Source organism: Corynebacterium sp. (assembly GCF_022712275.1).
Classification (GTDB): domain Bacteria; phylum Actinomycetota; class Actinomycetes; order Mycobacteriales; family Mycobacteriaceae; genus Corynebacterium.
The window spans coordinates 1-55,147 of record NZ_JALAGU010000033.1; the positions used below are offsets into that span (position 1 = coordinate 1).

Sequence of the window (55,147 nt, forward strand, 5' to 3'; positions counted from 1 at the left end):
CGACAACCCCGTCCGCATCCTCCCACCCGCCGCGCCTGTCACGGGCCCGCCGCACCGTCGCCGGACTGTCGCTGCTGCTCCTCGTCCTGTTCGCCGGTTTCCCCCACGGGCTCGCCGGAGCAGCGCTGTGGTGGTCTCTGGACTCCGGCCCGTTCGCCCGGTCCCCGCGCGACATACTCACCGAGGCGTCCCCGGTCGGGGCGGTCCGTGTCTTCGGTGACTACCCCGGGACCGACGCCACCAGCGCCGCCCGCGACACTGTCGACGCCCTGGAGGACGCCGGCGGCTTCGACCGGAGCTATCTCAGCATCGACCTGCCGACCGGCTCGGGGTGGGTCGACCCGGACCAGGTCGAGGCCATGGAGGACTGGGCCGACGGCGACATCGCCTCGGTGTCCGTGCGCTACTCCGCCGCCCCCTCCGCCGCGGTCCTGCTGCTGCAGCGCGACCTCGCCGAGGACTCGGCCGAAGCACTGATCAGGGAGGTCGCGGACCGGGTCGCCGCCTATCCTGCGGACGACCGGCCGCAGATCATCGTCCACGGCCAGAGTCTCGGGGCGACCGTCGGCACCGACATCCTCGCCGCCGACCCCGCCCTGGCGGACGCCGTCTCCGTCGCCCTGTGGCAGGGCCTTCCCGGTGGCGCCGATGATCCCGCGCCGGCTGACCGGTGCACCGTCTCCGAACTCAACGACGGTGACCCGGTCGGGAAACTCTCCCTGTCACTGCTCGCCGACCCGGTGGAGACCGTGAAGGTGCTGACCGACCTCCCCGGCTCCGAGCAGGGGCCGGTCGGTTCGGGGCACAGCTACGGTGGTGTCCTCCCGCCGGCGGAATGCATCAACTGATATCAGGCGAGGTCAGCTGACCACACCGACGGTCTCGGCGTCGTCCGTCATCCCTGCGACGGCCTCCTCACCCTGCACCCCGGCGAGCGTCCGCAGTCCCTCGGTCACCAGCTTCGACCAGGTGCCGACGGTCTGGCAGGCCTCCGGGGTCTGCGGGTAGCGCACGCGCAGCCGCATACCGTCACTGTTGAGGACGAACCAGGCCATCACCCCGTCGGTGCGGATCCACGCCGACACGTGCTGGGGCTGCGCCTCCGCCGGCAGCTGCACCGGGAGACGACGGTTGTCCAGCCACGACAGGGCGAACATCCCCGGAGTCGGCGGCATTCCGCCCCACGGACGCAGCAGTGGCTCCAGTGGGTGTGCACCCAGACTGATGGCGTCGGAGACCGCGGCGTCGCACTCCAACGGATCGGCCGAATCGCACTCCAGGACAGAGTTGGTGATGAACCAGCCGACCGAGTCCGCCCACTTCCGCCGATCCCCCTCCGGACCACGCCGGGAGTGCACCGGGAACACCGCGCGCAACGACCCGGCGTCCATCCGGTGGTTCACCCCGACCAGCACGCTGACCGCCAGGGGAAGCAGCCGGACGCCGGCGTCCTGCGCGGCCCGTTCCAGTGCGGCGACACCGTCGGTGTCCAGCACGTCGATGACCTCCACCACCTCGTCGCGGGGTGCGGAGACGTCACCGAGCGACAGCGGGAACCGCGGCATCAGCCCGTCCCCGTCCGCCATGATCCGGGCCCAGCGGTTCCGGACCTCCGTCGGGGCGGTCGGACGCAGCTCCAGGTCACGGGTGTGGTCGGCGAAGGACGGCACCGACTCCGGCATTTCCGGAGCGCCACCCTCGACGAGATCCACCCCTTCGTGCTCGCCGACCCCGAGAAAGGCGAGCATGTCGCGGGCCAGGACCAGCAGGGACCAGGCGTCCCCGTGGCTGTGGTCGAGACCGATGACGGCGGTGCGGGTGCCGTCAGCGTGGGTGGTGACGGTCAGCCGGTACGACGGGGTACCGAAGGGATCGCAGGCCACGTCGAAAAGCCCCCGCAGGACGCCCCGCGGGTCGGCGATGCCGTCACCGACCCGACGCCACTGGCCACCGGTGATGACGATGTCATGCGTCCTGATCAACCGTGGTGACCCGGGTGGAGCTGTCCTGGAGGCGGCGTCCTCCCGGAGAACCGTGCGTAGTGTCCCGTGCCGGTCGATGACCCTGCGCCAGGCGTCCCCGAGCCTCCCGAGCCCGACCGGCGGGACGGCGAAGGCCACCGCCAGCCAGGAGCCGGGCCGCGACCCGGCCCCGGCGTGCTTCGCCTGGTCGAAGGAGGCCGCGTGGCCGTCCGGGTGCGCGCCGGGCGCGGGGGCCACTGTGGTCTCGAACACGTGAACCTGTCCTGCAGAAATGTCCATACGGGCTACAGTTGTGAGTCTCATACCCCGCAATCTAGGCACGGGGGATTACAGCGGTATTTCCGGAAAGGGACAAACCATGAGCGCCAGTACGGGTGGCCCGACAGTCTCGACTGCTCCGACGGGAACTGTCGAAGCGGACGCCACTGCGGGGTACATCGAGGGTCTGGCGTACGACGCCTGGGGTCCCGCCTCCGGCATCCCGGTGGTCCAGCTGCACGGTCTGACCTCCAGCCGCGCCCGGGACGTGGTGCTCCACCTCGACCTCACCGCCGGTCAGGATGACCTGCGGGTGCTGCGGTATGACGCCCGGGGCCACGGCCACTCGCTCGGCGCCCGGATCCCCGCGCTGTACCACTGGACGTCCCTGGCGCGTGACCTGGGACGAATGATGCACTTCTTCGACGAGACCGACGACGACGGCACCACGGTCACCCCACCGGTCGCGGCCGTGGGCCAGTCGATGGGTGCGGCGACGATCCTCACCGCCGCAGCCTCGGACCCGGCGACCGCCCGTGAGCGGTTCTCCTGCCTGGTGCTCGGTATCCCGCCGACGGCCTGGGAACTGCGCGGCAACCGGGCCGGGATCTACGAGGCGAACGCCCGCTTCGTCGAGGAACACGGACTGGCAGCATTCGCGGAGACGACCCGTGCCGAGCCGGTGCCGCCCACCCGCGGTGCTGATGTGCCCTTCACCTGGCCGGATATCGACCAGTCACTGCTTCCCTCGGTGTACCGGGGTGCGGCCGGTAATGATCTGCCGCCCCGGGAAAGGATCGCCGAGCTGGGGAAGACCGGGATCCCGGTGTTCATCCTCGGCTGGGTGGAGGACAAGGGGCATCCGCTGGAGGTTCTCCATGAGCTGGCGGAGCTGCTGCCGACCGCGCAGACGACCATTGCGCACACCCCGGAGGACGTGGCGGCGTGGCCGGACCTGATCGGGGAGTTCATCCGCAGGCATGCGTGAGGTGTCCGGGCTTCTCTGCCTGGCCGAGCCGACGGCGTACACAATCATCACGGATCGGGCCTGTCGGTACAACGCAAGGACCTGAAACGTGATGATCGTGTACAGGCGCCCGGTTCACCCGACAAGGACACGTCTGGACATATGACGAAGGCCCCGCGACCGGACACTCTCCGGCGGCGGGGCCACTGTGGTGCGCCCGGATGCGACCCGGCCGGGTGGTTCCCACGAGCTTGACCACCCTGTCGGGTCGTTCCCGGAACCCGTACCTCCCCGGGTGGCATCTGACTCCGCTCAGCGGCATCCCTTCCTGTCGCCTCGACCATTCCGGACGACGTAGACAGCTGCCACCACGCAGAACGGGATGCCACCTCACCAGAACCCCACCCGAGATATCCGACGCCGGTTGCGACACTTCTTCACAGTCACGCGGCGCCGCGTCGTTCCCCGTATTCGCGCCCCCCTGCACCCTGCCCTTGTCCGGGAGCAGTGCCCTCATCCGGAAGTAGTGGCGGGAGGTCGGAAAACCCCGGTCCGGGTGACCTGCCGACACTATGTCCGTGCGTGACGTAGGCCCACCATCAACCCCGGTCCGTCCGACAAGGACATGTCTAGACATATGAAGAAGGCCCCGCGACCGGACACTGTCCGGCGGCGGGGCCACTGTGGTGCGCCCGGAGGGATTCGAACCCCCAACCTTCTGATCCGTAGTCAGATGCTCTATCCGTTGAGCTACGGGCGCTTACCTGCGCTGCCGATCTCCCGGCAACGAAGAGACAGCCTACACAGCTGCGGTAGATTCCACAAAAGGCCAGGCCATGGTTGTTAAACCGGCCGGCACCCGGGCGTCGCGCCAGCCATCCCACCGGCCACCCCGCCAGGCATCACCTCCGCCGTCACACCCGACGCCGGCCCGCCGTCAGTTGATCTTCCCGACCAACTTCAACGGGAGGATCCGTAGCAGCGGCCCCATGACCCGCCAGGGCCAGCCGGGGACGTACGCCTTCCGCCTGCGCTCCTCGATCGCCGCGAGCATGGACTTCACGCCCTTCTCCGTGGAGACCATCAGCGGCGGACGCTCCACCTTCCCGTCGTCCCCCTCCTTGCGCGTGGTCATCTCGGACTCGATGTAGCCGGGCAGGATCACGGTGACGTCGATCGGCGTCTTCGCCTGCAGGAGTTCGCTCTGCAGCCCCTCCCCCAGGTTCGCCACGAAAGCCTTCGTGGCACCGTAGGTGGCCATCGCCTTCCGGCTGCCGCGGACCGCCGAGACCGAGGACACGAGCACGAGGTGCCCGGCATTGCGCTCCCGGAAGACCTCCATCGCCGCCTCAGCCTGTGCCAGCGCACCGAGGACATTGGTCTGTGCGGTCTCCCGGTTGGCGTCCGGCTCCCCGGACCCGATCTCACGGCCCTTGCCCAGGCCGGCGTTGGCGACGATCCGGCCGAGCCCGCCGGCGTCGGCGTCCGCGGTACGGAACACCTCCCGCACGGCGTCCCCGTCGTTGACGTCCAGGGCGTAGGTGCGCACCGTGACAGAGGGGTGGGACGCGGTGATCTCGGTCGCCAGCTCATCAAGGCGGTCGGTACGCCGGGCACAGAGCGCGAGATCGCGGCCGAGGGCGGCGGACTGTCGGGCGAGTTCGGCACCGAGGCCGGAGCTCGCACCGGTGATCAGGGTGGTGAAGGAAACAGTGTCAGTCACAGCAGCGAACCTAACAAAAGAATCCCGTCCCGGCGGTCGTTTGCACGACCCCGGAACGGGATTCAAGAAAAGCGTGCGCCCGGAGGGATTCGAACCCCCAACCTTCTGATCCGTAGTCAGATGCTCTATCCGTTGAGCTACGGGCGCCCGCTGTTTCCAGCGACTTCAGTTTCCCCGGCACACCACCAGACGGAGTACGTCACACGATCCCGGGGTACACCACACACCCCGTATAACGGGACCGAGTCCATGTTGTCCGGAACTCACCACAAGATCCGGACGGCTTCTGACGCATCCTCACGAAAGCCGTGGGAAGCTGAAGTGGCGGAGACGAGAGGATTTGAACCTCCGGTCCTCTGTTAGGAAGACAACTCATTAGCAGTGAGTCCCATTCGGCCGCTCTGGCACGTCTCCACACCGTCGCTCGCGCGACGGCTCCCGTCACACTACATCAGCCCCCGCGGCACGACAAACCTGCACCGAGACTAGGCTGTTCCCCATGATCAGGCCTGCACTTTCCGCCCTCCCGTCCTATGCCCAGGGTTCCGATGACCCCCAGGGCCTGAAGCTCTCGAGCAACGAGATCACCCAGGGGCCGCTGCCCGGTGTCATCGAGGCCGCGGCCCATGCCCTGGCGGCCTCCAACCGCTACCCGGACATGGCCGCCACCGGGCTGCGCACCGCCATCGCGCAGTGGCACGGCATCGATTCCTCACTCCCCATCACCGCCGAGAACGTCGCCGTCGGTGCCGGCTCTTCCGCGCTGATCCAGCAGGCCGTCCTGGCGTGCTGCCGCGGTGGCGACGGGATCGACGGCAGCGCCCCCGACGAGGTCGTCTACCCGTGGCGCAGCTTCGAGGCCTACCCCATCTTCGCGCAGGTCGCCGGTGCCACCGCCGTGGAGGTTCCGCTGACCCCGGAACTGCGCAACGACCTGCCTGCACTTGCCGCAGCGGTCACCGGGCGCACCCGGCTGATCATCGTCTGCAACCCGAACAACCCGACCGCCACGACCGTCACCCGCAACGAACTCGAGGACTTCCTCGACGCCGTACCGCAGGACGTCCAGGTGCTCCTCGACGAGGCGTACTTCGAGTACGTCCGCAACGAGAAGTCCCCCGACGGTCTGTCACTGCTGGCCACCTACCCGAATCTCGCGGTGGCCCGCACGTTCTCCAAGGCCTACGGCCTGGCGGGCCTGCGTGTCGGCTACGTCATCGGACGCCCGGAGTTCATCGACGCCCTGAACAAGGTCTGCATCCCGTTCAGCAACAACGCGGTCGCCCAGGCCGCCGCGATCGCCAGCATCGACGCCCGGCGCGAGCTGCTGGCCCGCACCGACGAGACGGTGGTCCAGCGCCGTCGCGTCCTCAACCGGCTGCCGGAGTCGCTGCAGGGCCCGGCGGAGGCGAACTTCGTGTGGCTGCCGCTGGGCGACCGGTCCCGCGAGTTCGCCGACGCAATGGCCGAGCGGCACATCGTCGTCCGGTGCTTCGACGGTGACGGGGTGCGCATCACGATCACCGACGAAGCCGAGACGGATTCGCTGCTCACCGCGCTGGACGTGGTGGGTATCGACGACTTCGCACGGTAGAAACACCGGCGTAACCCGCGGGGCGGAGACTGCGGACATGAACACGCTGAACTCCTCACCCTTCTCCCCGCTGTTCGCGACCCGTCCCGCCGCCACCCCTGCCATCCATGATCTCGACGGTTTCAACACTGCTCCCGCCGACCAGCTGACCACGCTGCTGACGTTCATGACCGCCTGCCAGGAGCTTGCCCGCACCATCGTGGTGGGACGCCCCTATCTCCGTACCGGTGACGTCTTCACCGCGGCGTCCCGCTCCCTGCGTACGCTGCCGACGCCCCTGATCAAGGGGATCGTCGACGTCCACCGCCCGGTCGACCGCGTCCCGCTGATCGAGGACGCCGCCTCTGCCGGCACGCTCACCGGGGAACAGGTCAGCGACCTGCGTGAGGCCGCGCTGGGCTATGCGGCGGTGCAGGGACACCTCTACATCGCGGACCCGGCGGTGTGGGGTTCGGCGGAGGCTGTGGCGATGATCCCGGAGACCGTCCCGGACGCCGCACGACCGGTCACGGAGGTCTACGACCAGATGCTCGCCGACGTGGACGCCAGGACGCTCCTGCCACCGGCGAAGGCCTGGGAGGTCACCGTGGACCACCTGGAGGAGTCCAACCGGCTGAAGCTGGTGACCCTGCTCGGCACAGAAGACTGACAGGGGGCACTACCGTCCCCGTACCGGCTCAGTACCCGGCGCCCTCGAGGGTGCCGGGGATGTAGCCTGCCGCCGGATCGGTGACCACGCAGGTCACCGTACGGTCACCGGCCGCCCAACTCTCCTTGGAGGGGGCATAGGTGATGACGTCGAAGAGAGAGGAGTCGAAGGGGTACCCGATGTAGTCCTCGAAGGCCTCACCGGTGCACACCGCGGCGGTGAACTGCGACATCCGGGCGCCGGGGAAGAGCACCTGGTTGTCGAGGTCCTCCTGGGCGTAGACCTCGCCGACATGGGGGTCGTCGCAGTCGACGGTGACCACACCGGTGGTGGACGACGGAACAGTGCCGTCGATGCCCTCCGGGACTTCGGGGCCCGTCGCGGCGTCCGTGGCCGTCTCCCCGGCATCGTCCTCAGTGGTGTCGGAGCCCTCAGCTTCCTCGTCCGCCGGAGAATCAGCCTCGGCATCCTCGGCGTCGCCGTCCGCCTCAGACTCCCCGGGGGCCACCTCCCCGGCGGCCGCACCGAGATCGGCGACGCAGTCGCCCACCGACAGCCCCAGGGTCGCCGGATCGACGTCCGTCTCCGGGGCAGCGGTGGAGGCGTCCGCGTCCTCCGGGGTGGAACTGTCGTCGGAGGTGCAGGCGGTCAGCGTCAGGCCCGCCGCGGTCACCACAGCTGTGGCGGACAGCAGCGCCCGGGCGCCCGAGGAGGTCTTTCGCATGAGGGTGATAGTACCGACCCTCAGGGCTTCCACCACTGACGGGTGGGGACGCTGATGTAGCCCTCGTCGTCCGGCTTCACACCGAGCACCTGGTGCAGCTGGATCCTGTTGTGCTCGAAATGCCACTCGGAACCGGCCATGTACAGGCCGAACAGTCGGGCGGTCGGTTCACCGACGAGGTCCACGGCGTCCTCCCAGTTGGTGGCGAGCAGCTCGCACCAGTCGTGGAGGGTGCGCTGGTAGTTGGGACGCAGGTCCTCCTCGTGGACGACGTCGAAGCCGGCGTCCTGCATGATCGTGATGATCCTGCCGGAGCCGGTGAGCTCACCGTCGGGGAAGATGTACCGGTCGATGAACTGGCCGGTCTTCGTCTTCACGTTGTTGGGCCGGGTGATGCAGTGGTTGAGCATACGTCCGCCGGGACGCAGCTTCGAGAACAGGAACTCGAAGTAGGCCTCGTAGTTCGGCACACCGATGTGCTCGAGGATGCCGATCGCGCTCACCGCGTCGAACTTCGTCTCGGGGACGTCGCGGTAGTCGATGCAGCGCACCTCCGCGAGATCCTGGAGACCCTCCTCCTCGATCTTCGCCTTGCCCCACTCGTACTGCTCCTGGGACAGGGTCACACCGACGGCCTTCACACCGTGGCGTGCGGCGTAGCGGACCATGCCGCCCCAGCCGCAACCGACGTCGAGCAGCCGCTCGCCGGGCTTGAGCCCCAGCTTGTCGAACACCAGGCGGTGCTTGTTGTCCTGGGCGGCGGTGAGTGGCGCGTTCGCGTCCGCCCCCTTGGCCCAGTTCTCCGGGTTCCAGTCACCGGCCGGGCCGGGGATGTTGTCCAGGCCCTCGTCCTCGGGGTAGTAGGCGCAGGTGTAGGCCATCGAGTCGCCGAGGAAGAGCTCGTAGAAGTCGTTGCCGACGTCGTAGTGACGGCTGACGACCTCCTTGTCACGCTCCTTGGAGTGCCGGGACAGGCCCTCGAGCAGCGCGCGCTTCCAGCCGGGCAGGGTCTCCTGGACCGGGGCAGGCTGGAACCGGAAGACCTTGAGGCGCTTCAGGGTGCGCAGGATCTCGACCATCTCGGACGCCGAGGGGCGGTGGAACTGGTCGTAGAGGTGCTGCAGGTGGTCGAAGACCGCGATCGGGTGCCCGGGGTGCTCACCGGAGATCTTCAGACCACCGGTGATGTAGGCCCGCGCCAGGCCCAGGTCACCGGGGGCGGTGACGACATAGGCCAGGGCGTCCGGGGAGGTGATCTCCAGGCGCAGGTCAGCGTCCTCCGGACCGGCTGTGGAACCGTCGAAGGCGGTGACATGGAAGGGCATCGGCGGGGCGATGACCTTCTCGACGATCTGCCCCACGGTCAGTGGGGTGAAAGCGGCGCGGCTGCTGCTCATCTACGGCTCCTTGTCTTCCGGTGTCTTCTGGTGTCTTCCGGTGTCTTCCGGTGTCTTCTGGTCTTTTCTAGATGCTGGTGACGGTCTTCTCGTACAGCCCGGGGAAGCGTCCGTCCGGGTCGTACACCGCCTTGAGCTTCTGCGGCAGATCTCCGCCGTACAGGGCAGCGAACTCGTCCTCGGAGTAGAACGCCTCGGAGTACAGCGACTTGTGGCCGCCGAGACCGGCGACGACGCGCTCGATCTCCCGGTTGAAGGCACCGGGGCCGGCGTCGGCACCCATGAGGTCGGCGGGGACCGAGGACCAGAAGCCGACGTTGACCCAGGTATCCCCCGGGGTCAGCGGGTACAGCGGCCAGGGGCTGGTCGCCGCACCGTCGGTGTCGAGCACCTCGGTGCGCCCTGCCAGGGATCCGACGCCGTCGGCCAGCCGGATAGGGCACAGCCACACCGGTTCGATCTCGCAGTGGGTGAAGAACCAGGTGAGGTACTCCGGCAGGTTGTCCGGGGTGACCTCGATGTCCTGGACGACACGCTCACGCGGTGGTCGGCCGTTGCGGGCCTCGATCCGGTCGGCGAGGTCGTACTTACGGTCCCAGCCGATGATCTTCCAGTAGAAGCTGGAACGCAGCAGATCACGCGGCCACAGGGTGCGGATCGTGGGGTTCTGGGTGCCGAAGGCACGGTTGCACCAGAACCAGTCGATGTCCCAGCGCCAGAGGTAGTCCCGGATCGTCAGGCGGTCATAGGAGATGCCCGTCGGGTGCTGCAGGGAGCGGTAGTAGATCCTGCCGTGGGTGTAGTCGCTGACCGGGCCCGGCTCGTCGGTCTGCCGGCCGAGGGTCAGGTAGGCCTCGTCGAGGGAGAAGACCACTCCGTCGAGGTAGTCGACCTGCTGGCCCTCGTACTCCCTGGTCTCGCTGATCTCGGCGAGTGACGCGGAAACGGACTCCACGTCATCGAAGCGGACGTGCCGCAGCTCGACGTAGGCGGGCACCTTCTCGCAGGTGATCTTCAACCGGACCGAGTAGCCGAGCGAACCGTAGGAGTTCGGGAAGCCACGGTAGAGGTCGGCGTTCTGCGTCGGCGAGCAGGTGACCACCTCGCCGGTGCCGGTGAGCACGTCCATCTCCAGGACGGCCTCGTGCGGCAGACCGTTGCGGAAACTGGTGGACTCCACTCCCATGCCGGTGACCGCGCCGCCGAGGGTGATGGTCTTCAGCTGCGGGACGACGGTCGGCACCAGGCCGAACGGCAGGAGGGTGTCCACCAGATCCTCGTAGGTGCACATGCCCTGGACGTCGGCGGTGTTGTTCACCGGATCGACGGCGATGACGGAGTGCAGCCCGGAGACGTCGAGGCCGGCCATGTCGCCGCTGCGCCCGCGGAAGAGGTTGGAGGTCTTCTTCGCCAGGCGGACGCGCTGACCGGCGGGCACGGCGGCGAAGCTGTCGGTGAGACGCTGGACGGCCTGTGCGTGCTCGAACCATCCGACCGGGGCGAGATCGCGCTGGTCGAGGCCATTTCCGATGTGGATGTGATCGGTCAGTTTACCGGCGATGCTGACTGCGGCGTCCTTCAGGCTCATGGAGAACCACTTTAGCCCTCCGGCGGGTGAGTCGCCGGTGAACCCCGGCACTGCAGCCGTCCCACCACCTACTCTGGGGGTCATGGTCGACCTCCCCTTCGCCGCAGGACGCCGCGACCTCGCCGACGCCCTGGCGTCCCGCGGCTGCGCGGTGGTCCAGGCCCCGCCCGGCACCGGCAAGACGACGCTGGCCCCGCAGTATGTGCTGGACCATGTGCGCGGCGCCGGGTTGGACGGTCGGGTCATCGTCACCCAGCCCCGCCGGGTGGCCGCACGATCCTCGGCCTCCCGCATCGCGGAACTGCGGGGAAGCCGGCTCGGTGACGAGATCGGCTACACCGTCCGTGGCGACCGGCAGGTGTCCGCGCACACCGACATTGAGACGGTGACGCCGGGCGTGCTGTTGCGCCGACTGCTCGACGACCCTGACCTGGACGGGGTCGCAGCGGTGGTCATCGACGAGATCCATGAGCGCCATCTCGAATCCGACCTGGTCTTCGGCATGCTCGCCCAGCTGCGGGAGTTGCGGGATGACCTGGTACTCGTCGCCATGTCCGCCACTCTCGACGCCGCCCGCTTCGCCACCCTGCTCGGCGGGGAGGAGGGGCCGGCACCTCTGGTGGACGTTCCCTCCCCTATCCACCCGCTGGACATCCGGTACGCCTCCGCCGCCGAGTCCATGGTCAACCGCGACCGACGTCACCGCTCGGCGGTCGAGGATCTGGTCACCGCCACCGTGCGCCGCGCACTGACGGAGACGGGTTCCGGCGATGTGCTCGCCTTCGTGCCCACCGTCCGTGGCACCGAGACGGTCGCCGCAGCGCTGTCCCGGGACGGGGTACCTGCCCATGCCCTCCACGGTCGGTTGAGCACCACCGAACAGGCGGGGATTGTCAGCGGGCACAGTGCTGACGCCGCTCGCCGCGTCATCGTCGCCACCGATGTGGCCGAATCCTCGCTGACGGTGCCCGGTGTGCGCGTGGTGGTGGACACCTGCCTGTCCCGCGTCTCCCGGCGCGACACCACCCGCGGCATGTCCGTGCTGGTCACCGAGACCGCCTCCCAGGCGTCGATGACCCAGCGTGCCGGGCGTGCCGGGCGTGAGGGCCCGGGCACGGTGTACCGCTGTCTCACCGCCGAGCAGTACGCCAAGGCCCCGGCCGCGTCCCCGCCTGCGGTGTTGACCAGTGATCTCACCGCCGCGATGCTCGATGTGGCGTGCTGGGGGTCACCCCGTGGCGCGGACCTGCCGCTGCCCGATGCCTTCCCCACCGCGGCGGCCGATGCCGCGGAGGATGCGCTGCGTGGCATCGGCGCAGTGGATTCCTCCGGCGAGGCCACCAGGGAAGGACGCCGCCTCGCCCGTATCCCCACCGATCCCCGGCTGGCCCGCGGTGGGCTGGTCGCCACAGCACGGGTGGACGCCGCCACGGTCGCCAAAGTCCTGGCCGTCCTCGACGGCGGTGTCGGGTCCCCCGACGACCTGCCGAGAAACCTCCCGTCGGCGAAGGATCCGGTGGTGTCCCGCTTCCGGCAGATCCTGCAGGACGCCGCGTCGTCCAGCTCGGGGAACGCCCACCCTGATCTCCGCGGCGCTGATGCCGTTGCCTACACCCTGGCCTGCGCCTTCCCCGGACTCATCGCCCACCGTGTCGCGTCCTCCGGCAACCGCTGGCTCACGGTTTCAGGGACGGGTGCGGTGTGGCGGGACGGTGCCGGCAGTGGTGCAGCGAGCACAGAATGGATCGCCGTAGCGGACATCGCCCGGGCGTCCACCCACTCCACCGACGGCACCGGTGCGGTGATCCGTGCTGCCGTCCCCCTGTCCGAGGACCTGGCCTTCGATGCCGCCGCCCCACTGCTGCGCGACGGGATGACCTGTACCTGGACACCCGGTGGCCCGACCGGGAAACTCAGTGCCCGCCGCGTGCGGGGTCTGGGAGCGGTGGAGTTGGCGTCCTCCCCGGTGTCGGTGAAGGATGTCAGCGCATCCGCGCGCGAGGACGCGGTGCGCGCCGGGCTGGCATCCCACGGGCTGGGAGCTCTGGAGTGGTCGAAGAACGCCGACGAACTGCGCCGACGGATCCAGTACCTGCATGACCAGGGCGTGGACGGGTATCCGGATGTGGCGGATGCCTCGCATGCCTACCGGCTGCTCGAATGTGTGGTGCCGGACCTGGTCACAGGACGGCGTCCTGATCTGGCGGGGCTGCTGCGCGGGCTGATCCCGTGGAACCACCCGATCGACGATGTCGCGCCGACATCCCTGGAACTTCCGGCGGGACGCACCGTGCATCTGCACTACCCTGAGGTCGACACGGGCGGTCCGGTGGTGGTGGCGACGAAGCTGCAGGACTGCTTTGGACTGCAGGCCTCCCCCGAGGTCGCCGGTCGCCGGATCCAGTTCCAGCTGCTCTCCCCCGCGCAGCGTCCCCTCGCGGTCACCGATGACCTGGCAAGTTTCTGGGCCGGGCCGTACCTGCAGGTCCGTTCAGAGATACGCGGGCGGTATCCGAAGCACCCCTGGCCGGAGAAGCCCTGATCCCCGTCGCGCCCGGGCCGCGGTGGGAGCTACTTCCTGCTGCCGGTGAGCTTGCCGACGATCCAGAGGAAGATCACCGCGCCGAGCAGACAGGTGAGGAAGCTGAAGATCCAGCCGCCACCGGCGACGTCCACGCCGAAGAGAGTGAGCAGCCAGCCACCGAGGAAACCACCGATGACACCGACGATGATGTTGAGCACCAGGCCCATCTCACTGTCACGGCCCATGATCTTGGAACCGATCCAGCCGGCGAGGCCGCCGATGATGACCCAGCCGACGAAGCCGAGGGCGGGGGTGGAGCCGGCGGCGAGGATGATTGTTGAAGTGTCCATGCCCCCTTCTTACATTGCCTCTGACCTGTGTGAAAGCCCCTTGTGGAAGTGAACGGGTTGCAGTTGCCTACAGGCTCCTGGGCTCTTGCTGTCGGAGTGACGGACCGATGCTGGACGATCGGGTACGGTTCCGGTCACCTCGTCGAGGGGACGGGGCGGAAGGTACGGAGGGGGAACTATGACACTGACAGCCCTGTCAGAAGATGCGGTACAGAACTGGCAACCCCCGATCCCGGCACGGGGATTCCTGGGCGTGATCGTCACCATGGCAGTCAACGGCAGTCAGCGGCAGTCAACACTGCCTTGGTCCGTGTCGGCGCCAGAACCCTGATCCCGGTGAACAGGAGTTGGGGTGGGCGCACCTGGACATTCTGGCCGTCAGGCCACCGGCTACACATTCGGAACGGGACTTCATCCAGCTCATGGCTCTTCATCGCCTGGGACGGGACAATGACAGCAGAGCACACGGAAGGATGCGGATGACCATGACGACCAGTTTCCCGAGGCCTGGCCTCGAAAGCCTGGATGCCAGTGGACTCCGGGTCCGCCGGGCAGCCGACAAGGCAGCTGTCTCCGCGGGCACCGGAACCGGCGACATCCTCCCCGGGTGGATCTACGGGTTGGCAGGCAAACCGGTTCCGGAGGGCGCCACCGATGAAGTGCAGCGCAACCCGGACCGTGACGGCTACGACTGGACCTGACCGGCACCCTTCCGGTTCTTCTCCACCGCGGTCGTTCCCCAGGCCAGGACGCCTGCCCCGATGATCCCGGTGAGCATGCTGAGGTACATCCCGTTGCCCACGGCGTCCACCCCGAACAACGTGATGATCCAGCCACCGATGACTGCGCCGACCAGCCCGGCGAGCGCCGCGGTCACATAGGCCCGGCGCGTCTGGTCCTCCGGAGTCTCTTTGCGGGATACCGCGACGAGCATCACCGCGAGCACTCCGACGGTGAGCCCGATGAGAATCCAGGCGACGAAACTGAGGGGTGGGGCAGAACCTAGTGCGAGCACTGTTGTTTCCATGCCCTCATTAGTAGTCGAGTTCGGCTGTGTTCACCGTGGGTTTCGTGAGGAACCGGCAGGAACCGGCAGGAACCGGCAGGAACCGGCAGGAACCGGCAGGAACAGGCCGGAACGGGTATGAACTTGTACCGAAACCTGCATGAAACGCGGCGGTGCAATACTCTGACCGGTCAGAGGTGGTCAGTCGGACGCTATACGGCCCGGACGGGACAGACGTCCCGCCCGGGCGCCCGGACCCAGGTGTCCCGACCACCGCGAGTCACCAGGAGATCCACCCGTGACGACCGCACACACAACTGCACAGACTGCACAGACTTCACCCACCGCACATACCGCGACGCTGACCGTCAACGGAGTGCCTCTCCGGACAGACGTCACCGGCACCGGCCCCACCGGCAGCACCGTTCACACCAACGCCCTGGACACCCTGCGCGACCACGGCCTCACCGGCTGCAAGGAGGGCTGCGCCGAAGGCGAGTGCGGTGCCTGCGCCGTCATGGTCGCCCGACCCGACGGCCGCCCCGGTTCCACCACCGGCGAGCACACCCGCTGGGTGCCGGTGAACGCCTGCCTGATCCCCGCGGCCGCCCTCGACGGCCAGGAGATCATCACCGCCGAAGGACTGGGAACCACCACCGACCTGCACCCGGTGCAGGAGGAGATGGCCCGCGCCGGCGGTTCACAGTGCGGTTACTGCACGCCCGGCTTCATCTGCTCGATGGCCGCCGAGTACTACCGCCCGGAGTCTGAACGACCCTTCGACCTGCACTCCCTGTCCGGCAACCTGTGCCGCTGCACCGGCTACCGCCCCATCCGGGACGCTGCACTCGCGCTCGGCACCCCGGACACCGCACCGGACATGGGCGCCGCACACCACGCCGCCGTACCCGTCGATCCCGTCGCCGCCCGACGCGACCGGCCGGCCCCGGCGCCGGCTCACACGGACCTGACCTCGGTCACGCCGACGGGCGCCAGTGCCCGCTTCCGGCGTCCGGCCTGCCTGGACGAGGCGGTCCGGATACTCCGCGACGAGCCGGGGGCGACCGTCGTCGCCGGGTCCACCGACCACGGCGTCCTCGTGAACATCCGCGGTGACCGTCCGGAGAACGTGCTGGCCGTGGACCGGCTGCCGGAGCTGCGCGGCATCACCTGGGCCGACGACCACCTGGAGATCGGCGCGGCACAGACCCTCACCGAGATCGAGCGGTCGGTGGGCCACGCCGTGCCGCTGCTCGGGAAGCTGCTGCCGCAGTTCGCGTCGCGCCTGATCCGCAACAGCGCCACACTCGGCGGCAACCTCGGTACCGGGTCCCCCATCGGCGACACTCCCCCGGCGTTGCTCGCCCTGGAGGCGTCTCTGGTGCTCGCCTCCGCCGACGGCGAACGGGAGGTGCCGCTCACGGACTACTTCACCGGTTACCGGCAGTCGGTGCGCCGGGCTGACGAGCTCATCGCCGCGATCCGGATCCCGACACCGCTGGCTCCCCTGACGGCGTTCCACAAGATCGCGAAACGTCGTTTCGACGACATCTCCTCGGTCGCCGTCGGCTACGCGGTCACGGTCACCGACGGTATGGTGACCAAGGCCCGGATCGGGTTGGGCGGTGTCGCCGCGACCCCGCTGCGCGCCTACGCCACCGAGAAACTGCTGGAAGGCAGCCCGTGGACCGCGGAGACGGTCGCCGCGGCCGCCGCGGTGCTGCGCGCCGAGGGCACCCCGATGTCGGACCACCGTGCCAGTTCCGCGTACCGTTCGGCGATGCTCGGGACGTCACTGGAACGATTCTTCGCCGAGTCCCCGTCGGCCGGCCAGTCAGTGGAGGCAGTCCGATGAGCCGGCTGTCGCAGCGTCCCGCCGACCCGGTGGTCGGCGAATCCCATGCCCACGAGTCCGCCGCCGGGCACGTCACCGGCACTGCCCTGTACACTGATGACCTGGTCAACCGCTATCCCGGCATCCTCCACGCGTATCCGGTGCAGTCGCCGCACGCCCATGCCCGCGTCCTCGACCTGCGGGTGGACGCCGCCTACGCGATCCCCGGCGTGGTGCGCGTCCTCACCTCGGCCGATGTGCCCGGGGTGAACGACGCCGGCACGAAGCACGATGAACCGCTGTTCCCCGACGCCGACGGCGGAGAGGTCATGTTCGTCGGCCATGCCGTGTGCTGGGTCCTCGGCGAGACCCTCGAGGCCGCCCGACTCGGTGCCACGGCAGTCGAGGTCGACTACGAGGAGCTGCCCGCCGTACTGACTCTCACCGACGCGATCGTCCGGGAGAGTTTCCACGGCGCACAGCCGACCATGTTGCGTGGGGACGCCGCCTCCGCCCTGGCGACCGCGGCGACCGACCCCGGGCAGAACACCATGTCCGGCACCTTCGAGTTCTCCGGCCAGGAGCATTTCTACCTGGAGACCCAGGCGTCCATCGCGCAGATCGACGAGGCCGGGCAGGTGTTCATCCAGTGCTCCACCCAGCACCCGAGTGAGACCCAGGACATCGTCAGCCATGTCCTCGGCGTCCCCGCGCACGAGATCACCGTGCAGTCACTGCGGATGGGCGGTGGCTTCGGCGGCAAGGAGATGCAGCCGCACGGCTACGCCGCCGTCGCTGCGATCGGCGCCACGCTCACCGGACGCCCGGTGCGGGTGCGGCTGACCCGTACCCAGGACATGACGATGACCGGCAAGCGCCACGGCTTCCACTCCGCCTGGACCGTCGGGTACACCGACGAGGGCCTGCTCACCGCCCTGGACGTCACACTCACCGCCGACGGAGGCTGGTCACTGGACCTGTCCGAACCGGTGCTGGCCCGGGCAATGTGCCACGTCGACAACGCCTACTGGATCCCCGACATCGCCGTGCACGGGCGGATCGCGCAGTGTCACCGCACCTCGCAGACCGCCTTCCGCGGGTTCGGCGGGCCGCAGGGCATGATCGTCATCGAGGACATCCTCGGACGCATCGCCCAGACCCTGGGCATCCCCGCCCGCGAGATCCGGCGGCGCAACTTCTACTCCGGGGACCAGCGCACCCCCTACGACATGCCGGTGCGTCACCCCGACCGGTTGGACGCCGCCTGGTCCCAGGTCATCGACCATGCCGAGGTGGAGCGCCGCGAGACGGAGATCGAGATGTTCAACGCCACGCACCCCGACCGGCGGCGTGCCCTGGCGATGACGCCGGTGAAGTTCGGCATCTCCTTCAACCTCACCGCCTTCAACCAGGGTGGTGCGCTGGTGCTGGTCTACAAGGACGGCTCCGTGCTCATCAACCACGGCGGTACAGAGATGGGGCAGGGCCTGCACACGAAGATGATGCAGGTCGCGGCGACGACTCTCGGTGTGCCGCTGTCGACGGTGCGCCTGGCGCCGACCCGGACCGACAAGGTGCCGAACACTTCGGCGACGGCGGCGAGTTCCGGCTCGGATCTCAACGGCGGGGCGGTGAAGGACGCCTGTGAGCAGATCATCGACCGGTTGCGGGTCGTCGCGGCGTCCCGTCTCGGTGTACCGCCGGCGGATGTGCGGTTTTCGCGCGGTATCGTCACCGCACTCGGCACCGACGGATCACTGACCTGGGAAGACCTCGTGAACACCGCGTACTTCCAGCGGGTGCAGCTCTCGGCGTCCGGGTTCTACCGCACCGAGGGCCTGCACTGGGACGCGTCGGTGATGCAGGGCGAGCCGTTCAAGTACTTCGCCTACGGTGTCGCCGCCGCAGAGGTCGAGGTCAGCCGGTTCGACGGCTCCTATGAACTGCGCCGGGTGGACATCGTCCACGATGTCGGAGACTCCCTGTCCCCGCTGATCGACCTCGGCCAGATCGAGGGCGGGTTCATCCAGGGCACGGGCTGGCTGACGCTGGAGGACCTGCGCTGGGATGACGGCAACCATGACGGCGACCGCGGGTCCGGACGCCTCACCACGGCCGGGGCGTCCACCTACAAGATCCCCTCACTGTCGGAGCTGCCTCCGGAGTTCCACGTGGAACTGCTGGACAAGGCGCACGAGGAGGGCGCGGTGTACGGCTCGAAAGCCGTCGGCGAGCCGCCGTTCATGCTGGCGTTCTCGGTGCGTGAGGCGCTGCGCCAGGCCGTCGCGGCATTCGGGTCCGGCGGTACCGGCGGGAACGTCGTCGTTGATCTGCCCTCCCCGGCCACGCCCGAAGCGGTGTACTGGGCGGTGGAGCGGGTGCGGGCCACTTCCGCTGATTCGGCTGCGGTCCCGTCATGAGCTGGATCGCGGACGCCGCGGACCTGCGCGCCCGCCGGATCCCGTCGGTACTGGTGACGCTGGTCGCCCGGCGCGGCCACGCACCCCGGGAGGCCGGGGCCAAGATGCTCGTCACCGCGTCCGAGGTCCTCGGATCCGTCGGCGGCGGCAACCTGGAGGCAGGGGCTGTCGACCGTGCGCGCGAGATCCTCGCTGCTGCCTCGGCAGGCGAGACGGCCGACCCGGAGTTCCTCGACTTCGCACTCAATGACCGCGTCCCCTACGACCACGGCCGCCAGTGCTGCGGCGGAGAGGTGACCGTGCTGCTCGAGCATCTGCCGGTGGTGCCGGCCGTTGCCGTCTTCGGCTGTGGCCACGTCGGCCTGGAGCTGGCCCGGATCCTGTCGCGGCAGGACGCCGAGCTCTGGTTCTGCGATTCCCGACCCGACCGGGTCCAAGCGGTCGCCGACGAAGTCGCCGCCGCAGCGTCAGTCTGTCCGGCGACGGTGCACACGGTGCACTCGATGCTCCCCGAATCGGTGGTCGAGGACCTGCCGGCGGGCACGCACGTGCTGGTGATGACCCACGACCACGGCGAGGACCTGCACCTGTGCGAGGCACTGTTGACGCGCCTGCGTGAGACCGACGACCTCGGGCCGGTCGGCATGATCGGATCCTCGGTGAAGTGGACACGGTTCCGGAAGAAGCTGGCGGACGCCGGATTCAGCTCGGACGAGATCGACCGGATCACCTGCCCGATCGGCCTTCCTGACCTCGGAGGACGCCACCCCGCGACCATCGCGGTGAGTGTCTCCGCCCAGCTGCTCCGGCGCCTGTAGCCGGACCAGTCAGTGCTCTGCGTTCTGCGACGGTGATTCGTGAGGCAGTGGCGTACATGGCGTACACGGCGTACACGGCGTACACAATCGTCACGGATCCAGGGATTCGGTACAACACAGAGGCCGAAAACGTGACGATCGTGTACGCGTGACAGGAGTTGCAGCTGGCCTACAGCTGCTCTGCCAGCCAGCTCTCCAGAACCTTCGCGTGGGTGTGGTCGGTGTCCTTACCGGCGAAGAGCAGGAGAACGTCGCCCTCAGCCAAGGCGTCCTTGAGCTGGGTGAGGGCATCGTCCAGTTCCCCGTCCCTGTACCGCTCATCGAGTTCAGCCCGGTACGCGTCCCCGAACTGCTCCCAATTCAGGGCATCGGCGTGGAACTCCCTGCGCAGCTCCGCCGAAGGGGTGAGCTCCTTCGGCCAGCCGGTCAGCGGCAGATCGGTCTTCTTCACGCCGCGCGGCCACAACCGGTCCACGAGGAAGGTCGCGGCGTCCCCGGCGCCCTCGTCCCTCACGTCGTAGGCGCGGGCGATACTCAGTGTTCCCATGCTTCCGAGGCTACGCCCGGGTCAGGGACTCCTCAGGGGTGTCCGGTGCGAAGGTGCTCACCGGCCGGGTCCCGCTGAGCAGCCCCGGCAGGCCGCCACGTTCCCGGCTGAAAAGCACCGCAGCTACCCCGACCAGCAGGAAGAGCAGATCGGCCGGAGCGGCCAATCCCAGCAGTTGCAGTCCGCCGATACCGGCCAGGAACCGCAGGACGCGCCGCATCCACGCCGGCAGACTGCGGCGTCCTGCCACCGGCCCGAACCTGATCTCGACCGCATGGTCACCGATGGTCCGCCCGGTGACCAGCACCACCAGCGCGGAAACCACCAGGGGAACGAGGAGGCTGACCTGCTCGGTGAGGTTCGCGTCCACGGTATCGACGTTCCTGCCGTCCACCACGATCTGCCAGATGTTCACCATCGCCGCGGAGCCGAAGGTCAGCAGTGCAACGACCAGGAGGTCGCACGCTGCGCCGACGGTCCGACGCCTGCGACTGACCTGCTCGCCCACTGTCGGGACGCCGGTATCGCCGGAGGTCGCGTCCTCCCCCGAATCAGCCCCGGAGCGGCGGACCAGCCGGCCGTGCAGCCAGGCGACGACAGCGGCCAGCACTGCGCCGATGACGGCGCCGGAGGTGTTCGCCAGCAGGTCATCGACGTCGAAGAAGCGGTAGGCACAGGAGTAGATCCCCCACACGCCGGTGTACTGCGTCGTCTCGATGAACAGGGAGACGGCGAATCCTGCCACCGCCGACCACAGGATTCCGCGTCCCCACAGCAGGCGCAGGATCAGCCCCAGCGGGACGAAGAAGACGACGTTGAGCGCGACCTGCAGCACCGCCGGATTGGTGAGCAGCGCGCGGGTCGATGAGGTGTTGTAGGCACGGATGTCGTCGACGAACTGCAGCGGCCTGGTCTGCGCTCCCCGGCACACGATGTCCGTGGGGTCCGGCAGCGGCAGCAGCGTGTAGGTCCACAGCGCCATGGCGTAGACGAGGAATCCCACCCAGAGCAGGGTGCGCGAGACGGTCAGCCGACCGTCCCGGCGGTAGTTGAGCCAGACGAAGGGGACGAACAGGACGACGGCCAGCGCGAGGCCGACGGCCACCGCGACGACCCCGGAGATGACATCATTTTCCATCGGGACGCAGTGTACCGGCGGCACGGCACCGGGTCAGCGAACCGTTCAGTACCCGTCAACCACGGCCAGCGCATGCAGTTCGTCGGAGACCCGGTCGGCCAGGTCACGGTCGGTCCACATCGCGCGGACGACGGTCTCTGCGTCCCCCTCGGGAAGGGAGGGCACCATGCACCGGGAGCGCAGGTGGGTCAGCACCGCGTGCTGGCGGCGGGCGAACGGGAGCTCCGGGATGAGGCCCCAGGCGCTGCGGTAGACGTCGTAGCCGTCGAGGACTTCGCCGGTGAACAGCATCACCGGGTCGGAGATGTGCTCACGGGTGTAGTTCGGTTCCTCGGTGCCGTCGATGACGGCGAGCTGGTCGTCATCGAGGAAACTGACCCACATCGAGGTCTCGGCGCCGGCCTGGCGGACCGGTGCGGCGGCGATGTAGCCGCGTGGGCTGACGTGGGCGGTGAAGGCGGTCCTGACATCGCGGACGCAGGCCCGGACGAACGGGACCGTCTGTGAGACGCCGTGTTCCCGCAGCTTGACCTGCATCACCCCCGGCGAGGCATTTGATCCGACGGCGACGACCGGGCGCCGTCCGCCGTCGAGGCCGACTTCGGCGAGGGCGAGGTCCCCGGGGAACCAGCCTTCCGAGGTCAGGGTGCCGGACCGGGTGGGCCAGCGTCCCGGATAGAGCCATGGGGTGACCGTGAGGTCGACACCCATGCAGGACTCGCGTGGTGAAGACATGATGTCTCCGAGGCTACGCTTCCACCCGGGGGTGAGCCACGGTCACACGGCGATCACGCGGTCCGGAATCTCCCCAGCAGCCGCGCGGTCTCCTCGGCGATGACGCGCACCACCTCACCTGCCGGAGCCTGTTGGCGGACCAGGCCGACGGACTGCCCGGCGTGCAGTTTCAGCTCCTCGGCGAACTCCCCACCGGAGGCGCGCGCGGCGATCAGTTCCTCGTCGGTGACGGTGGGGTCACTGTTGTAGCGGTCGACGAAGGCGTTGCGCACCGTGCGTGTGGGCCACCGGGCGATGTCCCAGTCCTGTTGTTCGGCCCGGTCGTAGACACCGGTGAGGACAGTCGTACCACTGCCCGCCTTCACGGCGGCCGCCTTGAGCTCCTCCGAACCCTGGGATTCCGGGGACGCCAGCAACGCGGTACCGATCCACGCCCCGTCCGCCCCGGCCGCGAGAACGGCGGCGACCCCGCGCCCGGTGGCGATACCGCCGGCGACGACCACCGGGACGCCAGGCGCCTGGACGGCGAGGTAGTCGAGGATCTCCTGCATCAACGGCATGGTGCCGAGGCGTCCGGTATGCCCACCGCCGTCGGTGCCCTGGACGCAGAGGACGTCGACATCGGCCGCCAGTGCCTGACGGACCTGCAGCATGTCGTTGACCGGGGCCACGACGCTGATCCCTGCGGCATGGGCGGCGGGCACCCAGGGGCCGGGGTCACCGAAGCCGAGGGAGAGCACGGTCGGGTTGGCCGCCAGTGCCGCCTCGAACTGGGCGGAGACGCCGTTGTTCTCCGCCGCCTGCGCATCGATCGCCCAGATCATCAGGCCGATCCCGAAGCTTCCGCCTGTCCCCGCGACCTCCGCCTCCGTGGCGATCCACTCCGCGGAGGTACGTGCGCCGACCCCGATCATGCCGAGCCCGCCGGCGGCGCTGACCGCGGCAGCGAGGCGTCCTCCTGCCCTTCCCGCCATGGGGGCTCCGACCAGTGGAAGGTCAATCCCCCAGAGTCTGGTCAGGCGTCCGCCGAGGGCGTCGGACGTGCTCGCGTTCATGTGCTGGTCGGGCTGCTGGTAGCCGTCGCGGTAGACCACAGGTGGCCTCCCCTTCCGGAGTTCTCATTCGGAAACTGTCGTCAGTTTTCGGTCGTGTGTCCCGCAGTCTACAGAGGCAGGTTCACCGCGTACTGTATGCTCCCATGGACATGACCGTGAAGAACGCGAAAGACGTCAGCACCGCTCCCCTCGTGGCCCTGGGCCTCATCGGCGGCTGGGTGACCGCCCGGGAGACCGGCATCCGCCCGCTGGGCACCGTCCCGATGATCGCCGCCCTGGGCTGGGCGAACCGCACCTGGATCGCCAAGGGTGGCGCCCCGGTGGCGGTCGGCCTGACCGGCACCTTCCTCGGCGCCTTCGGCGTCTCCCACCCGCTCGCCAAGAAGATGGGTGCCTGGCCGTCCGTCATCACAGTCACCGCCGTCGCCGCCGGTGCGGCGCACTTCCTGTCGGACGCCAAGAAGTAGTCAGGTCCCTCGTCAGGGCCGTCAGGCCACCGCGGTGTACCAGGCGCCGACGGTGTTCTCCGCCAGCTCCCGCAACTCTGCGGTGTGCGGTTCCGGGTCCCCTGTAAAGCACACCGGATCGACCGCCGTATCCCACCCGTAGCCGGTGGTGATGGCGGTCATCGCCTTTTCTGCGCCGGTGGTGTCGTAGCCACCACGGATCCAGTACCCGGCGGGGACGTTGTGCGCGGTGTAGCTCTCATCGTTCGTCACCTCCATGTAGGTCGAGTCGAAGTAGTGCTTCAGTGCACCGGAGATGTACCCGAAGTTGGCGGTGGTCCCGAAAAGCAGGGCGGACGCCCCGAGCAGTTCGGCGGTGTCCGGTTCCAGGGCGTTGCGTTCCCGGACCTCCAGCTGGAGTTCCTCGGGCAGGGTGCTGTTGACCTCGGCAGCGGCCCCCTCTGCGGCGTGGCGCACGGTGTCGGTGATGGCGCGGAGCTTGTCGGTGGGGCTGTGGTGGACGACGAGTAGATAGGGCATACCCCCATCATGCCCGTCATCGTGCACACCGCCCCAGAAAAGTAGTTAGTCTCGGAATATGAGTAGATTCCAGTCACCCCGCACCAACGGCCCCCTGATCCTCCCGTTCAACGGGAAGGCCCCACGCATCCACTCCTCCGCCTACATCGCCCCGAATGCGGTGATCGTCGGTGACGTGGAGATCGCCGAGGACGCCTCCGTCTTCTACGGCGTGGTGGTCCGCGCCGATGTCGGGACGATCCGGATCGGCGCGCGGTCCAATATCCAGGACAACTCCGTCATCCACACCGAGGAGGACAGCCCGACCGTCATCGGTGAGGACGTCACCGTCGGTCACCAGGCACTCGTCCACGCCTGCACCGTCGGCGACGGCACGCTGGTCGGCATGCAGTCCTCACTGCTGAGCCGCTCGGTCATCGGCGCCGGCTGCATCATCGGCGGTGGTGCCGTCGTCCTGGAGGACCAGGAGGTCCCGGACGGCTCGCTGGCCGCCGGGCTGCCGGCGAAGGTGCGTCGGGAGCTGTCCGCCGAAGAGAGGGAGCACCTCATCACCCACGCCGCCGGATACATCGACCTGGCGAAGGCACAGTCGCTACCGGATGACGCACTGAGTCTCGACGAAGTGCGGTTCAACTGAGGATTGAAGAGTCTCCAGGAGTGATCAACAGAAGGAAATAAGAAAAGGTCCGCACAACGAAGTGTGGACCTTTTCAGTGTCTCATGCCATGCCCTGAGACCGGGCGAGTGTGGTCGATCAGTGCGGCGCCTTGCCGATGTCGACGCCCAGGAAGTTCCCGACAGCGTCGAGGATGCGGAAGACGAAGAGGCCGAGATCCTGGATGATGTCGACGCCGGAACCGAGGATGGAACCCATGGTGTGTCCTTTCGGAGAGTCCTGACGGAGTGCCCGCGCAGGAGTTGATTCTGAGTGGTCAAGCGTGGCCAGAGCTTTGTCTGACCACCGTATTTACTCTGCGGAGGGAGCCCCGTCGCCGGCCGAACCGACAACCGCGGTCAGACCCTCACCGAGGGAGATGATGATGTTGCGGATGAGACCGCCGACGGCGTAGAGGACATCCTTGATGAGCTCAGCAGAACTGTCGATCATGGGGGTACCTTTCGATGAAGTGTTCCCCGGAGCTCCGACAGCGTCGAAGTTGCCGCCTGAACCAGTTACCGCGACCCTCTGCAGGATCTCAGTTTCTACGGGAAGAGCCCGCCGGGAAGATGTTATCTTTCACAGCGAGAATCTAGCACCTGAACAAAGGTAGGCATACCTCAGAAAACTGATTACTACCCCCGTCTAATGAAGGGTGGGCTTGCCTAAATCGCTTCCACTCACGTCTCACGCTGCGGAATTGCAGAACCCCCCTGCACCTGTCTCCCTCCCCCCGCTCCGTAGCGGTATCAGGTCAGTTCGCTACGCAGCACCCGCCCCCGGAGAGGCTCACCGGCCATCCGGCGGATCGGCCGGAAGGACATGCTGACCCGTCGCGTCCAGCGTGAGCGCCAGCGACGACACGTACTGCGTCCTCCCGTGCTCGTCAGGAACGGGCGAGGCGACCATGTCCGGTCGCTCACAGGACTCACCGGTGATCGCACAGGTCAGGCGGTCGTCGACCGGGTTGCCGTCGGCGTCGAACATCGGCAGGTCGATACCGTCGTCCACGCGGCGCAGGTAGTAGCGGCCCTTCGTGACGACCGCGGCCAGCGGAGTGACGATCACGGCGATGCCGGCGGCGAACAGCGGGGAGAAGGCGGAGATGCCGTCACCGAAGGCGCCGAAGAACATGGCCACGGAGATGCCGCCGGACAGGATCACCGAGGTGATGCCGACCGGGTTCCAGTCATAGAGCATGCCGCGGCGGAACTCCGGCACTTTCGGAGACAGGCCGAGCAGGTACTTGTTGATGACGATGTCCGCGGCAACGGTGAAGATCCAGGCGATGGCGAGGTTCGAGTAGAAGCTCAGCACGAAGCTCAGGACACTGAACATGTTGAACTCCATCAGCGCCAGGGAGATACCCACGTTGAAGACCACGAACCACACACGACCGGGGTACTTCTTGAACGAGCGTGAGTAGATGTTCGTCCAGGCCAGGGAGCCGCAGTAGGCGTTGGTGGTGTTGATCTTGATCTGGGAGATGACCACGAGGATCACGGCGAGAGTGGTTGCGAGCCAGCCCGGCATCATCTCGCGGTACTCACTCATGAACTGGTTCACCGGTTCGACGGCGATGTCGGTACCCTGGCCCAGCACGGAGATCATGTAGACCGCGAGGAAGATGCCGATGATCTGCTTGGTCGCACCGAGGACGACCCAGCCCGGTCCACCGCAGATCACCGCGGCCCACCAGGACTTCCGGTTGGCGGCGGTCTTCGGCGGCATGAAGCGCAGGTAGTCGATGTTCTCGGCGATCTGGGCGGTCAGGGAGAGACAGACGCCGGCGGCGAGCATCATCGCGGCGAAGGAGACGGATTTGTCGTCCTCACCGGTGTAGTCGAGGAAAGTGCCGACCGAGCCCGGTTCCTGGATGATGAGCACGACCAGGGGGACGAACATCATGACCAACCACAGCGGATTGGTCCACGAGTGCAGTTTCGACAGCAGCTTCATACCGTAGATGACCAGCGGGATGATCATCAGCGAGCTCACGGCGTAGCCGATCCACAGCGGGATGTCCAGGCCGACCTTCAGGCCCTGCGCCATGATCGCACCTTCTGTGGCGAAGAGGATGAAGGTGAAGGACACGAAGATGAGGTTCGTGATGATCGATCCCTTGTAACCGAAGCCGGAGCCGCGGGTGATGAGGTCGAGATCGACGTTGTAGCGGGCGGCGTAGTAGGCCAGCGGGAAGCTCGAGACGAAGATGAGGACCGCCGCGATAAGGACACCACCGATGGCGTTGACGGTGCCGTGCTCGACACCGATGGTCGCGCCGATGGAGAAGTCGGCGAGGTAGGCGATGCCGCCGAGGGCACTGGCGGCGACGGCGGCCGGCGTCCACCTACGATAATGGCGCGGGGCGAAGCGCAGCGAGAAGTCTTCGGTACCGACGGGAGCGGCGTGGTCGACGGCGGAGGCTGGGGACGTACCGGAACCGGGCGCACCCGCCTGCGTGGCCGGTGCCGTGGTGGCGGTCTGCTGAAGCGTGTCCACTGGAGGTGTCATGTCGGGCAACGCTATGGGCGCTGTATTTCATGCGCGTGACCGTATATGTTTCGGTCATGGGTGTAAGCGTCGTTCACCTGGCGCCCCAGGTTACGGGCACGTGAGATGGCGTGGGACGCCGCTGGTCAGGACGGTCGGAACCCGGCAAGTCTGATCTGTCGAAATATCCGGGCAGGAATCCGTGCTCAACGCCGTCTCGGCGGATTCCTGCTCGCAGATTTCGTCTCATCCTAGCGCGGCGTCCACCAATGCCGGCAGGCCGGACGCGGCAGTGGTCCGCAGTGACCAGGTGGACAGCGGTGTGAGGTCGGTGGCTGCCGGACTGATCTCCACGACGGGGACGCCGCGTCGGACCGCCAGCTCCGGCAGGCCCGCCGCCGGGAAGACGACGCCACTGGTACCGACGATGACGACCAGATCGCAGCCGAACATCGAGGCTTCGGCGTCCGCGAAGTCCTGCTCCGGCAGGGACTCACCGAACCACACCACGCCGGGACGCACCGGGCCACCGCACTCCGAACACTCCGGAGGGGTCAGCCGTTCCACGGGCCATGTCGGCAGCTCCGGCTCCGGCGCGGGGCGGTCGCACACCGAGCAGCGGAAGGCCAGAAGGCTGCCGTGGAGGTGGGAGACATCCGTGGAGCCGGCGCGTTCGTGCAGGTCGTCGATGTTCTGGGTGGTGACGTGAAGGTGTGCGTTCCCGTCACCGTCGCCGACCGGGGCGTCCTGCCAGCGGGCGATGGCGAGATGACCGGGACTGGGGACGGCGTCCCGTGCCCGGGCAGCCCGCCACAGGTACCAGGCCCACATGGGGTCGGGGTCGCGTCGCCAGGAGTCGAGAGTGGCCATCGCCTGGGCGTCGACACTGCTCCACAGACCGGTGGTGGCGTCCCGGAAGGTGTCGAGGCCGGAGTCCGCGCTCATGCCGGCGCCGGTGAAGACTTCGACACGGCGGGCGGAGCGCGCGGCGTCCTGCAGGTCGGTGGGGATCGCGACAGAAGTCATGCCCCCCGAGGGTAGTTACCCGGGCACAGTCAACGGCACCCCGGACACGTCGACGTCTCGGGATCGCAGGATGGTCTCGCGGCGGTTTTCCATCCTGCGGTCCCACGATGCCGACACCCTGATCCCCAGTCCTCCGGTTCAGCGTCCAGGCGACGCTCGTCAGCAGCCCGCATGCGCCTCATTGTGCCTCACGCCGCGGGGATCCCGAGGACGGCACCAGTGATAAGCCCCGGCACCACGCCGCTTGTCTCTGCGCCAGACGACAGGGAGTCGCCTCCCCGGAGGATGACACCCCCAATCCAGACCGCCATGACAACGACGAGCACGGTGATCTCCGGAATCAGGCTGCACAGGACATAGTCCTCGGGCAGAACCCACACAAGTACAGCCACCGTGACCAGGAGCGACCAGTACATGTACCGCATCCCCACCGTCTCTGCCCGGGACAGAATCCGTTCCTGATACTCGTCATCGACAGAATCCTCCACACGGCGGATGTAGGTGTCCCCGTAGCTCATGGTCACTTCTCCGTTCCCGATGGTCTGCCGGGACACACCGACCGGTTCCGCCGGATCCGCCGGGGAGAGTTCCTCCCAGCGTCGCCAGCGACGGACCATGTTGGTCGTCTCGGCCGCATACTTCGATGCAGCACCGTTCCTACATACAGGAGGTGGAGACCATGACGACAATGTCCTCCCGCGTCCTCCCGCGTCCTCCCGCGTCCTCCCGCGCATTCAACCAGCACGTGAGCTCCGCCAAGCGCTCCGCGCTGATCCTTCGGTCCGACGCCGGATCGCAGCACAGCGTCCGACCGACCTCTACCTCAGCGTCATCACGGTCATCGAGCTTGAGCCGGGAGTACGCCGGGACGAACGTCGCGACACCATCCAAGGCCGCAGCCTCCGGAACTGGCTCGAGGACGAGGTGATGGACATCTTCGCCTCACGGACTCCCGATACCGATACCGATGCCGCCGTCCGGGCAGCCTCACTCCACGTCCCGGACCCAGCCCCGGAGAGAGACGCACTCATCGCTGCAACGGCCGTTGTCCATGGCCTTACCGTGGCGACCCGCAATACCCGGGATTTCTCATCGAGCGGCATCTCCTGATCAATCCCTGGGAGCAGTAGACCCACCGTACATGCCGACAACGCCGCCACGCCCCGCCCCGGACCCCCGGTTCAACTCACATCCGGCGCAGGTCCACGGCGGGCCGCCCCAGCAGGGCACGGCGGGCCTGGTCGTGCACCGCATCCACGGTCGCCCGCACCGCGACCGGGTCCTCCCCCGCCACACGGACGGTGATTCCGGCGTCGTTGACCATGGTGGACGCTGCGGCGGTGAGGTCATCAGGAGAGGATGCCGCACACCGCTCCACCAGCAGATTCCGGACGGAGGCCAGCAACTCCTTCACGGACACGCCGGCCGAACCAGTGGAACCGGTGGGCCCCGCAGCGCCGGCCGGCGGCACGATGAGCACCGTCCCCCACACCGGCCACCGCGACAGCAGCATTTCCGACCTGCCCGCCCCTGCACCGACCACACACAACGAATCCGAGAGCAGCGGCCGTCCACCCCGCTCGACCCGCCAGCACTGGCCCAGGGCATCGAAGAGGTCCCGCTCCCCACGGGCCAGGCGTCCCGTGAGGATCACGTCCGCGGCGAGCAGCGTCGCGGAATGAGCCAGGGAAACATCCGTGACCTGCAGTAACCGCGCTCCGGCGAAGAGGGTGTTCTGCCCGGGCAGGTACTCGCACACCGCGTCCTCCCCCCCCGTCAGGCTGATCCACTGTGTGGCGAGCCCGGCGTTCATCCGGTGCACCGGCGTACCCGCCGGAGTGGTGACCGTCGCCCGTGCTCCGTCACCGAGTGTGATCCGCTGCCGGATCCGGTCGTTCTGCGCCAGCCCGCCTCCGGTCGACCGGACGTAGACGAACGCCTCGCCGAGATCGGCGGGATCGACGTACAGCGGCCGGGTGAACTGCATCGGCGCCTTGACGTACCTCGAGGTCACACCAGTTTTCTGCATCTCGGACGCAGCATCCACACCCAGTGTCAGATCGAGGACGCCGACCTTGCCGGGGCGTCCCACCGGCTGCACACCGTCGGTGGCAGCGTCCCCGAGGAAAGACGCGAACTCCCACGGCACCGGCGGCGTGAGCGCCACCGGATCGAGACGGGCAGAGCTCACGCCCGGTACCCCTCCAGCGCTGCCGCAAGCTCGGCGATACCCTTTCCTGCCAGGCAGTCGGTGAGCACGACCGGCCTGCCGTCGCGCACCGCGATGGCGTCGGTGTTCATGATGTCGAGGTCACAGCGCACATACTGCGCGATGTCGGTCTTGTTGATGACGAGGATGTCGGACTCGGTGATGCCCGGCCCCCGCTTCTTAGGCATCTTCTGTCCCTCGGCGGTGTCCAGCACGAAGACGAAGACATCCACCAGTGCCGGGGAGAACGTGAGGGTCAGGTTGTCGCCGCCGGACTCGAAGAACACGGTGTCGATCTCCGGATGCTCGTCGATGAGGTCCGCGGCGGCCATGAGGTTCATCGTCGGGTCATCGCGCACGGCGGTGTGCGGGCAGGACCCGGTCTCCACGCCGACGATGCGCTCCGGATCGATGATGCCGTCGAGTTCACGGCGGACGTGGAGGGCGTCCTCCTGGGTGTAGATGTCGTTGGTGATGACGCCGACCTGGCGTCCGGCATCGACGAACAGAGGCACGAGCGCCTCGATGAGGGCGGTCTTGCCGGAACCGACGGGACCGCCGATGCCGATGCGCAGCGGGGAGCCGGAGCCGGTGACGGAATCAGGGGCGGCGGAGGGTGAAGGAGTGGTCATGGTGGTCCTTTCTAACTCATGAACAGGCGGGCGGGGGCGGTCTCGTGCGCGGCGGAGGCGAGGTCGGAGCCGGGACTGGCGCGGCCGAGCAGGCGCCACCGGCCGTAGGTGGGGGACTCCGGGTTCAGTAGATCGGACGCCACAGCCACGCACTGCCGGGCCAGTTCGGCGATCACCGGGTGGGCGGCGGTGATGATGACCTGGGCGTCGACGTGGTCGCACTGCCGCAGTCGCAGCGCCGCACCGGCCCACCCCACGGCGAGCCCGGTGAGTTCCGTGGCGACGGCCTCGGCCGGGGCGAGCCCGTGGGAGGCGTGGATGAGTCCGGCGACGACGGCCTGGTTACCGGGGGTTTCCTTCGCGGCCACCGCGGACGCAAAGGACGCCAGGGGTTCCGGTTGAACCTGCCCCAGCCGGGTCTCGACATCGGTGGTGACCTGCAGCATCTGGCGTCCGACCCGGGCGGATGCCCGACGCAGCTCACCGGTGACCTTCGTCGCCGGGAGTTCGTGGTCGATGGTGATCAGCGTGTCCAGATCCACTGCGCCCGGCGTCGCCGCGGCCGCGGTCGCCACACCGTCGCCGGGTGCGGCGGTGTGCCGCAGATGGTCGATGAGGACGCGCTGCACGGCGTCCGCCCCGGTCACGCGGTGCGCCTGCACAAGCCCCTCGAGTCCGTGGGACAGGGTGTAGCGGCCCGACGGGTACGCCGAATCGGCGTAGGTCATGGCCTGCAGGAACGGAAGCATCGGCGACGTCACAGCACTCAGAACAGGAAGAACTTCTGCGCCAGCGGCAGGGACTCCGCCGGGGCGATGGTCGCGTGAACGCCGTCGACGCTGACCTCGTAGGTGTCCGGGTCGACGCGGATGTCGGCGGTACGGTCGTTGCGGACCATGTCCTTCTTACCGATGCTCCGGGTGTTCCGCACCGGCAGGACTGTCGAGGTCAGGCCCAGCTGTTCGGGGACGCCGGCGTCGATCGCCGCCTGGCTCATGAAGGTGACCCGGGTGGCCTGCAGCGCGGTGCCGTAGTTGGCGAACATGTCGCGGTAGTAGACCGGCTGCGGGGTGGCGAGCGAGGCGTTCGGGTCGCCCATCTGGGCATACGCGATGCGTCCCTGACGCAGCACCAGCCGAGGTTTCGCCCCGAAGGTCTCCACCGGCCAGAGCACCAGGTCGGCGAGCTTGCCGGGCCCGATACTGCCGACATGCTCACCGATACCCTGCGCGATCGCCGGGTTGCACGTGATCTTCGCGACGTAGCGCAGGACACGCTCGTTGTCGTCGCCGTGACCCTTGTCCTCCTCCAGTTCACCGAGTTCCACCTTGCAGTGGTGCGCGGTCTGGAAGGCGCGCTGCCAGGACTCCCCGACGCGCCCCATCGCCTGGGAGTCGGAACTGAAGATACTGATCAGGCCCAGATCGTGGAAGACCGTCTCCGCGGCGATGGTCTCGGCGCGCACCCGCGAGTCGGCGAAGGCGACATCCTCGGGGATGTCGTGGGACAGGTGGTGGCAGACCATCACCATGTCCAGCAGTTCCTCCACCGAGTTCACCGTGTACGGCAGCGTCGGGTTGGTTGACGCCGGCAGCACATTCGCCATCCCGGAGACCCGCAGGATATCCGGGGCGTGGCCGCCGCCGGCGCCCTCGGAGTGGAAGGTGTGGACGGTGCGTCCGCCGAAGGCCCGGGCCGTGGACTCGAAGAAGCCGCCCTCGTTGAGGGTGTCGGTGTGGATCGCGAGCTGCACGTCATACTCGTCGCAGACGTCCATGGCGTTGCGGATGTTCGCCGGGGTCGCACCCCAGTCCTCGTGGATCTTCAGGCCCGCGGCACCGCCGACGATCTGCTCGGCCAGCGCCTCGGGCAGTGCTCCGGAGCCCTTGCCGAGGAAGCCGGTGTTCACCGGCATGCCCTCGGCGGCACGCAGCATGAACTGCACACCGTTCGACCCCGGGGTGCAGGTCGTGCCGAGCGTGCCCTCGGCCGGTCCGGTGCCACCTCCGAAGAAGGTGGTGATGCCGCCGGCGAGACCGTGTTCGGCCTGCTGCGGGGTGATGTAGTGGATGTGGGAGTCCACACCGCCGGCCGTGAGGACGCGGTGCTCACCGGCGATGACCTCGGTGCCCGGGCCGATGACCAGCTCGGGGTCCACACCGTCCTGCGCGTTCGGGTTGCCGGCCTTGCCGATCTTCACGATGCGTCCGTCCCGGATACCGACATCGCCCTTGACCACCCCCGCCACGGCATCGAGCACGATGACGCCGGTGATGACGGTGTCGAGCGCGCCGGTCGCCGCTGTGGCGGTCGGGTCCTGGGCCATGCCGTCACGCACGGCCTTACCGCCGCCGTAGACGGACTCGTCGCCGTAGGCGTCCGCGAGGAAGTCGTGGGTGATGCGGACGGTGAGGTCGGTGTCCGCCAGTCGGACGGTGTCCCCGGTGGTGGGTCCGTAGATCTCCTGGTAGCGGTGTCGGTCGATCGAACTCATCAGTTCAGCTCCTCCGGGAGTGCGTCATTGCTGGCCAGGAAGTCGGGGAGTTTCTCGCACGCGGCGGCCTTCACGGCCGGGTCGTCGAGCGCGCCCTCGGTCAGCCCCGCGAAGCCGTGGAGGACGCGGCGTCCGCCGAAGTCCACCAGGTCGACCTCGCGGGTGTCGCCGGGCTCGAAGCGCACGGCCAGCCCGGAGGGGATGGACAGGTGCATGCCCCAGGCGTCCTCCCGGTTGAAGGAGAGTGCGGGGTTGACCTCGAAGAAGTGGTAGTGGGAACCGACCTGGACGGCACGGTCGCCGGTGTTGGACACCCGCAGTGTGGTGGTACGGCGCCCCGGGTTGAGCTCGATGGTCGGCCCGGCACCCGGTGCGGTGCCGTAGCCGGCGGCGGATCCGGACATGGTGGTTCTCCTGCCTAGTGGTGGTGACTGTGGCCGTGCGAGTGGCCGTGGGAATGCGGGTGCGGGTGGCTGTGCGAACGGTTTTCGTCGCCGTGGGAGTGGGCGAACCCGGTGGCGTGGTCGGCGAGCAGGCCGGCGGCAATGCCGTCGTCATGGTGGTCGTGGGCCAGATGCACTGCCGTGTGCGTCGTCCGTTCCACCGCGGTGGCCAGGGCGGACGCCCGGAACAGTGGTGCTGCCGTACCGGCGTCCTTCCCGAGCGCCAGGTCCACCCGGATCTCGACGATATCGCGGGCACCGAGAAGTCCCAGCCGCTCGCGGGCCTTGTCCGGGGTCGGCCAGGAACCCTCGAAGGCGACCTCGACCTCGAGGTCCTCGGAGAACTGACGGGCCAGGCGCACCCGACGCAGCAGCTCGGCGTCTGCGAAGGGGTCGACGGTCCTCGCGACGAAGAGCACGGCGTCCTTCCCCTGCAGTGACCCGACGGCACGCAGGTGACGCCGCATCTCGGCGATGGCGCGGGTGGCGTCCACCAGCGAGGGACCGAGAATGACCTCGGTCCCGGAGCGTTGCGCCCACTGCAGGGCCTGCGCGGCCTGGGTGACCGAGGTGAGGTCGCGGTCGGTCCCGGCGGGGATGACGACCAGCGGCTGCTCCTGCTGGCGGGCCTGCTCCAGGTAGGGGGCGAGTGCACGGGGGCCGGTGACGACCGGGGTTCCGGTGACTGCGGCCAGTGTGTCCGGGGTCGGTGCCTCGGCGCCGGCGTAGAGGACGGTGATGCTCATGCCTCTCCCCTACTGCCCGATCGGGTCGTGGACGCTGACCAGCTTGGTGCCATCGGGGAACGTCGCCTCGACCTGGATGAGGCTGAGCAGGTCACGCACGCCTTCCTGCACCTGGTCGGGGCCGAGGACCTGTGTGCCGATCTCCATCGCCTCGGCGACGGTGCGTCCGTCCCGGGCAGCCTCGACGACGGCCTCGCTGATCAGCGCGGTCGCCTCCGGGACGTTGAGTGCCAGGCCGCGGGCGAGGCGGCGTCGGGAGACTTCAGCGGCGGTGAACAGGAGGAGTTTCTCCTGCTCCCGGGGAGTGAGATCCATGGCGTCCTTCCGGTCGTTGTACCCCTACGGTACTGCCGGGGCAGGACGCCGTGTGCCGCCGATGACGGGGTTTAACGCCGTCGAAACACGCGGCGCGCGGTGTCCCACACCGTGCTCAGCGCCAGGAAGACCAGACACGTCATGCCGAAGAGCGGGGCGATGGACCCGTAGACCACCAGTGCGGCGCCTAGGAGCAGGGTGCCCGGGGTGGGGCGTCCCCACGCTGCCCGGCGCGGCGGCGCGGCGAGACCGTTTGCAGGACGCCGCATCCACCACATCGCGTAGCCACGGACCACCATCACGATGACCGCCGCGGCGAGCAGTGCCAGGATGATCTGGTTCGGCAGTCCCAGCAGAGTGCCCATGTGCAACTGGATCAGCCAGGCCGAGACCTGCGCCGCCAGCGGCCAGTCCGTGGAATCCAGCCGGTCCGTGACCCGGCCGGTGGCCCCGTCGACGGCGACGGCGTCCGTGGTGAAGCGCCAGGACGCACGGTTCTCGGCGGCCTGCCACGCCTCTCCCTCGGCGGTCGGCGGGGTGAGTGTGACCGGGCTGCGCAGGTCACGGTGTGCGGTGGCGGCGACCCGGTCGACCGCGTCGGGGTCGGTGCCTGTGTCCGTGTCCGTAGCAGATGTCATGCTGTGGCCGGCATGGCCGCCGTGGCCTGCGTGTACTGCGTGTGCTGCGTGTGCTGCGTGGTCAGAACTGTCTGACCGGGCTGCGCCCGTCAGCGTGGTGGAGACCGCAGGTTCGGTCCAACTCAGGTTCTGCCTGAGCTCGGTGATGTTCGCGCCCGCCACCGAGGACCAGGTCAGGCCCGTGACGGTGAGAAACACCAGGCCGACGGCGATGACGGTGCCGGTGGCCCCGTGACGCCGCATCATCCGCGTCCGCCCCGCCCCGTCACGGCGGAACATGCCGGCCACACGGTTGTCACTCTTACGCTGGCGCCGCCACAGGATCACCACCCCACCGACGGCGAGGACGCCGAGCCAGCTCGCCGCGGTCTCCGAGTAGAGCCGGCCGGGTTCGCCGAGCCAGAGATTCCGGTGCCCGTCTGAGATCCACTGGCGGAACGGGAGTGCCGCAGAGCTGCCGTACTGGGTGGTGTCGCCCGTGATCTCACCGGTGTAGGGGTCGACGAAGACCACCCGCAGCGTGGACTCCGGCAGGCCCGGATCATTGAACAGGACGCGGGTGGTCTCGTCGGCGTCCCCGAGCCGGATCCCGGCGAGTGCGAGATCGGGGTACGTCTCCTGTGCAGTGGCGACCTGTTCACTGACCGGCACGGCGACACCGTGCTGTTCCGGGGCGGTGAGCATGTCATGGTTGTTGACCTGCTCGACCGTCGGGGCGACAGCGTAGAACAGGCCGGTAACCGCTGCGACCAGGATCAACGGGGCACAGATGATCCCGGCGAAGAAGTGCAGCCGGGTCAGCAGGCGTGAAATCTGGCGGGAGTTACGCGGAGAGCGGCCGGATGCTTGTCCGGACGGAGCCGGGGCGTCGTCGCCGGCCCCGGAGGAGGGGTGCGTGGTGGTCGTCGTCACGATGGAGATAGTCGGATCCGGTGCGTCCCCGGTTCCCGGCGGTCTTCCCCCGGCCGTCCGGGGGTGCACGGGCCTTCCGTATAGTTGTCCACTGGAAACAGCGACGACAACAGAGGAAGACGACATGTCTGATCAGTCCGGAGACTCCTGGGGTGAACCGCAGAATCCGCAGAACCCCTACGGGCAGGACCCGCAGCAGGGGCAGCCGGGCCAGCCCGGCCAGGCGTGGCAGCAGGGGCAGGGCCTGGACCCCTCCCAGTGGGGCCAGCAGCCGTCCGACCAGCCCTCACCGAAGAAGAAGACCGGCCTGATCATCGGCGGTGTCATCGCCGCGGTCGTTGTCATCTGCGCCGTCGTGGCCGCCTACTTCCTCATCGGCGGTGACGACGACGGTGACGAGGACCGCATGCACGAAATCGCAGAGTCCTTCACCGAGGTCGAGACCGTCGACGACTACCTCGACTGGGGCAGCGACCACCTGGTGGACGCCGTCTACCAGCAGGAGAAAGAGCAGATCGCGTCCTTCAGCGACGACGGGAAAGCCGAGGTCGAGGACTACTTCGCCCGCGGCGTCGATGTCGGCCGGACCGAGGAGCCCGCCGAAGCCGAGGTCGACAACCTCGCCGACGAGGACATTGACGGCATGAACGAGGCCCTGGAACGCACCGATATCGACGAGGACACCCTGCGTTCCTCCCGCCTCGTCTACATCACCGACGAGAACGGCGACGACGTCATGAGTCTTCTCTTCATGAAGCTCGACGACAAGGTCCAGGTCGCCGGCGTCACCCAGGAAGGCACCACCCAGGAGTGACGCCGGTCGGCGGCGGGTCGGCGCCCTGCGGTCCTCACACCCGGAACATGACCAGGTAGGACAGGTACACCAGGTAGCTGAGCACCAGCAGCAGCCCTTCACGCCTGGTCACCCGGCGGCCGGTGCGGAACATCGTCGCCACCAGAAGTGACACACCGAGCATCACCGGCATGTCGACCTGCAGGACCACGGACTCCACGGGGATGGCGTCCGGGGATATGACCACGGTCAGTCCCAGGATGAAGACGATGTTGTAGACACTGGAACCGATGAGATTGCCGACCGCCATCGACGCATGGCCACGCATCGTCGCCACGACCGAGGTGACCAGTTCGGGGGCGGAGGTACCGATCGCCACGACAGTCAGGCCGATGAGCGTGTCCGAGACCCCGAGTTCCGAGGCGATGTCGATGGCGCCGGTGACCAGCCAGTCCGCGCCGAGGATGACGGTCCCGATACCGACGACCAGGTAGGCGATGTCGCGGAGAATGCTGAGCCACCCGGGGCGTCCTGCGGTGTCTGCGGCTGCGGCCGCGTCCGTGCCGGCCTCCACCACATTGTCCGGGGCTGCTGCAGGCTCCGGACGTCGGGCCTGCTGCCGGACGTACCAGAGGATCAACCCGGTGTAGATCACACCGACGACCAGCAGGAGGACGCCGGACGTACGCCCCAGACTCCCGCCGAGCGAGAGCAGGAGCAGCAGAGCGGCGACGATGACGACGGCCGGCAGGTCGAGCCGCATGGTCTGGCGTCCGGAACGGATCGGACGCATCGCCGCGCTGATGCCGAGGATCAGCAGCAGGTTCACGATATTCGTGCCGACGATATTGCCGGTGACCAGGCCGGTACTGCCACGCAGGGCGGCGTCGATCCCGACGGCGAGTTCCGGCAGGCTGCTGCCGATCGCCACCACGGTCAGCCCGACGACCATGGGAGAGATCCCCATCCGTACCGACACCGCTGTGGCGCCCCTGACCAGGAGTTCACCGCCGACGACGAGGACGGCGAAACCGAGGATCAGAAGTATCCAGCTCATGAGGTGTGGTGTCCGTGAGCGCGGTCGTGGTCGTGGTCGAGCGCGTGGTCGTGCGAGTGGGTGCCGCCGAGATGGTGCAGCAGCCGGTGGACGCGCTCATCCGTCAGCGCGTAGCGCATCATCCTGCCGTCACGGGTCGCGGTGACGATCCCTGCGGTGGTCAGGAGCCTGAGCGCGGCGGACGCGGTGGCGGTCTTCACCCCGGCGCGGTCCGCGAGCTCGGACATGCTCAGCGTCCCCGGCCCCTCGTAGTGCAGCAGCGTGAGAAGCCGCAGGCGGGTGGGGTCACCGAGCAGACGGAAGGTGTCCGCCCAGTCGTCGGACAGGGTGCACAGGTGGGTGAGCTCATCGCTCTGCGCGTCCTGCGCGTGAGCGTCCTGCGCGTGATACTGTCCGTCGCCGCCGGTCATGGCTCCGTAGTGTAGCCGGACCTGCCGAGGGGACGGTGCCGTACACGATCGTGACGGATCCGCATCCTGCGTACAACGCATATGCCCGAAACGTCATGATCGTGTGCGCGGGCGGCTGCTCACAGGTCCGCCAGCGCCTCGGCGATGAGTGCGCGGGAGTGGCTGCGCAGCTCCGGGTCATTCAGGGCGTCCTGCACCATGATCTCGGTGACGCCGAACTCCTCGACGAACGGTCGCAGTTGGTCACGCAGCGAGTCCGGCGTCCCGGCGAGACACTGCGGCAGCATGAGACCCTCGACATGGGCCGGTGCGTCCTTCTCCTCGGTGGTGAGGTGGTCGCCGGCCTCCGCCAGCAGCGGCACCGGACCGGGCCTCCCGGCGCGCAGGTCCGCCCACATCGCCCGGTTCGGCCAGGTCAGGGTGAGTGCCTCCTCCTCGGTCGGCGCGGCGACGATGTTCAGCGCGAGGATGATCTGCGGCGTCCCCGGGCCGAAGGGTGTGGCGGTGAAGTTCTCCCGGTAGGCACGCAGCGCCGCCTTCGCCGCACGCGGGTTGATGAAGCCGGCGAAGGCGTAGCCGATGCCCAGCTGACCGGCGAATCCCGCGCTGCTCCCGGAGGAGCCGAGGGTGAAAACCTCCGGGACGGAGTCGATGCCGTGGGTCGGGTCGAGCGTGGCGAAGGGGTGCTTCTCGCCGAAGGCGTGATGGTAGTAGGCGAGGATCTCCTGGACCTGGTCACCGTAGTCGTCTCGCCGTGCCGAGCTCCGGTCGCGCTGGAGTGCGGCGTCCGCCACCGGGCCACCGGTCGCGCGCCCCAGGCCGAGGTCGATGCGCCCGGGGAAAAGTGCCTCAAGCTGCAGGAAACGCTCGGCGACGGAGTACGGGCTGTAGTGGTTGAGCAGCACCGCGCCGGAGCCGACACGGATACGGTCGGTGCGCTCGGCGGCCAGGGCGATGAGCTGCTCCGGGACCTGGGACGCGTAGCCGGTGGCGTTGTGGTGCTCAGCGAACCAGATGCGGTGGTATCCGAGCTGCTCGGCCTCGACGGCGGCGTCCAGCGCGCGGGTCAGGGCCTCGTGCTTGGTGTGTCCGGGCGTGACGGGTGCGAGTTCGACGAGGGAGTACTTCATGGGTTCCAGTGTGGCCCTGTCGGCTGTTCGGTGCCGTTACCCTTGCACCCCATGGACCACTTCTTCAGCCCTGACCTCCACCGGTCGACCGCACCGTTCTCGCACGCCGTCACCCACGACGGGCTCGTCCACACCGCCGGCATCATCGGGTAGCACGTCGCGTCCGGCGCCGTGGTCTCCGCGGATGTCGCTGAGCAGTGCTCCGCAATGCTCGCCAATCTCGGCGTTCTGCTGGACGGCACCGGGACCCGACGGGAGGACGCCGTGCGCACCACCGTGTATCTCACGGACTACGAGGACTTTGCGGTGATCAACGAGGTCTACGGCGAGTGGTTCACCTCGCCGTACCCGGCGCGCACCACACTCCAGGTCGCTGCGCTCCCTCTCGGCGCCAAGGTGCAGATCGACGCGGTGTTCCGGGCGCCTGCTGTCACCGGGGCGTCCTGACCTTGGGTCTGGCGTCCGGAGGTTTCCCGTCGCGCAACGGCAGGAAATCGACCTCAGGACGCTACGCACAAGGTCAAGACACATCCTCCGGCGGATAGGTCGGAGCACGGTTGCAGATTGACTCGAACTCCTCGCGGGAAACGTCTTCAGGGGCATAGAGCCCTCCGCACAGGCCTTCCGCACGAATTGATCTCTGAGCTTCGGGCGTGTTCGTGCATTCCTCCGCGCACCTCATGGTGCCGTCGGACCACTGAGCTGGCCCGGGGGCTCCCTGCAGACACTCCACGACGTACGGTTCCCCCACACTCACCGCCGGTTCCGCTGCACTCGCTGCAGGTTCTTCCGCACTCTCGACCGCAGGTGCCGCCACCGATGACTGCCGGTACTCGGTGACCTCGTAGGCGACATCCCCGAGGTTGCTGATGTCCGTCGAACTGTTGAACCGGAACTGCGGGGTGTCGCAGTTCGTGGTGAGGATCCATCCGTCGGACAGGGTGAGACTCGCGTCGATGTTGTTCGCCGCGTTGCGCAGTTGAGCGTCCAGCAGGACGTCCTCGTTCACCGAACGGAAGGTCACGAGGTACATCGCGATCCCACAGTTGTTCATTGACGCCGGGAACCGGGAATGATCCTCATCGGTGACGGGTGTCGCGTCCTGACCTTCAAAGACGCGCAGCATCCCGTTCCAGGACCGGTTCTTCACGTAGTCACCCCAGGCCTCGACCGCCTCCGGCACCGGGGCGGGGTTCACGCTCTGCACGCCGGCGTTCTCGAGCAGCGCGACGGAGTCAGTCCCGGGCCGCTCCTCACTCCCCGTGTCCTGCACTGCGGACGTCGACGCAGAGGCAGGACCCGTGGCCGAATCATCGTCTTCTCCCCTGCCCCAGATCAACCAGGCGCCGACCGTCGCCACCACGACGATGAGCACCACGGGCAGTGCGATGATCAGCCGCGACTGCCCTGTCGTCGGACGTCGCCCGGAGTCTGCTCCGGCGAAGGGATTACCGGGACTGTTGTTCTGTTCCTGAAACGTCACGCAGGCACAATAGTCAGACACCCTCTTTTCATTACGGGCAGGTAAAATCTTCATTCAAACGGTCGATTGAATGTGCAACTGAGCGGACGCGAGGGCTAGCGTCAGGGCGGTGACCATCTTCGCCGAGCTCCGCCACCGCGGGCGACAGGACGTGACCAGTCCCGACGCCATGACCGCGGATTCCGGCGCCACCACCGACCCCCTCGGCTTCACGGCATCCACCAGGCGCACCGTCACCTGGATCATCGTGCTCGCCGCGGCGCTGCTGGTCAGCGTGGTGTTCAGCGTCGGCTTCGGCTCCGTCCACGTCTCTCCCGCAGACTCCGCCCGCATCCTCTCCCACCACCTCTTCGGCACCGGCCTTGACCTCGGTGGCACAAGCGGCGCAAGCACCACCTCGGACCTCGCCCGGCACGACGCCGTCATCTGGACGATCCGCGCACCGCGCGCCGTGCTCGGGGCGCTCGTCGGCGCAGGACTCGCCATTGCAGGGGTGATCCTCCAGGCCACCGTCCGCAACGTCCTCGCCGACCCCTACGTCCTCGGCGTGAACTCCGGCGCCTCCGTCGGTGCCGCCGCCGCGATACTCACCGGTGTCGGCGCCGGACTCGGTGACTACGCCCTGCAGACCAGCGCCTTTCTCGGCGCCACCGTGGCGTCCTTCGTGGTCTTCGGCGTAGCCCGCTCCGGCGGGCGCCTCACCCCGAACCGCCTGATCATGGCCGGTGTCGCTGTCGGTTACGCCCTGTCTGCGCTGACCAGCTTCATGATCTTCGCCTCGGACTCCGCCGAATCGAGCCGTTCGGTGATGTTCTGGCTGCTCGGCTCGCTGGGCCTGGCGTCCTGGTCCGGGCCGTTCGTCGTCGTCGCTGTCGTGGTTCTGATGGTCGCGGTGTGCCTGATGGTCCTCGGACCGAGACTCGACGCCCTCACAGCCGGCGACGAGACCGCACTCACCCTGGGCGTCCACCCGGAGCGGATGCGCATCCTGTTGCTCATCCTGTCCTGCCTGCTCGTCGGCACGGTCGTGGCGATGGCCGGTTCGATCGGTTTCGTCGGGCTGGTCGTCCCGCATCTCGCCCGGCGGATGGTCGGTGGTGCGCACCGGGCCGTCCTGCCGGTGGCCGCCCTCCTCGGGGCGATCCTGCTGTGCTGGGCGGACATCGGTTCCCGCACCCTTCTCGCCCCGCAGGAGATCCCGATCGGCATCATCACCGCCCTGGTGGGCGCCCCGTTCCTCCTTATCCTCGTCCGACGTATGCACCATGGAGCAGACCAGTGAAGAAGACTCTCGCACTCACCCTCGCCGCCGGCCTCACCGTGGGCCTCGCGTCCTGCAGCTCCGGTGACAGCGCCTCCGCCATAGAGGTCGACAACTGCGGCGGTACCGTCCACCTCGACGGTCCGCCGGAGAATGTCACGCTGCTGAAATCAGCGCCCGTGCCGACGCTGCAGCACCTGGGTGTCCTCGACCGGGTGACGAACCGGGCCGGAAGATACCCCACCGCCTACTACGATGACGCCACCAACGACGCCCTGTCGGCCATCCCCTCCCTGACCGACAGGACGGATGCCTCAGGCCATCTCCAGATCTCCCGGGAAGAGGTCGTCGCCACCGGCCCGGACCTCGTCCTCGGTGAGACGGACACCGTCAACCGGCAGACCCTCGCCAGCTCGGATATCCCGCTGATCGAGGAACCGGCTTTCTGCGGTTCCCTGGAAGGCGCTGTGACCTGGGACGATGTCTGGGACCAGATCAGGCTCTACGGCACCGTCTTCGACAGGGACGCGGAGGCGGAGGAGTATGTCACCGCCCTGCAGGACCGCCTGGCGGCCATCGAGGACGCCGCCACCCCCACGAAGCCTGACGGCTCCCCCTACCGCATCGCGGTGCTCTACCCGACTGTCGGAGGCGGGGTGACCTACGCCTACGGCACAGGGTCGATGGCCGCCCCTGTGGTGGAGGCCGCGGGGGCTGCGAACGTCTACGCCGACCAGTCCGACCGGGTCTTCGAGGTCACCGCCGAGGACATCGTCGACCGTAACCCTGACGTGGTGCTCGCCCTCTACTCCGACGGTTCCGCCGACGGGATCGTGGACGCCGTGACCGGGCTCCCGGGCATGGACCGCACCTCCGCCGGGCAGCGTGGCCAGGTCCTGCCGCTGCTGCTGAACTACGCCGAACCACCGACTCCACTGGCCATCGACGGTCTGGAGCAGGTTGACGGGTACCTCCGGGACCTCCCGGACGCCTCGGGCACGGCGGACAGCCGGGCCGGTCAATGATCACCGCGGAGAACGTCCAGGTCCAGTTCGGATCCTCAACTGCGGTCGACGGGGTGTCCCTGACCGTGCCGGACTCCGGGGCTCTCGGACTCGTCGGCCCGAACGGCTCCGGAAAGACCACCCTGTTACGCGCCCTGTACGGGTCCGCGTCCCTCGCTGCCGGCCGCGTCCTGCTCGACGGGGAGGACCTGACGCAGGTGCGACGACGGGAGATCGCCCGCACCGTGGCGGTCGTCGCCCAGGAGAGGGACGCGGCGTCCGCCGGCATGCCGATGACTGTCGCTGAGCTGGCGATGCTCGGCCGACTGCCGCACCAGAGCTTCGGATCCCGCTCGGGTGAGCGGGACCGGGAAATCGTCGAAGACTCATTGGACGCGGTGGGGATGACGGCCCTGGCCCGCAGGGACCTGTCAGAGCTGTCCGGCGGCGAGCGGCAGCGGGCTCTCATCGCCCGGGCGCTTGTCCAGCAGGCCCGCCATGTGCTGCTCGATGAGCCGACGAATCACCTGGACATCCGCTACCAGCACGACGTTCTGGAACTCGTCGTCGGGTTACCCGGATCTGTGGTGGTGCTCCACGACCTGAACCTCGCCGCCCGGTACTGCGACCGGCTCGTGGTCCTGGATCACGGACGGATCGTCGCGACCGGGACACCGGGCGAAGTACTCACCCCGGAGATGCTGGAACCGGTGTACGGGCTGCCGGTGAAACGGCTCGACGTAGACGGTGAGATCACCCTGGTCTTCCCCCGGTCCGCCCGGACCACACCGGGTCAACCGCATGCCCGGGAGAGGGACGAGGTGTCCTCATGACCACCGCCACATCCGTCACGACCACCTCGCTACAGGACAGGCTGGACACCTACTGGTCCGGACGCGCCGTCGAGTACCACGCTCACCAGGTCTCCGGGGCACGTGCCGCGATCGACCGTGAACTGTGGACGTCGGTGTTCACCACCTCGCTGGAAGACTGTGGCGTGGACAAGGCCGGAGCCCTCGACATCCTCGACATCGGCACCGGATCGGGTTACCTGGCGTCGCTGCTGACGGACGCAGGCCACCACGTCACCGGTGTGGACCACTCCCCTGGCATGGTCGCCGCCGCCCACGCCGCACACCCTGAGCTGTGCGTTCTGAACGGCGATGCCCACTCCCCCGGCCTCCCCGCGTCATCTCTCGATGCCGTCGTCAACCGTTATGTGCTGTGGACGCTCCCCGATCCGGTTGCCGCAGCCAAGGCGTGGCGGACGCTGCTGCGCCCCGGTGGATCGGTCGTCGCGGTGGACGCCACCTGGTTCCCGCACGGTGTGGACCCCGCGATGAAGGTTCCGTCCGCAGACGGGGAGGACGCCTTCGCCCGCACCTATGATCCGGCGACGCTCGGGGAACTGCCGCTGGGTACGGCAGCTTCCATGGACGACTTCGCCGAGGTGTTCCGGGTCGCGGGATTCACCGATGTCACTGTGCAGTCATTGCCGCAGGTCGCGGAACTGGACCGGCGTTTCGGGGTGGCGCCGGGGCACGAGTCCAGGCCCCACTTCGTGGTGACGGCCAGCTGATCGGGCGTCCGTCGGGGACCATGGTCGTCTTTCCGGGATGTCGGCGTCGCGCAGCGTCAGGTCGTTCAGACCCCCTCGCGAGCGACCTCAGGGTGCGTGCTGCGGACAGCCCCACCCGGTAACGTGGATACCCCGACAACAAGGCCGGGGCCACCGTGACAAAGGACGCCGCCATGGTCCGCACCACCGCCGAAAAACCCCGGATCAAGCCGAACACCGAACTCCTTCTGGGCCCCTGCAGCCCCGCACAGCGTGGACTGCTGGATCCGTTACCGGACGGGGTCACGGTGGTCGACGGCATCGACCGGGACAGCATCTGGGCCCGCGCCGAGGACTTCGGTTGGACCCTCAGCGGCAATATCTCCCTGTCGGAGACCTGGTCATCGGTGAGGTTCAAGCGGAAGAACTGACCGTCACATGTAGATCGTCATGCAGACGACGAGACCGATGATCATGATCGCGCCGAGGACCAGCGTGACCACGTCGGCGTTGGAGGAGTGCGGGATCTCCGGCTGCTGGGCCTCGAGGTCCTGCTGCTCCTGCAGGGCGGTCTCGTAGTCGGTGGCTTCGTCGTTCTTCATCAGGACACGACCTTCACAATCTCGTGGACGATGGTCACGATGCTGATCACGTAGATCAGCGCCATGAACCAGGTGTACCCCCATTTGCCGCGGTGGTCGGTGACCCAGAACCGGCGGACGCCGAGCCAGCCGTTGACCAGTGCGACCACGCACAGGGCGATGGTGATCGGGGCGGCCAGGGAGCCCATGACGCTGAGCACCGGAATGAGGATCGGGATGATCACGTAGCTGATCGTGCAGCGGATCGCGGAGACCACGATCGCCCAGCGGAACGCCCGGTGGGCACCGGCGATGGCCTCCATGTCGATCTTGTCGATCTGTTCCGGGCGGATCCGCAGCATGCGGTACATGAAACGGTCAGCACGGCTCAGCGGCTTCGCCGTCGTGGCCGGCGTAGCCTGTGGGGTCGACGCAGCGGTGTCGGGCGACGGGGCGGTGGCGCCCGTAACGCCCTGGTTCGCGGCGACCTGGCTGGTGGTGGACATGGCCTCCAAGTTAGCAGCGTCAGCGGCCGGTGTCCTAACTGTGTGACCAGTGGGAACGGGTGAGGACATCCTTCTGCGGGGTGGGTCGCAGTCCGTACCTCTCCTCGAGAAGTCCGGGGCGTAGGACCGCCGGGGCGTCCCACAGATAGCGTTGCCGCCGCAGTTCCCGCATCATCGGCGAGAACACTCCCGCGCCTCGGAGGACCCACCAGGGGATGTGGTGGACCCGGGCGTGACCGTCCGGGGCGACCGCCTCGGCCATCTGCCGCGGGGTCATGGTCAGGGCAGTGGGCGCGAGGAGGACGGCGGTGCCCCCGGGAGCCAGTTCGTCCGCATGCTCCGCCGCGGCAGCCATCGCCGAGGTGAGGTCGGGGATCCAGGTCACCGACCGCGGCACATCGGGGTCGCCGAGCATCCACACCCGCTTCCCCGCCGCGGCGGGACCCAACACGAGCAGATGGAATGCGGAGGACGCCGGGTCGGCGGTCGGGCCGATGAGGTCGGCGGCGACGACGGACAGGGTACGTGCGGGATGTGCCGCACGGGCCGCGAGCAGGTTCACCCGGATCTCACCGAGCGGGGACGCCGGTTCCACATCTCCCCTGACCGCCCCCTCCACGGTGCCGTCATCGAGATCCTGCGCCACTGTTCCGAAGGCGTAGACGGATTCGGGGAAGACGACGGGAACACCGGCTTCCGCGGCGACGTCCATCACCGCCTGCTCCCGGTCCGGCAGATCGGTGGCCCAGGCGCGGGCGTCGTAGCTGGTGTGGATGCAGTGGAAGACCCCTGCGACGGGTTCGGCGGCCGGTCCACTGCCCGATCCACCGGCGACGGCGCGGCGGAGCAGGTCACGGTCGCCGGCGTCGCCGCGCATGAGGTCTGCCCCGTCGGGGGCATCGGCCCCACGGCGGATGACGGTGACGTGGTGGCCGGCCGCCACCAGGTCACGGGTGAGTTGGGTGCCGATCTGTCCGGCGCCGGTGACGAGGTACCGCATGGCTCTCTCCTTCATTTCGTGAGCAGTGCTCTCTTAATGCGCCCTCTCACGGTAGGTCCTTCCCGTCCAATAAGCAAGAGCAGTGCTCACTTTCTTGGTTCCGCCCTCAACGACATGCGACAATTGCATCCCATGAGCCCCGGAACCCCCAGACCCCGCCGCACCCACGCACAGGCCCGCGCCGAGATGCGCGAGGGCATCCTGCGCCTCGGGCGGGAACAGCTGGAGACCCGGGGCGCGGCCGCGCTGTCCGTCCGCGAGATCGCACGGGGTCTCGGCGTGGCATCCTCCGCGGTGTACCGGCACGTCAGCAGCCGCGAAGAGCTGCTCACCCTCCTCGTCGTGGACGCCTACACAGACCTCGCCGACCGGGTGGATGCCGCACTCGCCGACAGCACCGGCAGCAACGCAGACAACACCGGCAGCTCAGGCAGCACCACCCGGCCCCTGCCGACCATGGTCCACGCGGTCCGTCGTTGGGCGGTCGCGAACCCGTCACGCTGGGCCCTGATCTACGGCACCCCGGTCCCCGGCTACGCTGCCCCGGCGGACACCACCACCATCCCCGGCACCCGCGTGATGGGGGTCTTCCTCGGCATCCTCGCCGACGGCGCCGGGTCGGGAACACCGGCCGGTGACAGGCCCGCCCCCTCCCCGGAGCTGACACAGGTGCTCGCCGAGGGAACGGAGGAGCTCGGCGTCGTCGCGTCCCCCCGGACCGCCGCGGACGGCGTCCTGGCGTGGAGCAGCCTCATCGGCCTCATCAGCGCCGAGATCTTCGGGCAGCTGGGGCCGGAACTCACCGCCCTGGGTGGGGAACTGCTCGACCGGTGGATCGCGGACACCACCTGTCACTTCGGACTGGGCTGACAGCCTCATCGAGGACCATGCGCCAGCGTTCCTGCACCCCGTCGTCGGCGGAGTGGGGTCTGGCGTACCAGGTACGGACCACGTCGGTGAGCCACGACCACTGCGGGTAAGCGAGGAGTTTCTTCTGGCAGAGGCGACAGAGATCTGTCGATCATGGCGCAAAACTACCTGTACTGTGACCAACAAACTCAGAGCCTGTGGGGACGAGGCGTGAAGAAGCCCCCGACATAGCGCGAGCCGCGGGCCTCACCTACGGCGAGTAGTGCTGCGGCCCACTTCCAACCCTTCCGCAAAGAGGCGGCTTCGTCAGCGGCGTTACCCTCACACCGGCACTGCTGCAATGCTGTCCTGCCATGCCGTCTGATCTGAAACAGCACCACCGTCACCCCAGCTCGACCCGCGTCCACTCCCCCAGATCCCGCAGCATCTGCCGGTCATGGGTCACCACGATGACGCCCGCCTCCGTGCCCTTCACCGCCGCAGTCACCGCGTCCACGAGCACCGCCGAGAGATGGTTCGTCGGCTCATCGAGGATCAGCAGGTCAGGACGCTCCGACAGGACCATCGAGAGGTGGAGTCGGCGTTGCTGGCCCTGGGAGAGGCGTCCTGCCGGAGTCGACCGCGCCGCCCGGTCCAGCAGACCGAGCGACGCGAGCCCCGGCGCCCCGTCGAAACGTGCCGCATACCGGGCGTAGACCTCCGCAGCCGCCAGATCCGGCTGCTGCCAGACCGGCTCATGCTGGGTGAGGACGCCGACCCGCACCCCGTCGTGGACGTGCACCGACCCGCTGGTGGGTTCCGCAGTGCCTTCGATGACGTCCACGAGAGTTGACTTGCCCGCACCGTTCGGCCCGGTGAGCAGCACATGCTCCCCACCGGACAGGTCGAGTGTCACCGGTTCCAGCCGCCCGGCGACAGCAACACCGTTACAGGTCAGCAACGTCTTCCCGGATGCCACGGACGCTCGCGGCCACCGCAGTTCCAGCGGAGGTTCGGGGATCTCCACGGCATGGGACGCCAGTTCCTTCTCCCGCCGGTGCAGGGTCTGCACCACACCGTCGGCCCGCGTCGCACGCTTGTGCTTGAAGTGGCCTTTCGGCGGACGCCAGTTGTCGGTGAGCCGGGCACGCGCATCAGCCACCGCAGACTCGAGACGCCGATGCTCGGCGACCTGCGCGGCGTACTCCTGCTCCCATCGCTCCCGATCCGTCCGACGACGCTCCATCCACGCGTCATAGGTGCCGGTGACCAGCAGCGGTGTGCCGTCCGCGGTCGGGTCGAGGTCGAGGAAGGTCGCCCGTCCGTCAGCGGAGAGGTCACGCAACAGTGCGCGGTCATGGGTGACCACGCCCAGCCCACCGGACCATGACGTCAACTGGTCGGTGAGGAAGCTCAACGCTGTGGCATCCAGGTGGTTGGTCGGTTCGTCGAGCAGCAGGGTGTCCGATCGGGAGGCCAGGGCACAGGCCAGGCGCACCCGGTAGCGCTGACCGTGGGAGAGTTCGACCAACGGTCTGGTCCGGTCGGTGCAGGCGTCCAGCCCGGCCAGGGCGATGTCGACGCGCCGGTGGGTGTCCCAGGCGTCGAGCATGGTGGCGCGGTCGAGGGCGTCGGCGTAGCCGTCGCCGAGATCTCCACTGGTCAATGCGTGGTCGAGGTCAGCCAGGGCGGCGTCGGACGCGGCGGTGGCGTCCGCGACAAGATCGCCGACGGTGCCGGTGGCATCCATCCCCTGGCGGACCAGGGTGAGGCTGCCGGTGCAGCGCACCTCCCCGGCGTCCGGAGTGCGGACACCGGCGAGGGTGTGCAGGAGGGTGGTCTTGCCCGTTCCGTTCTCGCCGACGATGAGCAGGCGGTCACCTGCGGAGATCGTGGCGGTGAGATCGGTGAACAGCGTCCGGTCGGCGACGGTGACGCCGAGGGAGGACGCGGACAGATGAGGGGTACGGGACATGGTGGTCTCCAGATGTCTTCCGGAGCCGGGCTGAGCAGGGTGCGGTGACGATGACCGGTCACGTACTGCGGGCAGCACGAAGCCGCCGCCCGGCTCCACGGTGTTGATGTGGGCCGGAAGACGGCGGAGAACAATTCTGTGCTGTGTGCCCGGAAACGCTCCCCGCCGTCAGCGGCGGGTGCGGAGCTTCAGGGAGGCGGTACCCGTGTAAGTGCCTGCGAACATGACCGTCACCCTAGCAGTCCCACGGCGCAGGACGCCAGGCTCTTTCGCGGCATCCCTTTCTGCAGGCCGGCATCTGCTTCTGTCACTTTCCCCTCCGAGCCGACAGGACCAGCTGCCACTGTGCAGTTGCAGATGCCGGCGACCTCGGGGACTACCAGCGGCCCTCGGCGGGCGGGATCTGACCGAGGTTCTGCGGCGGGTACTGCTGGCCCTGATCCTGCGGCTGCTGCGGGACCTGGCCGTGCTGGTTCCACTGCGGCTGGCCCGGCTGGCCCGGCTGGCCCGGCTGGCCCTGCGTGGCCTGGCCGAACTGCTGGCCGAACTGCTGGCCGAACTGCTGCTGCGGCAGGGCCGCGCCGAGAATGCCGAAGTCCACCAGCAGGTACAGCACCGACACGACGAGCAGCACCAGGCTGAAGAAGATGGCGAGGAAGACGCCGACAGAGGCGGAGCCACCGTCGAGCTTCTCGCCGCCCAGGTCACGGAACAGGCCGTAGTCGGAGACCAGGCCGACGAATGAGGTGAGCAGGGCGAGTACCGCACCTGCGGCAATGAGCAGACCACCGGTCTTCTTCCAGACGGTCGCACTGAGGACCAGCGCACCGAGGAGGATAAGAGCGAAGGTGAGTGTGGCGGCGAACAGGGGGAGCAGGCTGAGATCGCCGGCGGTAGCGGACTCCCCGTAGCCCGAGTACTCCACGGAGCGGCGTCCGAGACCGTTGACGGCCAGGTCGTTGTTCGCGTCGCCGGCGGAACGCCACTCGAGGATGTAGCTGAGCGCGAGCAGCAGGAACAGGACGACGCTCGCACCTGCGACGTAGACCGGACGCAGCACCGCCGCCAGCCCGGTGGCCGGTGCCGTCGGCGCAGCAGCGGGGAGCAGCGGTTCCTGGGCCGTCAGGAAGTAGAGGACGCCGAAGGCCAGGGTCACCAGACTGACGACCAGTGCAAGGAAGATGCCGAAACTCAGGTTCCAGTCGATGGAGTCACCGTCCGGGCCTGCGCTCATGCCCATGAAGTTCCGGTCCATGCCGAAGTCCGTGAACAGGCTGATGAACGAGTAGAGCACACCGATGCCACCGGCGACGGTCAGGCACAGTGCGGCGATCTTCCGGTACGCCGTCGTCAGTGCCAGCACCGCGGCGACGACGATGAGCAACAGCACGAACAGGCCGAGGAAGTAGAAGCCCGTCACCAGGTTCCGCGTCGACTCGCCCTCATACGTCGCCTTCTGGATGCCGAATCCGTTGATGGTCGCCTTGCCGCCGTCTTCGCTGAACTTCTTCCAGCCCAGCCAGTAGGTCAGCAGGGTGAGCAGGAAGAGCACGCCGGAGGCACCGGCGACGTACAGCGGAGTGAAGAACGGATGCAGCGCGGCGATCCCGGCCCCCTTCTGCTGCGACGCTGCCTGCTGCGCGTGCTGGCCGTACTGGTTCTGCCCCTGCTGTCCGGCCGGCCCCTCGTTCTGCGGTACCCCACCCCACGGTTGTTGATCTGCCATCGTGACTGTCTCCTTGAGTGTCTGTGGTGAGCATGGTTGGAACGTCATTCGGTTCGCGACTCTACCTATCTTCGCCTACGTTTCTGAGGGCACCCTCCAGACGGGGCAGCCGGGAGGTCACCCCTGCCCGGTCGTGGCAGACTGGGCAGGTCCGTTCCGCCTGCCCGGGACGCCGTCCGCCGACAGAAAGGCACCACCACAGTGGGACGCCACGCAGCCCCGGAAGAACACCCCGAGCACGACTCTGTACACGACCACGCGCACGACCACGCGCACAACCACGCGCAGCCGTCGAAGGAGCTCCACTCCCACGGCCACAGTCACTCCCATGACACGGGCCCGTGGATCTCCGACCCGCGCAAGATCACCTGGACGCCGTCGCGCGTCATCCTGGCGTCCTTCCTGTTCCTGGGGGCGATCGCCACGGTTATCGCCGTGACGCTGCAGTGGCCGCACGGCAAGGCCGTCACCTCCGACGGTTTCCACGAAACCTCGAATCTGGCCCAGGAGGTCTCCGAGGGCACCGTCGCCATGGAGACCACCGGTTCGTGTGCCTCGGCCCAGATCGGCAGGGTCTTCGACTCCGCCCCCACCTCCGAGGCCGTCGGCGCGGACCCCTGTGACCAGCTTATCGTCGACATCACCGACGGTCCTGACGAAGGACGCCGCACGCTGCTGGCGTCCCCGAACAACGATGAGGACGCCGACGTGAACGTCGGGGACAAGGTGCTGCTGGCCACCACCACCGACGCGGACGGCAACCGCTCCTACGCCTTCCAGGACTTCCAGCGTGGGACGCCACTGTGGATCTGGCTGGCTGTCACCATCCTCGCCATCTGCCTGGTCGGTGCGTGGCGCGGCGTGCGGGCGATTCTCGGCCTGGCGATCACGCTTTCGGTCATCGGCTTCTTCCTGCTGCCGGCGCTGGCGCGCGGTGGCAACCCGGTGATGCTGGCGATCACGGCCTGTGCGGCGGTGCTCTACCTGGTGCTGTTCCTGGTGCACGGGATGAACTGGAAGACGGCGTCCTCGTTGGGCGGCACGCTGGTCGCCATGCTCTTCGGCACCGGTCTGGCAGCACTGGCCATCGACACCTCGGAACTGCGTGGGCTGGCCGACGAGAACAACTTCCAGATCCTGCTGTATCTGCCCGGGGTGCAGGTCACGGGCCTGCTGTTGGCCGGGTTCATCCTCGGCACACTCGGTGTGCTCAACGATGTGACGGTGGCGCAGGCGTCCACGATCAGTGAGCTGCAGGCGGCGAACCCGGACGCCAGTCGGTGGAAGCTGTTCACCACCGCGATGCGGGTGGGACGCGACCATCTGGCTTCCACGGTCTACACCCTGGTGCTCTCCTACGCCGGTGCCGCACTGCCGCTGCTGGTGCTGCTCAGTGTCTCCGGACGGTCACTGACCCACATCCTCACCTCGGACATCATGGCCACCGAGATCCTCCGCTCCGCGACCGGTTCCCTGGCCCTCGTCGCCGCGGTCCCGCTGACCACCGCGATCGCCGCGGTGACGACGAGCGTGAAGAAGTCCAGGGCTGAGCCGGACGTGGTACGAACGGAGGCATGACCAAACTCGGCATCATCGGCGGCACCGGCCCGGAATCGACACTCCTCTACTACCGCGCGATCTGCGAGGGCGTGCAGGCCAGACTCGGCGATGACACCCTCCCGCAGCTCACTGTCGAGTCTCTGAGCGTCTTCGAGGTCTTCCGCTACTGCAGCGCCGGCGACCTCGACGGTCTCACCGCCTATCTTTCCGCGGGGTTCGAGGCGCTGGCCGCCGCCGGTGCGGAGGTCGCCAGCCTCACCGCGATCACCCCGCACATCGTCTTCGACCGGCTTGTCGAGGCGTCCCCTGTCCCCCTGGTCTCCGCGGTGGACGCCGTGCGCGACGAGGCCGTCGCCCGCGGGGCCGGCAAAGTGCTGCTGCTCGGCACCGGGTTCACCATGTCCCCGGAGACCAACGGCTTCTTCACCCGCCCCTTCGCCGACGCCGGCGTCGAGGTCATCCTGCCGGACGCCCCGGAGATCGACGAGATCCAGCACCGGATCGCCACCGAGCTGGAACTCGGCGTCGTCACCGACGAGACCCGCGGGAGGTTCGTGGGGATCATCGACCGGGTCCACCGCGCTGAGGGCATCGACCAGGTCGTGCTCGGCTGCACGGAACTGCCGATGGTGCTCAACGACTCCGTCTCCCCGGTCCCCTGCCTCGACACGGTCGCGATCCACACCCGGGCCCTGGTGGACGCCGCCGTAGGTAGCCCTGAGGCTTAGGGGATCAGCCCCAGCAGCGTCGACGTCAGTGCCTCGCGCTGCCCCATCGTCAGTGTCCGGTGCACATGGTCGTGGACCCACAGCCCGTCCGCGGCGATCTGCACCAGGTACGCCATCCGGGCGAGTTCCCCCTCCTCGCCGTCCGCGGTAAGCTCCGCGGTCGAGGGCATCCACCGCCTGTCCACCTCGTCCCAGATCTCCGCGAACTCGGGATCCGCGACCACGTCGAGCTGAACCAGGAGTTCCGCCCGCGTGGCGGAGTGCGACATCGTCCGCACCACCGCCCGCAGCCGCGTCGCCGCGTCCACCTCGGACGCCGGGCCCCCGGCCGCGGCAACCAGGTCCTTCTCCCACTCCGCGGCGAGGTACCGGTGGATCCCGACGAGCAGGTCCCGGCGCGACGGGAAGTGGTAGACGATGCCCGACTTGGAGAAACCCGCGGCGTCCGCCAGTGACTCGTAGGTCACCGCGTCGAGGCCGGCGTCCCCGATGAGGCTGACAGCGGTGTCAAGGATGAGGTCCCTCTTACTGGTGCGCAACGGTGCCCTTCGGGTTCCCGGTGAAGCACCGGGCGGTCAGCACCGCGGCGAGCAGCGCCACGCCGCAGGTGATGGCCAGGATGTACAGGTAGGCGGAGTCGTAGGCGGCAGCTGCGTCCACCCCGA

Annotated in this window: 57 protein-coding genes, 3 tRNA genes and 1 pseudogene (1 of these 61 cut by a window edge); 22 read left to right on the forward strand and 39 right to left on the reverse strand. The window is 68.2% G+C overall.

Annotation, left to right across the window (positions count from 1 at the left end):
- Positions 1-848: alpha/beta-hydrolase family protein (locus Q0A27_RS07370; RefSeq protein ID WP_367273312.1), on the forward strand; the 848-nt coding region annotated here is incomplete at its 5' end.
- Between the two features lie 12 nt (positions 849-860).
- Here the strand turns inward: Q0A27_RS07370 and Q0A27_RS07375 are convergent.
- Entirely contained in the window at positions 861-2,234 is a 1,374-nt protein-coding gene (locus tag Q0A27_RS07375) for a hypothetical protein (RefSeq protein WP_291474415.1), read from the reverse strand.
- 106 nt (positions 2,235-2,340) lie between these two features.
- Between Q0A27_RS07375 and Q0A27_RS07380 the strand changes: the two genes are divergently transcribed.
- Positions 2,341-3,228, forward strand: a complete 888-nt coding sequence (locus tag Q0A27_RS07380; protein WP_291474416.1) for an alpha/beta fold hydrolase — start codon at positions 2,341-2,343, stop codon at positions 3,226-3,228.
- A 663-nt stretch (positions 3,229-3,891) separates the two neighbouring features.
- Here Q0A27_RS07380 and Q0A27_RS07385 read toward each other — a convergent pair.
- The 4 genes from Q0A27_RS07385 to Q0A27_RS07400 form a co-directional block, all read right to left on the reverse strand.
- Positions 3,892-3,967 (reverse strand) — tRNA-Arg (locus Q0A27_RS07385).
- Positions 3,968-4,144: 177 nt separating this feature from the next.
- Positions 4,145-4,930: an SDR family oxidoreductase gene (locus Q0A27_RS07390; RefSeq protein ID WP_291474417.1), complete on the reverse strand. Its 786-nt coding sequence runs from the start codon at positions 4,928-4,930 to the stop codon at positions 4,145-4,147.
- A 74-nt stretch (positions 4,931-5,004) separates the two neighbouring features.
- Positions 5,005-5,077: transfer RNA gene (locus tag Q0A27_RS07395), tRNA-Arg, on the reverse strand.
- 175 nt (positions 5,078-5,252) lie between these two features.
- Positions 5,253-5,344 (reverse strand) — tRNA-Ser (locus tag Q0A27_RS07400).
- Between the two features lie 85 nt (positions 5,345-5,429).
- Here Q0A27_RS07400 and Q0A27_RS07405 point away from each other — a divergent pair.
- Together Q0A27_RS07405 and Q0A27_RS07410 are read left to right on the forward strand one after the other, a co-directional pair.
- Positions 5,430-6,524, forward strand: coding sequence for a histidinol-phosphate transaminase (locus tag Q0A27_RS07405; protein WP_291474418.1), 1,095 nt, complete (start codon positions 5,430-5,432; stop codon positions 6,522-6,524).
- 37 nt (positions 6,525-6,561) lie between these two features.
- Positions 6,562-7,173 (forward strand): hypothetical protein, encoded by a 612-nt coding sequence (locus tag Q0A27_RS07410; protein ID WP_291474419.1) that lies wholly within the window; start codon positions 6,562-6,564, stop codon positions 7,171-7,173.
- A 28-nt stretch (positions 7,174-7,201) separates the two neighbouring features.
- Here Q0A27_RS07410 and Q0A27_RS07415 read toward each other — a convergent pair whose 3' ends face one another.
- The 3 genes from Q0A27_RS07415 to Q0A27_RS07425 form a co-directional block, all read right to left on the reverse strand.
- Entirely contained in the window at positions 7,202-7,897 is a 696-nt protein-coding gene (locus Q0A27_RS07415) for a septum formation family protein (protein WP_291474420.1), read from the reverse strand.
- A 20-nt stretch (positions 7,898-7,917) separates the two neighbouring features.
- Positions 7,918-9,294: a class I SAM-dependent methyltransferase gene (locus Q0A27_RS07420; RefSeq protein WP_291474421.1), complete on the reverse strand. Its 1,377-nt coding sequence runs from the start codon at positions 9,292-9,294 to the stop codon at positions 7,918-7,920.
- 67 nt (positions 9,295-9,361) lie between these two features.
- Complete coding sequence (locus Q0A27_RS07425) at positions 9,362-10,882, reverse strand: FAD-binding oxidoreductase (RefSeq protein WP_291474422.1); 1,521 nt, start codon at positions 10,880-10,882, stop codon at positions 9,362-9,364.
- An 82-nt stretch (positions 10,883-10,964) separates the two neighbouring features.
- Between Q0A27_RS07425 and Q0A27_RS07430 the strand changes: the two genes are divergently transcribed.
- On the forward strand, positions 10,965-13,424 hold the full coding sequence (locus tag Q0A27_RS07430; RefSeq protein WP_291474423.1) for an ATP-dependent helicase C-terminal domain-containing protein: 2,460 nt from the start codon (positions 10,965-10,967) through the stop codon (positions 13,422-13,424).
- A 29-nt stretch (positions 13,425-13,453) separates the two neighbouring features.
- Here the strand turns inward: Q0A27_RS07430 and Q0A27_RS07435 are convergent, their stop codons facing one another.
- On the reverse strand, positions 13,454-13,756 hold the full coding sequence (locus Q0A27_RS07435) for a GlsB/YeaQ/YmgE family stress response membrane protein (RefSeq protein ID WP_073883435.1): 303 nt from the start codon (positions 13,754-13,756) through the stop codon (positions 13,454-13,456).
- 485 nt (positions 13,757-14,241) lie between these two features.
- Between Q0A27_RS07435 and Q0A27_RS07440 the strand changes: the two genes are divergently transcribed.
- A complete protein-coding gene (locus Q0A27_RS07440) occupies positions 14,242-14,457 on the forward strand; it encodes a hypothetical protein (protein ID WP_291474424.1) in 216 nt (71 codons plus the stop codon).
- Here Q0A27_RS07440 and Q0A27_RS07445 read toward each other — a convergent pair.
- Complete coding sequence (locus Q0A27_RS07445; protein WP_291474425.1) at positions 14,442-14,783, reverse strand: GlsB/YeaQ/YmgE family stress response membrane protein; 342 nt, start codon at positions 14,781-14,783, stop codon at positions 14,442-14,444. The two genes, Q0A27_RS07440 and Q0A27_RS07445, sit on opposite strands and share 16 nt — an antisense overlap.
- Positions 14,784-15,138: 355 nt before the next feature.
- Here Q0A27_RS07445 and Q0A27_RS07450 point away from each other — a divergent pair, with 355 nt between their 5' ends.
- The 3 genes from Q0A27_RS07450 to xdhC are packed head-to-tail and all read left to right on the forward strand — an operon-like array spanning position 15,139 to position 19,834.
- Complete coding sequence (locus tag Q0A27_RS07450; protein WP_291474426.1) at positions 15,139-16,617, forward strand: FAD binding domain-containing protein; 1,479 nt, start codon at positions 15,139-15,141, stop codon at positions 16,615-16,617.
- Positions 16,614-19,016 carry a xanthine dehydrogenase molybdopterin binding subunit gene (gene xdhB, locus Q0A27_RS07455; protein WP_291474427.1) on the forward strand — a complete coding sequence of 801 codons (2,403 nt, stop codon included), beginning with the start codon at positions 16,614-16,616 and terminating at the stop codon, positions 19,014-19,016. The genes Q0A27_RS07450 and xdhB overlap by 4 nt, the downstream gene beginning before the upstream one ends.
- Positions 19,013-19,834 (forward strand): xanthine dehydrogenase accessory protein XdhC, encoded by an 822-nt coding sequence (xdhC, locus tag Q0A27_RS07460; protein WP_291474428.1) that lies wholly within the window; start codon positions 19,013-19,015, stop codon positions 19,832-19,834. Before xdhB ends, xdhC begins: the two co-directional genes overlap by 4 nt.
- Before the next feature lie 169 nt (positions 19,835-20,003).
- Here xdhC and Q0A27_RS07465 read toward each other — a convergent pair whose 3' ends face one another.
- From Q0A27_RS07465 to Q0A27_RS07480, 4 genes are read right to left on the reverse strand one after another with little or no spacing between them, the layout of a single operon-like run.
- Complete coding sequence (locus tag Q0A27_RS07465) at positions 20,004-20,381, reverse strand: DUF488 domain-containing protein (RefSeq protein WP_291474429.1); 378 nt, start codon at positions 20,379-20,381, stop codon at positions 20,004-20,006.
- Positions 20,382-20,391: 10 nt separating this feature from the next.
- Positions 20,392-21,519: a VanZ family protein gene (locus Q0A27_RS07470; RefSeq protein WP_291474430.1), complete on the reverse strand. Its 1,128-nt coding sequence runs from the start codon at positions 21,517-21,519 to the stop codon at positions 20,392-20,394.
- Between the two features lie 45 nt (positions 21,520-21,564).
- Complete coding sequence (locus tag Q0A27_RS07475) at positions 21,565-22,254, reverse strand: hypothetical protein (RefSeq protein ID WP_291474431.1); 690 nt, start codon at positions 22,252-22,254, stop codon at positions 21,565-21,567.
- A 53-nt stretch (positions 22,255-22,307) separates the two neighbouring features.
- On the reverse strand, positions 22,308-23,309 hold the full coding sequence (locus Q0A27_RS07480; RefSeq protein WP_291474549.1) for a nitronate monooxygenase family protein: 1,002 nt from the start codon (positions 23,307-23,309) through the stop codon (positions 22,308-22,310).
- Between the two features lie 143 nt (positions 23,310-23,452).
- Between Q0A27_RS07480 and Q0A27_RS07485 the strand changes: the two genes are divergently transcribed.
- Positions 23,453-23,776, forward strand: coding sequence for a hypothetical protein (locus Q0A27_RS07485; protein ID WP_291474432.1), 324 nt, complete (start codon positions 23,453-23,455; stop codon positions 23,774-23,776).
- Between the two features lie 21 nt (positions 23,777-23,797).
- On the opposite strand, the gene Q0A27_RS07490 is transcribed toward Q0A27_RS07485, so the two are convergent.
- Positions 23,798-24,295, reverse strand: coding sequence for a flavodoxin family protein (locus Q0A27_RS07490; protein WP_291474433.1), 498 nt, complete (start codon positions 24,293-24,295; stop codon positions 23,798-23,800).
- A 58-nt stretch (positions 24,296-24,353) separates the two neighbouring features.
- Here Q0A27_RS07490 and Q0A27_RS07495 point away from each other — a divergent pair, with 58 nt between their 5' ends.
- Positions 24,354-24,932 carry a gamma carbonic anhydrase family protein gene (locus Q0A27_RS07495; protein ID WP_291474434.1) on the forward strand — a complete coding sequence of 193 codons (579 nt, stop codon included), beginning with the start codon at positions 24,354-24,356 and terminating at the stop codon, positions 24,930-24,932.
- Between the two features lie 330 nt (positions 24,933-25,262).
- Here Q0A27_RS07495 and Q0A27_RS07500 read toward each other — a convergent pair whose 3' ends face one another.
- The 5 genes and pseudogenes from Q0A27_RS07500 to Q0A27_RS07520 all read right to left on the reverse strand — a co-directional run.
- A complete protein-coding gene (locus Q0A27_RS07500) occupies positions 25,263-25,403 on the reverse strand; it encodes a hypothetical protein (protein ID WP_291474435.1) in 141 nt (46 codons plus the stop codon).
- 339 nt (positions 25,404-25,742) lie between these two features.
- Positions 25,743-27,467, reverse strand: a complete 1,725-nt coding sequence (locus tag Q0A27_RS07505) for a hypothetical protein (protein ID WP_291474436.1) — start codon at positions 27,465-27,467, stop codon at positions 25,743-25,745.
- Positions 27,468-27,692: 225 nt separating this feature from the next.
- A complete protein-coding gene (locus Q0A27_RS07510; protein WP_291474437.1) occupies positions 27,693-28,472 on the reverse strand; it encodes an NAD-dependent deacylase in 780 nt (259 codons plus the stop codon).
- Positions 28,473-28,660: 188 nt separating this feature from the next.
- Positions 28,661-28,990 carry a hypothetical protein gene (locus Q0A27_RS07515; RefSeq protein ID WP_291474557.1) on the reverse strand — a complete coding sequence of 110 codons (330 nt, stop codon included), beginning with the start codon at positions 28,988-28,990 and terminating at the stop codon, positions 28,661-28,663.
- Between the two features lie 6 nt (positions 28,991-28,996).
- Positions 28,997-29,089 (reverse strand): annotated as a pseudogene (locus Q0A27_RS07520) (transcriptional regulator); the annotation flags it as partial.
- Between Q0A27_RS07520 and Q0A27_RS07525 the strand changes: the two are divergent.
- Entirely contained in the window at positions 29,088-29,582 is a 495-nt protein-coding gene (locus Q0A27_RS07525; RefSeq protein WP_291474438.1) for a PIN domain-containing protein, read from the forward strand. The pseudogene Q0A27_RS07520 and the gene Q0A27_RS07525 sit on opposite strands and share 2 nt — an antisense overlap.
- Positions 29,583-29,658: 76 nt before the next feature.
- On the opposite strand, the gene Q0A27_RS07530 is transcribed toward Q0A27_RS07525, so the two are convergent.
- From Q0A27_RS07530 to Q0A27_RS07565, 8 genes are all read right to left on the reverse strand, one after another.
- Entirely contained in the window at positions 29,659-30,663 is a 1,005-nt protein-coding gene (locus Q0A27_RS07530) for an urease accessory protein UreD (RefSeq protein WP_291474439.1), read from the reverse strand.
- Positions 30,660-31,313 (reverse strand): urease accessory protein UreG, encoded by a 654-nt coding sequence (gene ureG / locus Q0A27_RS07535; protein WP_291474440.1) that lies wholly within the window; start codon positions 31,311-31,313, stop codon positions 30,660-30,662. Before ureG ends, Q0A27_RS07530 begins: the two co-directional genes overlap by 4 nt.
- Positions 31,314-31,324: 11 nt before the next feature.
- Positions 31,325-32,074 carry an urease accessory protein UreF gene (locus tag Q0A27_RS07540; RefSeq protein ID WP_291474441.1) on the reverse strand — a complete coding sequence of 250 codons (750 nt, stop codon included), beginning with the start codon at positions 32,072-32,074 and terminating at the stop codon, positions 31,325-31,327.
- Between the two features lie 5 nt (positions 32,075-32,079).
- Complete coding sequence (ureC, locus tag Q0A27_RS07545) at positions 32,080-33,807, reverse strand: urease subunit alpha (protein WP_291474442.1); 1,728 nt, start codon at positions 33,805-33,807, stop codon at positions 32,080-32,082.
- A complete protein-coding gene (locus Q0A27_RS07550) occupies positions 33,807-34,211 on the reverse strand; it encodes an urease subunit beta (RefSeq protein ID WP_291474443.1) in 405 nt (134 codons plus the stop codon). The genes ureC and Q0A27_RS07550 overlap by 1 nt, the downstream gene beginning before the upstream one ends.
- Before the next feature lie 14 nt (positions 34,212-34,225).
- A complete protein-coding gene (locus Q0A27_RS07555; protein ID WP_291474444.1) occupies positions 34,226-34,996 on the reverse strand; it encodes a hypothetical protein in 771 nt (256 codons plus the stop codon).
- Between the two features lie 9 nt (positions 34,997-35,005).
- Positions 35,006-35,311 carry an urease subunit gamma gene (locus Q0A27_RS07560; RefSeq protein ID WP_014011090.1) on the reverse strand — a complete coding sequence of 102 codons (306 nt, stop codon included), beginning with the start codon at positions 35,309-35,311 and terminating at the stop codon, positions 35,006-35,008.
- Positions 35,312-35,382: 71 nt separating this feature from the next.
- Positions 35,383-36,762, reverse strand: coding sequence for a PepSY domain-containing protein (locus tag Q0A27_RS07565; protein ID WP_291474550.1), 1,380 nt, complete (start codon positions 36,760-36,762; stop codon positions 35,383-35,385).
- Positions 36,763-36,985: 223 nt separating this feature from the next.
- Between Q0A27_RS07565 and Q0A27_RS07570 the strand changes: the two genes are divergently transcribed.
- On the forward strand, positions 36,986-37,675 hold the full coding sequence (locus tag Q0A27_RS07570; protein ID WP_291474445.1) for a hypothetical protein: 690 nt from the start codon (positions 36,986-36,988) through the stop codon (positions 37,673-37,675).
- Positions 37,676-37,709: 34 nt separating this feature from the next.
- Here Q0A27_RS07570 and Q0A27_RS07575 read toward each other — a convergent pair whose 3' ends face one another.
- The 3 genes from Q0A27_RS07575 to Q0A27_RS07585 all read right to left on the reverse strand — a co-directional run bounded on the left by Q0A27_RS07575 (position 37,710) and on the right by Q0A27_RS07585 (position 40,251).
- Positions 37,710-38,711: a calcium/sodium antiporter gene (locus tag Q0A27_RS07575; protein WP_291474446.1), complete on the reverse strand. Its 1,002-nt coding sequence runs from the start codon at positions 38,709-38,711 to the stop codon at positions 37,710-37,712.
- Entirely contained in the window at positions 38,708-39,121 is a 414-nt protein-coding gene (locus Q0A27_RS07580) for a helix-turn-helix transcriptional regulator (RefSeq protein ID WP_291474447.1), read from the reverse strand. Before Q0A27_RS07580 ends, Q0A27_RS07575 begins: the two co-directional genes overlap by 4 nt.
- Positions 39,122-39,240: 119 nt before the next feature.
- A complete protein-coding gene (locus Q0A27_RS07585; protein WP_291474448.1) occupies positions 39,241-40,251 on the reverse strand; it encodes an MsnO8 family LLM class oxidoreductase in 1,011 nt (336 codons plus the stop codon).
- Between the two features lie 171 nt (positions 40,252-40,422).
- Between Q0A27_RS07585 and Q0A27_RS07590 the strand changes: the two genes are divergently transcribed.
- The gene (locus tag Q0A27_RS07590) at positions 40,423-40,698 is read left to right on the forward strand and encodes a Rid family hydrolase (RefSeq protein ID WP_291474449.1); all 276 of its coding nucleotides are present in this window, start codon (positions 40,423-40,425) and stop codon (positions 40,696-40,698) included.
- Between the two features lie 73 nt (positions 40,699-40,771).
- Here Q0A27_RS07590 and Q0A27_RS07595 read toward each other — a convergent pair whose 3' ends face one another.
- Positions 40,772-41,734, reverse strand: a complete 963-nt coding sequence (locus Q0A27_RS07595) for a hypothetical protein (RefSeq protein WP_291474450.1) — start codon at positions 41,732-41,734, stop codon at positions 40,772-40,774.
- A 169-nt stretch (positions 41,735-41,903) separates the two neighbouring features.
- Here Q0A27_RS07595 and Q0A27_RS07600 point away from each other — a divergent pair, with 169 nt between their 5' ends.
- The 5 genes from Q0A27_RS07600 (at position 41,904) to Q0A27_RS07620 (ending at position 45,988) form a co-directional block, all read left to right on the forward strand.
- Complete coding sequence (locus Q0A27_RS07600; RefSeq protein WP_291474551.1) at positions 41,904-43,016, forward strand: iron ABC transporter permease; 1,113 nt, start codon at positions 41,904-41,906, stop codon at positions 43,014-43,016.
- The gene (locus Q0A27_RS07605) at positions 43,013-44,020 is read left to right on the forward strand and encodes an ABC transporter substrate-binding protein (protein ID WP_291474451.1); all 1,008 of its coding nucleotides are present in this window, start codon (positions 43,013-43,015) and stop codon (positions 44,018-44,020) included. Before Q0A27_RS07600 ends, Q0A27_RS07605 begins: the two co-directional genes overlap by 4 nt.
- A complete protein-coding gene (locus Q0A27_RS07610) occupies positions 44,017-44,832 on the forward strand; it encodes an ABC transporter ATP-binding protein (protein ID WP_291474452.1) in 816 nt (271 codons plus the stop codon). Before Q0A27_RS07605 ends, Q0A27_RS07610 begins: the two co-directional genes overlap by 4 nt.
- Entirely contained in the window at positions 44,829-45,578 is a 750-nt protein-coding gene (locus Q0A27_RS07615) for a class I SAM-dependent methyltransferase (RefSeq protein ID WP_291474453.1), read from the forward strand. Before Q0A27_RS07610 ends, Q0A27_RS07615 begins: the two co-directional genes overlap by 4 nt.
- Positions 45,579-45,751: 173 nt before the next feature.
- The gene (locus Q0A27_RS07620; protein WP_291474454.1) at positions 45,752-45,988 is read left to right on the forward strand and encodes a hypothetical protein; all 237 of its coding nucleotides are present in this window, start codon (positions 45,752-45,754) and stop codon (positions 45,986-45,988) included.
- Between the two features lie 3 nt (positions 45,989-45,991).
- Here Q0A27_RS07620 and Q0A27_RS07625 read toward each other — a convergent pair whose 3' ends face one another.
- From Q0A27_RS07625 to Q0A27_RS07635, 3 genes are read right to left on the reverse strand one after another with little or no spacing between them, the layout of a single operon-like run.
- Positions 45,992-46,159, reverse strand: a complete 168-nt coding sequence (locus tag Q0A27_RS07625; protein WP_291474455.1) for a hypothetical protein — start codon at positions 46,157-46,159, stop codon at positions 45,992-45,994.
- Complete coding sequence (locus tag Q0A27_RS07630) at positions 46,159-46,644, reverse strand: hypothetical protein (protein WP_291474456.1); 486 nt, start codon at positions 46,642-46,644, stop codon at positions 46,159-46,161. The genes Q0A27_RS07625 and Q0A27_RS07630 overlap by 1 nt, the downstream gene beginning before the upstream one ends.
- Positions 46,645-46,678: 34 nt before the next feature.
- Positions 46,679-47,644, reverse strand: a complete 966-nt coding sequence (locus Q0A27_RS07635) for an NAD-dependent epimerase/dehydratase family protein (protein ID WP_291474457.1) — start codon at positions 47,642-47,644, stop codon at positions 46,679-46,681.
- A gap of 132 nt (positions 47,645-47,776) precedes the next feature.
- On the opposite strand from Q0A27_RS07635, the gene Q0A27_RS07640 reads away from it, so the two are divergent.
- Positions 47,777-48,514: a TetR/AcrR family transcriptional regulator gene (locus tag Q0A27_RS07640; RefSeq protein ID WP_291474458.1), complete on the forward strand. Its 738-nt coding sequence runs from the start codon at positions 47,777-47,779 to the stop codon at positions 48,512-48,514.
- Between the two features lie 382 nt (positions 48,515-48,896).
- Here the strand turns inward: Q0A27_RS07640 and Q0A27_RS07645 are convergent, their stop codons facing one another.
- Both Q0A27_RS07645 and Q0A27_RS07650 read right to left on the reverse strand, forming a co-directional pair.
- Entirely contained in the window at positions 48,897-50,468 is a 1,572-nt protein-coding gene (locus Q0A27_RS07645) for an ABC-F family ATP-binding cassette domain-containing protein (RefSeq protein WP_291474459.1), read from the reverse strand.
- 376 nt (positions 50,469-50,844) lie between these two features.
- The gene (locus Q0A27_RS07650) at positions 50,845-52,194 is read right to left on the reverse strand and encodes a hypothetical protein (protein WP_291474460.1); all 1,350 of its coding nucleotides are present in this window, start codon (positions 52,192-52,194) and stop codon (positions 50,845-50,847) included.
- 201 nt (positions 52,195-52,395) lie between these two features.
- Here Q0A27_RS07650 and Q0A27_RS07655 point away from each other — a divergent pair, with 201 nt between their 5' ends.
- On the forward strand, positions 52,396-53,772 hold the full coding sequence (locus tag Q0A27_RS07655) for a YibE/F family protein (RefSeq protein WP_291474461.1): 1,377 nt from the start codon (positions 52,396-52,398) through the stop codon (positions 53,770-53,772).
- The gene (locus Q0A27_RS07660; protein WP_291474462.1) at positions 53,769-54,482 is read left to right on the forward strand and encodes an aspartate/glutamate racemase family protein; all 714 of its coding nucleotides are present in this window, start codon (positions 53,769-53,771) and stop codon (positions 54,480-54,482) included. Before Q0A27_RS07655 ends, Q0A27_RS07660 begins: the two co-directional genes overlap by 4 nt.
- Here the strand turns inward: Q0A27_RS07660 and Q0A27_RS07665 are convergent.
- Together Q0A27_RS07665 and Q0A27_RS07670 are read right to left on the reverse strand one after the other, a co-directional pair.
- Positions 54,479-55,021, reverse strand: a complete 543-nt coding sequence (locus tag Q0A27_RS07665) for a TetR/AcrR family transcriptional regulator (protein ID WP_291474463.1) — start codon at positions 55,019-55,021, stop codon at positions 54,479-54,481. The genes Q0A27_RS07660 and Q0A27_RS07665 overlap by 4 nt on opposite strands.
- On the reverse strand, positions 55,008-55,147 hold the 3' end of the coding sequence (locus Q0A27_RS07670; RefSeq protein ID WP_291474464.1) for an MFS transporter. Its footprint extends 1,372 nt past the window's final position; 140 of the gene's 1,512 nt are visible here — the last part of the coding sequence; its start codon lies beyond the right edge, outside the window; it ends in the stop codon at positions 55,008-55,010. The genes Q0A27_RS07665 and Q0A27_RS07670 overlap by 14 nt, the downstream gene beginning before the upstream one ends.

Excerpts from the sequence above, each read along its gene's own strand:
- Q0A27_RS07380 (WP_291474416.1), top strand. The coding sequence starts at position 2,341 with ATGAGCGCCAGTACGGGTGGCCCGACAGTCTCGACTGCTCCGACGGGA.
- Q0A27_RS07405 (WP_291474418.1), top strand. The coding sequence starts at position 5,430 with ATGATCAGGCCTGCACTTTCCGCCCTCCCGTCCTATGCCCAGGGTTCC.
- Q0A27_RS07410 (WP_291474419.1), top strand. The coding sequence starts at position 6,562 with ATGAACACGCTGAACTCCTCACCCTTCTCCCCGCTGTTCGCGACCCGT.
- Q0A27_RS07415 (WP_291474420.1), bottom strand. The coding sequence starts at position 7,897 with ATGCGAAAGACCTCCTCGGGCGCCCGGGCGCTGCTGTCCGCCACAGCT.
- Q0A27_RS07420 (WP_291474421.1), bottom strand. The coding sequence starts at position 9,294 with ATGAGCAGCAGCCGCGCCGCTTTCACCCCACTGACCGTGGGGCAGATC.
- Q0A27_RS07425 (WP_291474422.1), bottom strand. The coding sequence starts at position 10,882 with ATGAGCCTGAAGGACGCCGCAGTCAGCATCGCCGGTAAACTGACCGAT.
- Q0A27_RS07430 (WP_291474423.1), top strand. The coding sequence starts at position 10,965 with ATGGTCGACCTCCCCTTCGCCGCAGGACGCCGCGACCTCGCCGACGCC.
- Q0A27_RS07435 (WP_073883435.1), bottom strand. The coding sequence starts at position 13,756 with ATGGACACTTCAACAATCATCCTCGCCGCCGGCTCCACCCCCGCCCTC.
- Q0A27_RS07440 (WP_291474424.1), top strand. The coding sequence starts at position 14,242 with ATGACGACCAGTTTCCCGAGGCCTGGCCTCGAAAGCCTGGATGCCAGT.
- Q0A27_RS07445 (WP_291474425.1), bottom strand. The coding sequence starts at position 14,783 with ATGGAAACAACAGTGCTCGCACTAGGTTCTGCCCCACCCCTCAGTTTC.
- xdhB (WP_291474427.1), top strand. The coding sequence starts at position 16,614 with ATGAGCCGGCTGTCGCAGCGTCCCGCCGACCCGGTGGTCGGCGAATCC.
- xdhC (WP_291474428.1), top strand. The coding sequence starts at position 19,013 with ATGAGCTGGATCGCGGACGCCGCGGACCTGCGCGCCCGCCGGATCCCG.
- Q0A27_RS07465 (WP_291474429.1), bottom strand. The coding sequence starts at position 20,381 with ATGGGAACACTGAGTATCGCCCGCGCCTACGACGTGAGGGACGAGGGC.
- Q0A27_RS07470 (WP_291474430.1), bottom strand. The coding sequence starts at position 21,519 with ATGGAAAATGATGTCATCTCCGGGGTCGTCGCGGTGGCCGTCGGCCTC.
- Q0A27_RS07475 (WP_291474431.1), bottom strand. The coding sequence starts at position 22,254 with ATGTCTTCACCACGCGAGTCCTGCATGGGTGTCGACCTCACGGTCACC.
- Q0A27_RS07480 (WP_291474549.1), bottom strand. The coding sequence starts at position 23,309 with ATGAACGCGAGCACGTCCGACGCCCTCGGCGGACGCCTGACCAGACTC.
- Q0A27_RS07485 (WP_291474432.1), top strand. The coding sequence starts at position 23,453 with ATGGACATGACCGTGAAGAACGCGAAAGACGTCAGCACCGCTCCCCTC.
- Q0A27_RS07490 (WP_291474433.1), bottom strand. The coding sequence starts at position 24,295 with ATGCCCTATCTACTCGTCGTCCACCACAGCCCCACCGACAAGCTCCGC.
- Q0A27_RS07495 (WP_291474434.1), top strand. The coding sequence starts at position 24,354 with ATGAGTAGATTCCAGTCACCCCGCACCAACGGCCCCCTGATCCTCCCG.
- Q0A27_RS07500 (WP_291474435.1), bottom strand. The coding sequence starts at position 25,403 with ATGATCGACAGTTCTGCTGAGCTCATCAAGGATGTCCTCTACGCCGTC.
- Q0A27_RS07505 (WP_291474436.1), bottom strand. The coding sequence starts at position 27,467 with ATGACACCTCCAGTGGACACGCTTCAGCAGACCGCCACCACGGCACCG.
- Q0A27_RS07510 (WP_291474437.1), bottom strand. The coding sequence starts at position 28,472 with ATGACTTCTGTCGCGATCCCCACCGACCTGCAGGACGCCGCGCGCTCC.
- Q0A27_RS07515 (WP_291474557.1), bottom strand. The coding sequence starts at position 28,990 with ATGAGCTACGGGGACACCTACATCCGCCGTGTGGAGGATTCTGTCGAT.
- Q0A27_RS07525 (WP_291474438.1), top strand. The coding sequence starts at position 29,088 with ATGTTGGTCGTCTCGGCCGCATACTTCGATGCAGCACCGTTCCTACAT.
- ureG (WP_291474440.1), bottom strand. The coding sequence starts at position 31,313 with ATGACCACTCCTTCACCCTCCGCCGCCCCTGATTCCGTCACCGGCTCC.
- ureC (WP_291474442.1), bottom strand. The coding sequence starts at position 33,807 with ATGAGTTCGATCGACCGACACCGCTACCAGGAGATCTACGGACCCACC.
- Q0A27_RS07550 (WP_291474443.1), bottom strand. The coding sequence starts at position 34,211 with ATGTCCGGATCCGCCGCCGGCTACGGCACCGCACCGGGTGCCGGGCCG.
- Q0A27_RS07555 (WP_291474444.1), bottom strand. The coding sequence starts at position 34,996 with ATGAGCATCACCGTCCTCTACGCCGGCGCCGAGGCACCGACCCCGGAC.
- Q0A27_RS07560 (WP_014011090.1), bottom strand. The coding sequence starts at position 35,311 with ATGGATCTCACTCCCCGGGAGCAGGAGAAACTCCTCCTGTTCACCGCC.
- Q0A27_RS07570 (WP_291474445.1), top strand. The coding sequence starts at position 36,986 with ATGTCTGATCAGTCCGGAGACTCCTGGGGTGAACCGCAGAATCCGCAG.
- Q0A27_RS07575 (WP_291474446.1), bottom strand. The coding sequence starts at position 38,711 with ATGAGCTGGATACTTCTGATCCTCGGTTTCGCCGTCCTCGTCGTCGGC.
- Q0A27_RS07580 (WP_291474447.1), bottom strand. The coding sequence starts at position 39,121 with ATGACCGGCGGCGACGGACAGTATCACGCGCAGGACGCTCACGCGCAG.
- Q0A27_RS07585 (WP_291474448.1), bottom strand. The coding sequence starts at position 40,251 with ATGAAGTACTCCCTCGTCGAACTCGCACCCGTCACGCCCGGACACACC.
- Q0A27_RS07600 (WP_291474551.1), top strand. The coding sequence starts at position 41,904 with ATGACCGCGGATTCCGGCGCCACCACCGACCCCCTCGGCTTCACGGCA.
- Q0A27_RS07610 (WP_291474452.1), top strand. The coding sequence starts at position 44,017 with ATGATCACCGCGGAGAACGTCCAGGTCCAGTTCGGATCCTCAACTGCG.
- Q0A27_RS07615 (WP_291474453.1), top strand. The coding sequence starts at position 44,829 with ATGACCACCGCCACATCCGTCACGACCACCTCGCTACAGGACAGGCTG.
- Q0A27_RS07620 (WP_291474454.1), top strand. The coding sequence starts at position 45,752 with ATGGTCCGCACCACCGCCGAAAAACCCCGGATCAAGCCGAACACCGAA.
- Q0A27_RS07625 (WP_291474455.1), bottom strand. The coding sequence starts at position 46,159 with ATGAAGAACGACGAAGCCACCGACTACGAGACCGCCCTGCAGGAGCAG.
- Q0A27_RS07630 (WP_291474456.1), bottom strand. The coding sequence starts at position 46,644 with ATGTCCACCACCAGCCAGGTCGCCGCGAACCAGGGCGTTACGGGCGCC.
- Q0A27_RS07635 (WP_291474457.1), bottom strand. The coding sequence starts at position 47,644 with ATGCGGTACCTCGTCACCGGCGCCGGACAGATCGGCACCCAACTCACC.
- Q0A27_RS07640 (WP_291474458.1), top strand. The coding sequence starts at position 47,777 with ATGAGCCCCGGAACCCCCAGACCCCGCCGCACCCACGCACAGGCCCGC.
- Q0A27_RS07645 (WP_291474459.1), bottom strand. The coding sequence starts at position 50,468 with ATGTCCCGTACCCCTCATCTGTCCGCGTCCTCCCTCGGCGTCACCGTC.
- Q0A27_RS07650 (WP_291474460.1), bottom strand. The coding sequence starts at position 52,194 with ATGGCAGATCAACAACCGTGGGGTGGGGTACCGCAGAACGAGGGGCCG.
- Q0A27_RS07660 (WP_291474462.1), top strand. The coding sequence starts at position 53,769 with ATGACCAAACTCGGCATCATCGGCGGCACCGGCCCGGAATCGACACTC.